Source organism: Limosilactobacillus secaliphilus, from assembly GCF_001437055.1.
Lineage (GTDB): Bacteria > Bacillota > Bacilli > Lactobacillales > Lactobacillaceae > Limosilactobacillus > Limosilactobacillus secaliphilus.
The window spans coordinates 1-57,195 of record NZ_JQBW01000007.1; the positions used below are offsets into that span (position 1 = coordinate 1).

Annotated in this window: 28 protein-coding genes, 1 tRNA gene and 2 pseudogenes; 3 read left to right on the forward strand and 28 right to left on the reverse strand. The window is 46.7% G+C overall.

What is annotated here, in order from left to right:
* The 9 genes and pseudogenes from IV45_RS03370 to IV45_RS03410 all read right to left on the reverse strand — a co-directional run.
* Positions 1-356, reverse strand: a pseudogene (locus IV45_RS03370) (xylose isomerase); the annotation flags it as partial.
* Positions 357-601: 245 nt separating this feature from the next.
* Positions 602-1,735: an ROK family protein gene (locus IV45_RS03375; RefSeq protein ID WP_235807659.1), complete on the reverse strand. Its 1,134-nt coding sequence runs from the start codon at positions 1,733-1,735 to the stop codon at positions 602-604.
* Positions 1,736-2,015: 280 nt separating this feature from the next.
* Positions 2,016-3,560, reverse strand: coding sequence for a glycoside hydrolase family 43 protein (locus IV45_RS03380; RefSeq protein ID WP_057740773.1), 1,545 nt, complete (start codon positions 3,558-3,560; stop codon positions 2,016-2,018).
* A gap of 42 nt (positions 3,561-3,602) precedes the next feature.
* Positions 3,603-4,835, reverse strand: coding sequence for an MFS transporter (locus tag IV45_RS03385; protein ID WP_083487252.1), 1,233 nt, complete (start codon positions 4,833-4,835; stop codon positions 3,603-3,605).
* Positions 4,836-5,342: 507 nt separating this feature from the next.
* Entirely contained in the window at positions 5,343-6,647 is a 1,305-nt protein-coding gene (locus IV45_RS03390) for a glycoside hydrolase family 28 protein (protein ID WP_057740730.1), read from the reverse strand.
* Between the two features lie 58 nt (positions 6,648-6,705).
* A complete protein-coding gene (locus IV45_RS03395) occupies positions 6,706-7,743 on the reverse strand; it encodes a LacI family DNA-binding transcriptional regulator (protein WP_057740732.1) in 1,038 nt (345 codons plus the stop codon).
* Between the two features lie 187 nt (positions 7,744-7,930).
* Positions 7,931-9,346 (reverse strand): glucuronate isomerase, encoded by a 1,416-nt coding sequence (uxaC, locus tag IV45_RS03400; protein ID WP_057740734.1) that lies wholly within the window; start codon positions 9,344-9,346, stop codon positions 7,931-7,933.
* A gap of 20 nt (positions 9,347-9,366) precedes the next feature.
* Positions 9,367-10,977 (reverse strand): tagaturonate epimerase family protein, encoded by a 1,611-nt coding sequence (locus tag IV45_RS03405; protein ID WP_057740736.1) that lies wholly within the window; start codon positions 10,975-10,977, stop codon positions 9,367-9,369.
* Between the two features lie 430 nt (positions 10,978-11,407).
* Complete coding sequence (locus IV45_RS03410; RefSeq protein ID WP_057740737.1) at positions 11,408-12,913, reverse strand: glycosyltransferase; 1,506 nt, start codon at positions 12,911-12,913, stop codon at positions 11,408-11,410.
* 233 nt (positions 12,914-13,146) lie between these two features.
* Here IV45_RS03410 and IV45_RS08085 point away from each other — a divergent pair.
* Positions 13,147-14,289 (forward strand): annotated as a pseudogene (locus IV45_RS08085) (Ig-like domain-containing protein); the annotation flags it as partial.
* 23 nt (positions 14,290-14,312) lie between these two features.
* On the opposite strand, the gene IV45_RS08010 reads toward IV45_RS08085, so the two are convergent.
* A complete protein-coding gene (locus IV45_RS08010) occupies positions 14,313-15,797 on the reverse strand; it encodes a hypothetical protein (protein ID WP_057740739.1) in 1,485 nt (494 codons plus the stop codon).
* An 88-nt stretch (positions 15,798-15,885) separates the two neighbouring features.
* Between IV45_RS08010 and IV45_RS08015 the strand changes: the two genes are divergently transcribed.
* Entirely contained in the window at positions 15,886-16,050 is a 165-nt protein-coding gene (locus IV45_RS08015; protein ID WP_083487255.1) for an LPXTG cell wall anchor domain-containing protein, read from the forward strand.
* A 213-nt stretch (positions 16,051-16,263) separates the two neighbouring features.
* On the opposite strand, the gene IV45_RS03420 is transcribed toward IV45_RS08015, so the two are convergent.
* From IV45_RS03420 to IV45_RS03505, 18 genes are all read right to left on the reverse strand, one after another.
* Positions 16,264-17,436 (reverse strand): hypothetical protein, encoded by a 1,173-nt coding sequence (locus tag IV45_RS03420; RefSeq protein WP_057740741.1) that lies wholly within the window; start codon positions 17,434-17,436, stop codon positions 16,264-16,266.
* Positions 17,437-17,538: 102 nt separating this feature from the next.
* A complete protein-coding gene (locus IV45_RS03425) occupies positions 17,539-18,435 on the reverse strand; it encodes a KxYKxGKxW signal peptide domain-containing protein (protein WP_057740742.1) in 897 nt (298 codons plus the stop codon).
* Positions 18,436-18,628: 193 nt separating this feature from the next.
* Positions 18,629-38,503, reverse strand: a complete 19,875-nt coding sequence (locus tag IV45_RS03430; protein ID WP_057740744.1) for an MBG domain-containing protein — start codon at positions 38,501-38,503, stop codon at positions 18,629-18,631.
* Between the two features lie 198 nt (positions 38,504-38,701).
* Positions 38,702-41,101, reverse strand: a complete 2,400-nt coding sequence (locus IV45_RS03435; RefSeq protein ID WP_057740745.1) for a YSIRK-type signal peptide-containing protein — start codon at positions 41,099-41,101, stop codon at positions 38,702-38,704.
* A 469-nt stretch (positions 41,102-41,570) separates the two neighbouring features.
* The gene (locus IV45_RS03440; RefSeq protein WP_057740746.1) at positions 41,571-43,028 is read right to left on the reverse strand and encodes an alpha-N-arabinofuranosidase; all 1,458 of its coding nucleotides are present in this window, start codon (positions 43,026-43,028) and stop codon (positions 41,571-41,573) included.
* A gap of 502 nt (positions 43,029-43,530) precedes the next feature.
* Positions 43,531-43,604, reverse strand: a tRNA-Thr gene (locus IV45_RS03445).
* A gap of 50 nt (positions 43,605-43,654) precedes the next feature.
* Positions 43,655-44,218 (reverse strand): alpha/beta hydrolase, encoded by a 564-nt coding sequence (locus IV45_RS03450; protein WP_057740747.1) that lies wholly within the window; start codon positions 44,216-44,218, stop codon positions 43,655-43,657.
* A gap of 37 nt (positions 44,219-44,255) precedes the next feature.
* Complete coding sequence (locus IV45_RS03455) at positions 44,256-45,182, reverse strand: alpha/beta hydrolase family protein (RefSeq protein ID WP_057740749.1); 927 nt, start codon at positions 45,180-45,182, stop codon at positions 44,256-44,258.
* 80 nt (positions 45,183-45,262) lie between these two features.
* Complete coding sequence (locus IV45_RS03460) at positions 45,263-45,781, reverse strand: HdeD family acid-resistance protein (protein ID WP_057740751.1); 519 nt, start codon at positions 45,779-45,781, stop codon at positions 45,263-45,265.
* Positions 45,782-45,791: 10 nt separating this feature from the next.
* Positions 45,792-46,619, reverse strand: a complete 828-nt coding sequence (locus tag IV45_RS03465) for an exodeoxyribonuclease III (protein WP_057740753.1) — start codon at positions 46,617-46,619, stop codon at positions 45,792-45,794.
* A 138-nt stretch (positions 46,620-46,757) separates the two neighbouring features.
* A complete protein-coding gene (tpiA, locus tag IV45_RS03470) occupies positions 46,758-47,516 on the reverse strand; it encodes a triose-phosphate isomerase (RefSeq protein WP_057740755.1) in 759 nt (252 codons plus the stop codon).
* Between the two features lie 137 nt (positions 47,517-47,653).
* A complete protein-coding gene (locus IV45_RS03475) occupies positions 47,654-48,646 on the reverse strand; it encodes a D-2-hydroxyacid dehydrogenase (protein WP_057740757.1) in 993 nt (330 codons plus the stop codon).
* A gap of 14 nt (positions 48,647-48,660) precedes the next feature.
* Positions 48,661-49,842, reverse strand: coding sequence for an aminotransferase class I/II-fold pyridoxal phosphate-dependent enzyme (locus tag IV45_RS03480; protein WP_057740759.1), 1,182 nt, complete (start codon positions 49,840-49,842; stop codon positions 48,661-48,663).
* Positions 49,843-50,120: 278 nt separating this feature from the next.
* On the reverse strand, positions 50,121-50,606 hold the full coding sequence (locus IV45_RS03485) for a nitroreductase family protein (protein ID WP_057740761.1): 486 nt from the start codon (positions 50,604-50,606) through the stop codon (positions 50,121-50,123).
* Positions 50,607-50,671: 65 nt separating this feature from the next.
* Entirely contained in the window at positions 50,672-51,862 is a 1,191-nt protein-coding gene (locus IV45_RS03490) for an aminotransferase-like domain-containing protein (protein WP_057740763.1), read from the reverse strand.
* A 206-nt stretch (positions 51,863-52,068) separates the two neighbouring features.
* On the reverse strand, positions 52,069-52,953 hold the full coding sequence (pepI, locus tag IV45_RS03495; RefSeq protein ID WP_057740765.1) for a proline iminopeptidase: 885 nt from the start codon (positions 52,951-52,953) through the stop codon (positions 52,069-52,071).
* A gap of 177 nt (positions 52,954-53,130) precedes the next feature.
* Positions 53,131-54,099 (reverse strand): AEC family transporter, encoded by a 969-nt coding sequence (locus tag IV45_RS03500; RefSeq protein WP_057740767.1) that lies wholly within the window; start codon positions 54,097-54,099, stop codon positions 53,131-53,133.
* Between the two features lie 23 nt (positions 54,100-54,122).
* On the reverse strand, positions 54,123-55,748 hold the full coding sequence (locus IV45_RS03505) for a malolactic enzyme (protein WP_057740769.1): 1,626 nt from the start codon (positions 55,746-55,748) through the stop codon (positions 54,123-54,125).
* A 136-nt stretch (positions 55,749-55,884) separates the two neighbouring features.
* Between IV45_RS03505 and IV45_RS03510 the strand changes: the two genes are divergently transcribed.
* On the forward strand, positions 55,885-56,784 hold the full coding sequence (locus tag IV45_RS03510) for a LysR substrate-binding domain-containing protein (RefSeq protein WP_057740771.1): 900 nt from the start codon (positions 55,885-55,887) through the stop codon (positions 56,782-56,784).
* The last annotated feature ends 411 nt before the right edge of the window (positions 56,785-57,195 follow it).

Consider the following 57,195-nt stretch of genomic DNA (forward strand, 5'->3'; position numbering starts at 1 on the left):
TTGTTGGTTTCACGTAAGGTGTCGCCTTCTGGTGCCAAGTCACGGTCGTGGAAGCAAAGGAACTGAACCCCTAACTTCTGGTAGAATTCGAAGGCATAGTCAACCTTGGCTAAAGCCTGGTCCATTGGGTCACTGTACTTGTCGTATGGCCGTTCAGCGGTCCCATCACCGAATGGGTCCACCAGACGCTGGTCAAAGGTGTGCCAGTAAGCAACGGCAAACCGCAGCCAGTCCTTCATCTTCTTGCCCAGAATCACTTCGTCAGGGTTGTAGTATTGGTAATACAGTCCTGAACGGAGGTGCTTATGTGGACCTACATACTTGATCTTATCGATACCTTTCCATAAATCACTCATCATTGAGTCCTCCTGTTCATATTAGTTTATATAAACAACTAACTTACGATTTAAGAATAATCCTTCAACGAGAATTTGTAAACCCTTTCCCTCAACTTTCGAAAAGAAAAATAAAAAGACGTTTAACATCCTCCGAAACAGACATTAAACGCCTAATTATCAATCATTCTGTCGTATTCACAATTTATCTTCTACTGGCTCATCAAGTCAGAAAAGAACTGTTTTTAACCAAAACATTAGTTTAATCAATCGGCTAACTGAATTTCTTTGGGTAACTTGAATTTCAGATGGTAGCCGTCCATCTGCAGAACGCGGTGAATTGACAAGGAAGCACAGCCGTACAAGGACGTTAAACGCGAGCCATGCACCATTTTAACCGGAATTGTGCCACCCAGTTTGGTCAGTTCTTGTTTCAAGTTGTTATAAAAATCAGGCAGTTCCTCAAAGATGGCAGCATTGAAGAAGACGGCTTGAGGACCGAAACAAACCTCAGCGTTGTACGCAACCTCGGCTAACAAACGGGCAGCCCGGTTGAAGATTGCCTGTACATCAGCTGAATCACGATAAAGGTCGGCCAACCGTTCTTGCTTGAACTTAGCGGGACCCACCAATTCGCGAACCTGTTTCAAAATTGCGTCCTCAGAGCACAAAGACTCCACCTTCACCAGAGCGCCTTCATGGCCATTCTCATCCGTTGTCGTCAAGGCACGGCCAATTTCACCAGCCATACCACGAAAGCCGTGATACAGGCTGCCATTGGCAATCACGCCCATCCCAATACCACGGTGGATACTGATACTGATCAGGTCCTTCACAACATGATCAATGTAAAAGTCATGCTCAAAGGTGGCTGACAGGTTGGCTTCGTTTTCCAGGACTACGGGCACGTGGAATTCATGCTCAAAGTATTGCTGCAAATCAATGCCCTGTAGCTGCAAGAAAGGCGAGTCTATGATCTTCTCATTGTCAACAATCCCGTGAATGGAGAAACCGATGGCCAATAAGCCATGCTTGGTCTCGTTGGCGCACTGCATCCGCATGATTTCCTGCTTAATCATCTGCATGATCGACAAGATATCAGAATCCTTAATCGGCTGGCGGTTATAACGAATCAATTCGCCGTTGACAAAGTTGAACATTGAGCTTAAATGGTTGGCCCCAATGTTAAAGCTGACCACAAAGCCATAATTGCGGTCCAGCCGAATCATTTGTGGCCGGCGACCGCCATTGTTAGTCGAATGGCCAACCCGCACTTCTTCAATAAATCCCTGCTCGTCTAAATCATTGTAGATTGACGAAACCGTTGACTTGTTAAGCTTTAGGTCACGTGCAATATCCGCTCGCGAAGTCTCTTGCTGGTTAAATAATTCCTGTAACACGCGCTTAGTATTAGTGACCCGCGACAAGTTACGGTGGTCAATTTGTTTAGCGATACAGGATCGCCTCCTTATTTGTACCCATTGCTCAAAAACATGGCAGTTAGTTTATACATTATACTTTGCCACAAATGCCTGAATTGTACAAATGAGACCGATTAAATTCCCTCTTAACTAAAACAAAACCGCCCCATCATTACTACTGCAGATAACGAGGGACGGCAATGCGCAATTATTTGGTTATTTTGTTTGTTAGGAGATAAAGGGTTACTTAGTGGTTAGTTTAATGGTTAGCGCGGTAGGTAAAGTTGGTGAAAGTAGCCGCAGTGTGGTTGCGCCGGTGCATATCAATGGCGTCCATGCCAATGAAGTCACCGGTATAGCCACCGGACAAGAAGGAGACGTCTAGGTGACCAACCTTTTGCTTGCCATCACCATCGTCCATGAAGAAATCAGCATCCGTGTCGTTGATTTCAATCGTGAAGTGATAGTGGCCTTGACCGTTAGTCTTGACGCTAGCGATCCGCTTGAAGTCACCGGCGGCTTCCTCTTGCAGTACCACGACCGGCTGATTGTTCTCATCAACGGTGGCCATCAGCAGGATGTAGTTGGACGTATCCAGGTACAGAGTCATGCCGGCAAGCTGCAGATAAGTCGTCGGCGTGTAGTCCATGTCAACCTCGGCCGTAACGCCAAAGTCGTACTGACGGGTGGCAACCAGGTGCTGATCAAAGCCGGACTGCGGTGATTGACCAGCCCGCAATGTCAGACCGTTAACGGACGGCTGGCACCAAGTTGGGTCGCTGAACTGCCGGTAAGTGTTCCAATAGCGTGGATCCAAGCCGTGCTTCAGATCATCGCTAAAGCCATGTTTGACGGGAACGGCTGGGGTACCGTGGACTGGTGCTGGTACCGAGTCAACTGGTAAGTTTCCGCCATTAGCCAACCGCAGCCAGTGATCAGAAGTCCATTCAACCTTCTGGATGGCTGTTTCACGACCAAGGATCGGCTTGTAGCCAGGCAGTGGCCGCGTACACAGGTGAGCCAAGTACCATTCGTCGTCATCCGTGGCAACCAATGATGCATGCCCAGCGGCTTGCAGCGTGATTTCTTCATGACCCTTCGACGTAATTAATGGAGTCTTTGGATCAACTTCGTACGGACCCCAGACATTCTTGGAACGGGCAACGGTTTCCTGGTGGTTAGGACCCGTGCCGCCTTCTGCAGTCAGCAGGTAGTAATAGCCATCATGCTTGTAAATCTGCGGTGCTTCGGTTTTGGCTGGTGCCGTACCGTCGAACAGCTTTTTAGGTTCACCAATCAGGTTGAACGAAACTGGGTCGATTTCCTGCATCACAATTCCGCAAGACTTGTTGTGGGTCTCCATCCGGTAGTCCCACAGTGCATTCATGAAGTAGGCCTTGCCATCGTCATCAAAGAAGATCGACGGGTCAAAGCCGGAACTGTTAACGTAGACTGGATCACTCCACGGCCCATGAATGTCATCGGCTTCCACGATGTAGTTATCAACGTCCTTGTAAGGAATCCGTGTCTGGCGAACGTTGGTGTAGATCATGTAGTATTTGCCGTTGTGGTAGGACGCAAATGGTGCCCAAATTGAACAGCCGGTTGGATTGCCTTGGAGCTGAATCATCCGTGGTGAGTTCAGCACCGAGGTTTCATAATGCCAGTTGACTAAATTAGTGGACGAGTAAATCCGTACACCAGGCAGCCATTCGAACGTCGAGACAACCAAGTAATACTGATGGTCATCACGGAAAATGCATGGGTCGGGATTAAAACCAGTCAATACTGGGTTTTTAATCACATTCAAAATAACACCTCATTTTTTGTCAATTGAGATCAAACATTAGTTGACACGACGAATCATCTGGAACAGGATACCACCGATTACGCACATTACAAATGCAGCGACGAAGATCAGACGGTAACCCATAGCAGTGATCATGACGGAGGCAACGATTGGGCCTAAGATTTGGCCTAACGTGTTAGCCAAGTTCAAGATCCCTAAGTCCTTAGCAGCCGCTTCCTTTGAAGGAAGAATGGATACGTTCAGGGCTTGGTCAACTGAGTTGTAGATCCCGTAAGCGGAACCGCCAATGATGGCGTAAGCAAACATTGTCCAAGGAGCAGCGTCAAACATTGGCATCAGAACACCAATCCCAAAGACGATGGAAGCAAAGACCATCATCTTCTTGATACTGCCGATCTTGTCGGCAATTGGGCCAGAAACAGCGGCGAAGATCATGCCGGCAAACATCAGAATGGTGGACATGATGGACAGGCTGGAAGCGGCCTTGCCAGCGTTCATCTTCATGTAGTCAGTGAAGATGTACAGTTGGTAACCAACGATTACGTAGTGAGCAGCAACGATGAGAAGCTTCCCAAAAAGGGCCAAGTAGAAGTCACGCAGGTCACCATGAACTGGGAAGATGAAGGCTTCCAGCAGTTGCTTACCATGCAGCGGTTCAACTTCAGCATCCTGGTTGCCTGGTTCGTGGATAATGGCAACACTCAAGAAACCAAGGATCAGTTCAATGGCGATCATCGTCCAGATCCCCATCGTAACCTTCGTCAGGAATTGTGAAGCAACAATCGTCCCTAATGGGTTAGCGACTGAGTTAGCAATGCCGTAGAAGGAAGAAATGGTTCCCTTAAATTCCTTTGGTACCAGGTCGGACAAGATGGCCAGCAATGGACCAACAACAGCGTTCAAAGCGGCTTGGTAAACACCCCAGATAACAAACAGTACTGGGATCGAAGTGGTAATGGTAATTAACCAGAAACAGATGGCACAGGCAATGGAACCAGCAATGATCCATGGTGTCCGCTTACCACGCTTTGAACGGGTCCGGTCAGATAAGGCACCAAAAATAACGTTGGCGATGGCAGCCACAATCATCCCGATCGTAGCTAATTCAGCGACAATTTGTACTTTTTGAGCTGGTGCGATTTGCTGCAGGAGACGTGGCAGCAACGTACTGTTAACCCCGACATATGGAAGCAGCCAGGACAAAACACCAACGGCAAGCCCGACCCCAATCCGATAAGGCGGGCGCTTTTTTACAGTTTGAGTATCCAATTTTATTCACCTCAAAATCTTTTTCCAAAAGCTATTCAAACCGAATGACGATTTAGCTTTAACCCGCCTTCACGGGAAAATGGTGGGTCCTGGTCAATGGGTAGAAATCATAATTGCTCAATAATTTAATTTGACCAGGTCGACGTTAGTTCAATTAATCGACTAACACCTGACATCTATAATGTACACGTTCCCATCCCTTGTTGCAAACGCTTTATAGGACGTTTTAGCCTCATTTGTTCAGTTAATCATTAAGCACCCAATCATCCTTTATCACTGTTAAATCGGCAAAAGCCAGTTATGAGAGCGTTCCCAAGACCATTAAGTGATATCGCTAACCTCACAGAATGTGGCCAAAATTTTTTTGACTTATCAAATAATCAACCAGTTCAGATCAGGCCCATTGAGCGAGTTTGTTGACAGCTAGGCGTTTGCGCTTCTTATAGCGGTCAATAAAAAGGCATCGATAGCCAGTTTGCCTGGATATCGGTGCCTAAAGATAGCATTTTAATTGAACAGGTGGTCATTGACTTGAAGATTAGTGACATTAATGGTGTTAATGCCGCGTTGATTGAGGTGGATGGTGCCACCCGTCTTTTCGGCCTGGTCAATCGGCAACAAGTCGTCGTCTTTGGCGAGTGACCATTGATAGTTTTCGATCCGCACATTCTTGATCTTTGCTTCTGGCAAACCAACGATGAAGGCCGCTACGCAACGCACATTGGTGGCCACCACATCTTTGATTTCCACATCCTGAATGTGCGGCGTTTGTGCAGTGACTGGCTGCGCATCCAATGAGAGAATTTTTCCTGCTTCATCAGCCTTCACTTCCGAAGCAAAGTACATCTGCAGGGCGATCGGGCACCAACAGCGGTCCATGTGCAGGTTGTGCAGGTAAATGCCTTCAATGGTGCCGCCCCGGCCGCGCCGCGTTTTGAGCCGCACACAACGCTGCGTGCCGACAAAAGTACAATCGTCGACGGTCAGGTTCTTCACGCCGGCCGCGGTCTCTGAGCCGATCGCAATTCCGCCATGACTGTTTAAGATCCGGCAATGTTTGACGGTCACGTTTTCGGTCGGAATGCCAATTGCTTGAGCAGATGGACCCGACCCTGATTTCAGGGTTACACCGTCGTCGCCCACGTCCAGCAAGCAATCCGTAACCGTGACATTCTTACTGGAGTCGATGTCCATCGCGTCCGTGTTGATTGCATCGGCTGGATTTCTGAAGGTCACACCCTGGATCTGAATGTCAGATGAATAAACCATGTGGAAGGTCCACCACGGCGAGTTGCGCAGGGTGACGCCCTTCAGCGTGAAATTCTGACACTTCCAGATTTGCAATAGCGGCGGCCGCAGGAATTGGGTCGACCGGCGACCACCACCGCCCGTCTGTTCTTGGTAGCCCGGATTCATGCTGGCCAACCGTTTTTCATAGTCAAAGCGCGGTGTGTTGCGGTCTTCCTTTTGAATCTGGGCAAACTTGTTCCACCAGGCTTGACCCTGACCATCAATCACGCCCTCGCCTTGGATGGTGATATTTTGTTGGCCATTGGCATAGATCAGCGGGTGCATCGCGTAGCATTCCACCCCTTCCCAACGGGTCCAGACCGGTGGATAGAGGTTCGGATCATCCTTAAACTCAAGCACCGCGCCCTTTTCCAGGGTCAAAGTCAGATTGGACCGCAAAGTGAGTGGCCCGGTGAGATAGGTTCCCGCCGGCACAACAATTTCTAGTTGATCAACGTGGTTATTCACGTCCATACATTGCTGCAGGCTGGGATAATCAGTTAACGTTACTTTTTTACTCATGTATTTCCTCCAAAAAAGGCGCAAAGGCAGTCATCCCACCGCCTTTGCGTCTTCAGTATTACTCGTTTCTTGGTGTACGGATCTGCTTAACCGAACTGCGAACGATCATTTCAGGGTCGTAAATCTTCTGCATGACGGTATTACCATCGTCTTCAATGATTTTGACCAGGCAGTCCACGCCATCCTGCACAATCTGCGTCGTTGGCTTGCGGATGGTGGTTAAGGATGGTGTCAGGTACTTGGAATAGTTCATGTCATCAAAACCGATGATGGAAATATCGTCCGGTACCCGGTAACCCATTTCGTCGCATGCACTAATTGCACCGACCGCCATATCGTCGTTTTCGGTAATCACGCAAGTCGGCATGTGGCGGCTGGACAGAATTTGCCGCATGGCGCTATTACCACTGCGCGGCTTGTAGTCACCCTTCTTGACGATGACGTCATCCTTAGGAATACCGGCGTCCTTCAGCGCACTGAGAAAGCCCGCTGTCCGCTGGTGAGTCGACGTGAAGGCATCGACCCCTTCGATTAAGGCGAAGTGCCGGTGACCCATCCGAATTGCATATTCGGTTGCCACCTTGCTTCCCAGATAATCGTTGACCGCAAAGTTGTTCAGATGCTTGGACTTAACATCCCGGTTCAAGATCACCGCCGGAATTTGCCGTTTAATGACAGAACGGATAAATGGGTCGTCAGATTCGGATTGACTGAGGATGATCACCCCATCGAAGTTCTGAATGGAAATGCGGGGATCATTCTCGGCAATGTTGATACTGTTAATTGACAGTGAGTAATTCCGGGGCAACCGCTTTTGGGCCTCTTCAACTACTTCCGTCAAGAAGCTGGATGACGTCCCGGCTTCCAGGTTCGTGAAGAAGATGCCAATAATGTTCGAGCGGTGTGTAACGAGCCGCCGGGCATTATAGTTAGGCACGTACCCCATCTCGCGAGCGATTCGATCAATTTTACGCTTGGTCTCAGGCTTAACCAGTTTACTATCATTCAATGCTCTTGAAACTGTGGTGTGGGAGACGTTCGCAATTTTAGCGATCGTTTGAATCGTCACAGGTTCCTTATCTATTTTTCCAGTCATGTGATCCACCTATTTCTTTATTTAAGCCATTACATCATAACAATTCTGGCGGTCTAAAACAAAAAGGGGCCAAAATTAATTGGTCCCTTGCCCGTTTATCATTCATTCTTGGGGGTTAATTCATAATAAACGGATGCAGTTCCATTGGCATCACAACTGCCTGAAAGCTGCAATACCAATGAGCTAATTAAAACTTGAAGTAATTGTGAGCATTGTTGTAGGAAATGTCCTGCACAATCTTACCTAACTTGTCAATATTGTCTGGAACCCGACCTTGTTCAGCTAACTTGCCGTAGAAGTTGCACAGTACCCGACGGAAGTATTCGTGCCGTGGGTATGACAGGAAGCTCCGTGAGTCGGTCAGCATACCAACAAAGTGTGGCAGCAGACTCTGTTGAGCAAAGATCCGCAGTTGACGGTCCATGCCTTCAGCAGTGTCGTTGAACCACCAGCCGGCACCCAGCTGCAGACGTTCAACGCCGCCATCGCCTTGGAAGGAGCCCATCAAGGTAGCCAGCTGCATCCAGTCGTTGCTGTTCAATGAGTAGAAGATCGTCTTTGGCACATTGTTAGTGTCTTGCATGTGACGGTAGAGCTTAGCAATGCTGTCAACGATGTCAGGCTGCGTACCAACAGAGTCGTAACCAGTGTCGGCACCCAACTTCTTAAACATTGGCCGGTTCATGTTCCGGATGGAGTTGATGTGGAATTGCATCGTCCAGTCGAATTCGGTGTTCAGCTTCATCAACTGTTCCAGTAATGCAGTCAGATATTGATCGACTTCCTTGTCGGTCAGGTCTTCATTCTTAACGGCCTTGTCGACAATAGCATCGATTTCTTCCTTGGTAGCTGGAACGTAGTGGTAAGTCAACAGTGAGTGGTCAGACAGCTTGCCGCCCATTTCACTGAAGAATTCGAAGCGCTGGTGCAGAGCAGAGATGATGTCTGCGAAGTTGTTGATCTTAACGCCGGAAACGTCGCTCAACTGTTGCAGGTAGTTGCCAAATTCGTTGTTGCGGATGTCGATCAGCTTGTCAGGACGCATTGCAGGCAGAACCTTGAAGCCATTCTCCTTTTCATCCTTCTTCAGCAGCTTTTGGTACTTCAGATCAGATGCTGGGTCATCGGTGGTGCAGACAACCTTAACGTTCATGTTCTTGATCAAGTTCCGTGGCTTGAAGGCATCCGTCTGCAGCATCTTATTAGCCTTTTCCCAGATCATTGGGGCGTTTTCCAGGTTCAATTCGTTGTTGATGTGGAAGAAGCGCCGTAGTTCCAGGTGAGTCCATTCGTAGAGCGGGTTACCATAAGCATTTTGGATGGTCTTGGTCCATTCGATGAACTTCTTGTATTCGTCGCCGTCGCCGGTGATGTACTTTTCGTCAACGCCATTGGCACGCATCAGACGCCACTTGTAGTGGTCACCATAGTGGTCTTCGTTGATCCAAATCCGGGTTAAGTTAGGGTAATTCTTGTTTTCGTAAATTTCCTTTGGGTTTAAGTGACAGTGGAAGTCAATAATTGGCATCTTAGCTGCGTATTCATGGAACAGAATCTTTGCAGTGTCGTTGCTCAACAGGAAATCATCATTTAATAATGTCATGTTGTGTAAGTCCTTATCTATTAATATTCCTTAGCAATGTCAGTCTTTGGTTCCAAAGCATCCAGGGCTTCCTGCTTCGTAGCGTACTTGCCAGTCAACAGGTCAATGTGTTCAGCCAGGTGAATGTTCAAGAACTTGTCGTACAACTTCTGGTTCTTCTTCAGGATGTCCCAGAACTTGTCACGGAATACATAGTGGTAGTTGTGCTGTGCATTCATCAGTGAACCGAACATCGTGTGCATTACTTGACGGCCGTCATCGTCGGACAGAACGAATTGACAATGGTCAGGGGTAACCGTTTCTGGCTTAGGAGCATTGCCATCAGTTTGAGCGTTAAATACGTAGAAGTCCTTAACGTCGTCCAAGTTGTTGTATGCGTAACGGTACATGTCAACAAAGAGCTGTGGGTCCTTGTGAGCAATTACCCGGCAAGCTTCCAACCAGTGAGTACCGGCCGTCTTAACATGCCAGCCGTGTGCCTTGGCCAAGCGACCAATGATTGGGTAAACAGAAAGCTTATCAGAGCCAGAGTGAACGGAAAGCTTGTAGCCGAAGTGTTCAGCAATCTTTTCGTGTAAGGAGAAGTCCTTTTCGAACTTGTCCAGGTCACCAATGTAGTCAATGGCCTTCTGGAATTCACCGTAGAACCGTGGAGCCATGGTCGTAGGCGTGATGCCGCGACGGTGTAATTCGTTAGCGAAGAAGTAGTGGTTAGGGTTCGTGGTTGAGTATGGCGTTTCATCCATGGAGATTTCGAAGTCAAGGTCATAAGGAACAACGAACTTGTGGTAAATCTTCGTAGCAAACAGAACGGCACCATAGAAGGTCAATACTGATTCTTCAACGTCGTGCTTAGTGAAGTGGACTTCAGCGTCGTTGTGAGCACCAACAGTGAAAGTCTTGTTCAGGTAAGTGTCGTTGAAGTACTTCTTCTGGTCGTCGTCTAAGGCGTTAAACTGCTTGTCCAATTCTTCGTCAGACAGGGTAACGGCCTTGTTGTTGATAACTTCGGTACAGTCAAGAACAATCGTCCGGCAGCCAACCTTAACGGCGTAGTCAACTTCGTATTCGGTCTTAACGTGGTCACCTTCAGCACCCCAGCCGTAAGTGAAGCCTTCGTCAAAGACAGACCATGCGGCGTCCAGGAAGACATCGGTGTTGGTCCGGTGCATCAAAGTAAGTTCACGAATGGACTGTTGAGCGATAACTGGGAAAATGTGCTTGCCCTTCAAGAAACGCAGGTGAGCGTTTGAAGCGTTACCCAGCCGGTCACCAAGGCCGAAACTGTACTTGTAGTCACGCCGAGAAGTTGGCTTCATCCATGAGAAGCGCTTTGCCAATGCTTTGTAGTTTGGTTCAGTCTGTTGAGCAACAATCAATGCCCGCTGACCGTGATCCAGGCGTTCGTCAGCAACAAAGTCACCAATGCTCAGCTTGTCTTCGTAGACAACCAAGGTCTTTTCGGTGTAGCCCTTTTCGTTGACATGGTGCAGGTTGAAGTAAACGTTACGGCCTTGAACCTGGATTGAAGGAACATAAATTTCCTTGTTTGACAGGTTGTCGAACTTAGCATCGTTATCAACATCTGCTAAGATTTTTTGAACATTTTTAAGCAGTTTATCTAAATCCATTGTACTGTCCTCTTTCAATAAATATTGCACACGTGAACATTAATCAGCAAAAATAAAATCCATTTTCACTAAATGAATCATCCCCCAAATTTGCTATTTCCTAAAAATACTACCATTTTCAAGAATATTGTCTTTTCTTGTTTCCGCTTTCATAATATCACGATGGATTGCACACGTGAAGCATTTTTCTGGATTTTCGGTAATTTCTTCCCCAAAATCCGGTTGCAGAAAACAAGAAATTAACAGTTACTGTAATGCTGTCCATTTTCAATGAATGGGGGCACACACAAATAATGCTGTTCATGCAGCGCACCTATTTTAACATCAGCTAACCGGTTTTGTTAAAACTGGCTGGCAGCCGTTCATTATCTTCACTCATCATTTGTTTTCTCCCATATTTTGACGTAAATGTCATCGTGATCCCCAGCAATTAATGTGGCAAATGTTCAGCGGCCAGGAATTCCTGCCAGCGTTTCGTAACATTGGCAAACGAGTACTTTGCGGCCGCCTTCTGTGCGTGTTCTGAATAAGACTGCAGCAGTGCATAGTTGCTCAGCAGTGTATCCAAGGTGACGTACAGCGAGTGGAGATCCCCTTCTGGCACCAACTTGCCGCTAACCCCGTCGTCAATAATATCTGACGGGCCGTAATTGATGTCGTAGCTCACCACTGGACAGGCGTGGCTTTGTGCTTCCAGCAGTGCCATTGCGAAACCTTCATAAGAACTCGTTAGAACCTCTATTTGTGCGTCCTCGTAAACGGCGGTCAGGTCATGCTGGTAACCGCAGAAATGAATATAGTCACTAGCATCATTGCGTTGCACAAGTTTTTTCAGCGCATTCGATGTGGCGTAGTTGTTATATTCATCGTCATAGCCGTAGATTTTGAGGTCAACCAGCGGATGTTTCTTCTTCAGCAAAATCACCGTGTTGATCAAATGGTCGAGCCGCTTAACGTTGCTCAACCGTGCGACCGCGATCAATTGCCCCGGCTGCCGCTCATCAAACGGAACCTGCTTGTTTAAGAGCTCATCGGCTACGTAAGTCACTGGGATGGCGTAACTGGCATTGGTCTTAAATCTTTGGCTGGCATCACGTGCTTCTCTAGTCGTTGCCGAAATCAAACCGTTCAATTGGCCATTTGCCAGCATAGACTGGATGGGTTTGTAAACGTCAAATAGCTTGCCATTAGTGCGCCCGTCCGTTGTAATTGCCGAATGAAAGACTTGATAACGCGGCACCTTCACCTTCATTTTGGCGAATGGCGTCAAAGCCACATCTGAGCGGTCACTAATCATGACTGCTTTTGCATCATTTTTCGCCAACTCATCAAAGAAGAAAGCATGGAATTCCGTCTCATCATCAAATTGCCGTTCGCCGTCTTTTTCTTTCAACTGGATCAGGGTTAAAACTGGTTGATTATTTTCGCCGCCCCGGTAGTGATAAATAATCTTGACGTGTCCCTGAGCATCGTAGTACTGACGCATGACCACCCGGGCCTTATCTTCAAAATACTCCGAGTAAGTTAGGCAACCACTATCGTAAAAATCACGCCGATCGCAGAAGCCAAAGCGGTCAGTATAGTCCACATAATAAATGCGGCCCTTGTCATTCAAATTAACCTGAATTCTTTGCTTGCCATCGCGATAAGCAACATTACCCTTAACGTCAAGCCCTGGCTGATGTAATATTTTATCGCTTAGCGCTTGATCATTATCTGTATAGCTATATGGCAGTCGTTGATAATATTGGAAGAGGTTAATTACCCGATTGGCGGTACCTAATTTCTGCTGGACGTCTTGGTGAGCCCAATTGTATTTCACCGTCACTATCCGTGAATCCATTCCCAGACTATCAAAGATCTTCATCCGCTTAATTTGCGCTATTTCAATGGCTGAGGTTAATAAGTCTTCACGATGAGTAATGAAATAATACATGATTATTCTCCTTTTAGTCGGTGATTCATATCGATAATGTTCAGTTCCTTACACAGTATAGGACATTCTTTCCTTAGTCTTAAATTAGCTTTATCTTTTGATAACCAAATTTGCTAAATGCTATTTTCAAACAGCCCTATACGAATTATAATAGATGCAGTTAAAACATTATCTTTTATTATTAAGATTATAAATGAGGTGCTACTATGTTATCCACTAATAATAAAAAATTAATGTATTTAAAAAACGCTCGACAGCGTCCCCACTATGGGTTACGAAAATTATCAATCGGGGTTGCCTCCGTTTTATTATCAATAACGTTTGGATTAGGGACTGTGGCTGACGTTCACGCTGATGTTCCTGAAGGTAACAATCCTGCACGTCCGGCCGGTAATTCTCCACAACAACAAGAACATCAAAATGTTAGTGACCAACTAGCTAATGTAACTAGTAATTTCAAACAGTCTCAGCAGTCAGGTTCAAATACTACTTCATATATTCCTGTTGAGAATGGTAATGCTATATATCCAGAAAAAAGTGGTACATTACAAGGAAACTATTCTTTTGACGTTCCTGATACAGTCAAGTCAGGTGATTACTTTAACATTACCATTAGCAATAACCTGAATATCTATGGTACTCATAATCCTAGTGATGTTCGGCAATTGCCAGATATTAAAGATAGAAATGGGGAGATCATTGCTAAGTATGACCCTTCAAACGATGTAACTGGCCATTCCTTCCGCTATAATTTTACGGACTATGTTGATAATCATAATAACGTTTCTGCTAAAATTTCAATTCCATTATTCATTGATCCCAAGGCAGTTCCAAATGATTCTCGACAAAATATTACAACCGGCATTGGTAACAAGAAGACTACAAATACCATTAACGTTCAATACACGAATTTTGATGATGTTGTAAATAAAAATTGGCCTGACCCATCTGCTGCTGCCAATGGTGAAGCATTTATTACCGCGCTTGATCGTACTAACAAGGAAATGACGTCGGTAATTTATGCTAACCCTATTGGGAATGTAATACAGTCACCATGGGTAAAAGTAGAAAATCTTAACAATTCCAAGGTTAACTATAATAATAGAGATACCAATGTAACCGTTTATCAGTTAAAACCAGGATATGATCCAACACAAAGCTTCTACATTGATCCTGCTTCCGTGAATGATGTTACTGGTCAAGTCCGGATCGTCTTTCAAGATAATAAGATGTACATTCAATTCCCAACATCATCTTCCGGGACTAATTGGAGCAAGTACATTATCAAATACACAACCACTTATGATGATTCCTCTACGAAGCAGATTAATACCAGAACAACTAATTACTCTGGTACCTATTCGAATAACTATATGTATTGGGATAATCATGATTTAGTTTACGATCCTTCACAGTCAGGTGGTGGGACGGTAAACCCAACGAGTCCGACCAGCCCGACATCACCGACTAGTCCAACATCGCCGACGGGCCCAACGAGTCCAACGAGCCCGACGAGTCCAACAAGTCCGACGACGCCAACAAGTCCGACGAGTCCAACAAGTCCGACAAGCCCGACATCACCGACTAGTCCAACGACGCCAACGAGTCCAACGACGCCAACAAGTCCGACAACGCCGACGACTCCTACAAGCCCGACGACTCCTACAAGTCCAACGACTCCAACGACTCCGACAAGTCCAACAAGTCCAACGACGCCAACAACACCAACGAGTCCGACAACGCCAACGAGTCCGACGAGTCCAACAACACCGACGACTCCTACAAGTCCAACGACTCCAACGACGCCGACTACGCCAACATCACCTACGACTCCTACGAGCCCTACATCACCGACGAGTCCTACAACACCAACGACGCCTACCAGTCCGACGTCGCCGACAAGTCCGACATCACCTACGAGCCCGACGACTCCAACAAGTCCAACGACGCCGACGAGCCCGACAACTCCGACATCACCGACAACGCCGACTAGTCCTACGACCCCAACAAGTCCAACGACGCCAACATCACCGACGAGCCCGACTACACCGACTAGTCCGACGTCACCGACAAGTCCAACATCGCCAACGAGTCCAACGACTCCAACCAGTCCAACATCACCTACGACTCCTACGAGTCCAACGTCACCGACGAGCCCGACTACACCGACTAGTCCTACGTCACCTACGTCGCCGACAACTCCTACGTCACCTACTAGTCCTACGTCGCCGACAACGCCAACGAGCCCTACGACTCCGACGTCACCTACAACACCGACGACGCCAACCACGCCAACATCACCGACGAGTCCGACGACACCTACCAGTCCAACATCACCAACGACTCCGACGTCACCGACTAGTCCGACGTCGCCGACTAGTCCTACGACACCAACAAGTCCAACGACGCCTACGAGCCCGACATCACCGACTAGTCCTACGACACCAACGAGTCCAACATCGCCGACTACGCCAACATCACCTACGTCACCGACGAGCCCGACTACACCGACTAGTCCAACATCGCCGACTACGCCGACGTCACCGACGAGCCCAACATCACCTACGACTCCGACGTCACCGACTACACCTACGAGCCCTACATCGCCGACGACACCTACGACGCCTACGAGCCCAACGTCACCGACGAGTCCGACGACCCCAACAAGTCCGACGTCACCGACGAGCCCGACGACTCCAACGAGTCCAACAAGTCCGACGACGCCAACAAGCCCGACAACGCCGACTAGCCCGACGAGTCCAACGACGCCAACAAGTCCAACGACGCCGACGAGTCCGACAACGCCAACGACGCCGACCAGTCCTACGTCGCCGACCAGTCCGACAACGCCAACAACACCAACGTCACCGACTAGTCCAACCACGCCAACAAGTCCGTCATCACCAACGCAACCGACGACGCCGACGCAGCCTGGAACGCCGACTAGTCCTACGACACCAACAAGCCCGACAATGCCAACACAACCAACTACGCCAAAGAGTTCGCAAAAAGTTGGCAATAAGAAGCTGCCACAAACTGGCAATGAACAAAACGAGGCTGCTGCAGGCTTAGGTGTGGGCTTATTTGCATTGCTGACTTCATTTGGTGGTCTCAAGCTTTCTAAGAAGCGGAATTAATATTCAGACGATTCAGCTTTGGCTCTGTATTAATTGTTAAATATAGTTAATCATCAACCAGTCCAAGTAACTAGTTTGCTTGGGCTGGTTTTTATTACAAAAAATGCAGCACTGATGAATGGCATCAGCACTGCATAACGAAGAATCTGACTTATACAAAAAGGACGGCGATCAAACGATTGATCTCCGTCCTTTAACATTTATAGCAATTAACTACTCATTTTCGTGGTTGGTGTATTCTGGCCACTGATCTGCGTCGATCCAACCATTCATGAAGTCATTGTAGTTCCCATAATCAGCGGTCCCGGCTTGACCATCAGCCCAACCCATGCGACCGTCCATCATCAGCGTGCACCACTGGTGAGTGTACTGATTTTCGTTCTCGTGGTGGTATTGATAACCTAAGTAATTCAATACCAGACCCAGAGCACGGGTGGCACCGGCACATGAGTATTCGTGAGCAATGAAGACCCCATATGGCGTAGCGTAGTATGGGCCAGACATTGTGTAACGACACCGTTTGCAAAATTCGGATACGTAGAGAGCGGCCAATTCAACCTTTGCCCGGTCAGTCCGATTACCGGCTTGCCGAACAACATCAGCAATCAGGTGAGCAACACTTTCCGGACTGTCAGTTGGAATCCGGTGGGCGTTACCAAACCGGTCATAGAGGTAATCACCGACAAGGGCAAGTTTAGGCGTGTTCAATTCACGGTTGGTCAGCCAAATCTGGACGTAGTTGCCCTCGCCTGAAGCACTGTCACTGTAACGACTGATTACCTGTAACATGTCATTGGCATAAGAAGGATCGATTGTGAAGGTGGTGCTGAAGCGGCATTGGCCAGCATTGGCAATGTCACCCTGAGCGTTAGCAACGTCAGGACTGTAATTGTTGGCTACTTCCTGACGGCCAATTTCATGACCCAGTGACCGGTCAAACAAGATGAGCACGTGGTGAGGATAGATCATTGACTGATCGGCAGCGTGCCAACCAGAAACAGTGATGGTATCGCCGTCTTCATCCAGCGTATCCAACCATGCGGCCTGCTTGTTCAGATTGAGGTTGCCATTGAACCAGTAATCAACGTAGTCTTCGTTGGCATCAGGGGTAGCGCTCCAACGACTGATGATCCGCAGGGGTTCAGTGAACATCTCTGGCTGGAGGTCAAAGCTGGCATCAAAGCCGGAGTAGGAGGCCGTCATGATTGATGGGAAGGCTGCTGCAACATCGTTCCGTTGCGCATGACTGACTGTTTTACGGGCCAGTTCATGATTGTTGTTAGCGTCCAAAATGATGATGGTGTGGTAGTTCCGTCCCAGTGCTAGGTTGGTAGCATGCCAGCCGCTAACGTGTAAGCGACCATTACGAACGCCAAAGTTGTCCATGTAAGCATTGTTGCTCTTGTCGGCAACTAGCCATTCTGGGCCAAACCAATAGTCGACATAACCGCTATTGCCATCGGCTGACGTTGACCACCGACTGACGAACTAAATCTGGTCGTTGATGAATTCCGGCCGCAGATCAAAGCTGACGTTAAAGCCAGAACCAGCTGCATTCGCGATGAGTGGGAAGACGCGGGCAACATCTTTACGAATATGACCATTGTCCAAGTCGTCAAAGTCAACTAGCTGACGGCCAAGTTCACGGTGCTGACTCACATCATAAGCAATGACGTAGTGGTAAGGATAGCCGGCTGCCTGGTTAGTAGCGTGCCAGCCGCTGACGTTGACCTGGTTGTCCTCGATCGAAACGCCGTCTAAGTTAGCGCGGTTAGCGTTGTCGAGCTTGAATGGGGCAAACCAGTAGTCCGTGCGATGGCCCTCACCGTGCAGAGCATCATCGGTAAACCGAGAAACCAGTGAGAGAGTGTCGCCACGGGAAACAACGTTATCTGGAACGTACAGCGAATCATGGAATCCGGATTCACGACTTCCGTTCACATCTGGGTAGACGTTTTGAACATCCGGACGTGTAACAGCATTGTCAAAGCGGTGCCGGTAAAGCTCACGATTCGTGGTGTTATCAAAGAGAATCATGTAACGGTAAGGCTCGTCCTGACTGGCATCCGCTGCGTGCCAACCGTTAGCAACGACTGAATCATAACCAGCAATGTTAGATTCGGTCAGCTTTACTCCGTCCAGGTGACCATAGTTGGCGTTGTTAGTAGCGGCTGCTTGTCTGGACTGGGTGACCGCCGTAGCAGCTGCATTAACGTGTGTCGTCGCCGTTTGAGTTACCGCCGTCGTGCTTACTTGTGACGTGGCCGGCTGGTTCTGATCAGCATGAGCCGTCGTTGTTGCCAGAAGCATGCCGAAACTGGCGATTGTGGCCACCAGCCACAGCTTGCCTGCTTTATACAACTTTTTATGAATACTATTATTCAAAACAAAATCTCCCCTTCAGTTAATGTCGGCCTAATTATATAACTTTAGCCACCAACTGACGCAATAAAGTTCGTAGACCACAAAAAAGGCAACCAAACATCGCTTCAATTGAAACGATGTCTAGTTGCCTAAAACGTAATTATTCAATTGTCGGTGTAATCATGGAAATTCCACTTTCACGCATAATCTTTAATTACTGATTGTCTCGACGACGCTTTCTGCCAAAGCCTAACAAACTAGTTGCACCTAGTAATGCTATGCCAAGTGCTGAAAGTTCATCATCTTTATTACCAGTTTGCGGTAACTTGCCCTTAGCAGACGATGAGTGAGCACCCTTCGTGACATTGCCATGCGTCGATGGTGGAACTGATTCACCAGCAGTGCCCGGTTGACCAGGGTTCTGCGGATGTGCAGATGTGCCTGGTGTTCCTGGAGTCGTCACTTGACCCGGCTTGCTTGGGTTCGTCGGGCTAGTTGGGTTCGACGGATTGCTTGGTGACGTCGGACTTGTTGGGTTTGTTGGGTTCGACGGGTTGTTTGGCGACGTCGGACTCGTCGGGCTTGTTGGGTTCGACGGATTGCTTGGCGATGTCGGACTCGTTGGGCTTGTTGGGTTCGACGGATTGCTTGGCGATGTCGGACTCGTTGGCCCAGTCGGTGACGTTGGGCTCGTTGGGGTGCTTGGCGGCGTTGGATTATCAGGACCATCTTCTGCAATCGTGATGATTAACGGAGCTGGATCATAACTAGTGAATTTGTAAATAGTTGATGGCAATGTACCAACAAGATGGTAACCAGTTGGGATATCGAACGTCAGAGTCTTTGTCTCACCCATCTTTCCAGAAACAATCTCATGTTTGATGATCTGATTATTTCCTTGCAAGACATAGTTAATCGGCAAAGCAATGTCCCGATCAGTGTCCGTTGGTTCTGCAGTAGAACTGTAGGTAATGTCAATAGTGACCGGCTTTTGACCATTCTTGACCGTCACAGCTTCAATAGAACTAATTTCCGTGCTGGCACCAGTACCAACTTTCTCGTAAATATGAGCAGTATAACCAGGTACACTGACAGGGTATGCCTGCCATCCGGTTGTGTCTTCACTCCAGCTTCCAAAGTCGCTCAGCTTACCAGTAACTTCATCATACATTGCACTTCTGGTAATCGTAGCCACTTGCGTCACGGTTACCGTTCCTGTTGGCAATTGATTATGAATTGTCCGGTCAATCTTTTGAATTAACTGATCGTGATCAACGCCTGTTGGGATCTCATTAGGAGTATTCCCATCAACCTTCTTCTTAACATGAACCAGGTGAATCGTGATTGACTGGTCACCAGCAGCTGTGAATTGATAGCTTGTTGGCAAAGTTTGCCCGACAGCAAGCTTATAGTGAGCTGGAACCGTTAATTCAAGATCAATCGTTTCACCAGTGGTTCCCGTCTTGACGATTGTTGAACCAACCTGACTGCCACCGTTGTCATCATCGACCAACTTAATGGCTACGGTTTGATCATTAGCAGTGTAGTTAATCGTTACGTTATCAACCGTCTGACCTTGAACTGGCGTCACTTTAGCCACATTGGCTGGACTAGCAGTATATCCAGCAACTGTTGGGGCTGTGTATGCTGGCAGATCGGCCGGACCAGTTACTGTCCAATCACTATAAGTAATCTGGCCCGTGACCTCGTCAACGATAGCGTTACGAATAAATTTAACCGTTTGGGTAATGACAGTCGGTGTGGTATTCGGCGTGTTAACCGTAATCTTCCGCGTAACACTACTATTCAGATCACTTTCCTTCAAACCAGCCTTATCTTCTGGATGATCCGCTGGAACCGTATGCGTACCATGTTTCAGGTAAACATAGTAGTCACCAACGTAGTAATTACCATCCGCAGTAGTCGTCCCTGAGCTTGGATAAGTACTTACGCCACTGTGACCAACCAAGATGTAGTGGTCTGCACTGTAGTTCCAATCACCAGTTGTTGGATCGAAGGTAAATGTCGTTCCTGCTTCACCCTTAATCGTTTGGTCATGAGGTAAGGCAGTACCAGCAGCACCGGACCAACCACCAGCCGGTTCAGTCAAGCCATTCACGTCTTGATAATGGACGATGACTTGGGCCGCTTTGACAATATCAAATTCAGCTTGACCAGAATTCGTCAGCGTTGAATCAACCACAACGTTGCCATTACCGTACTCACTATTCAAAGCATCTTGCAGGTTCGTTAGGCTTGATGAATTAAGCTTGATGAAGTAATGACCTGCATTCGTTGGTGCAGTGATGGAATTACCACTTGCGTCAACCCAATCATAGTCACCAGCTGCTAACTTGCAGGTAACTGGATCAAGGCCATCAATCGTCATGGTAACTTCGATTGTGCCACCGTGGTTAATTTCAGTAACAGTTACCGGATGGCCATCATAAGCCTTACTATTATGACCACTTAACGTTGCAGTTGCACTAGCGGCAGTAATTGTGTAAGTCCCAATCTGGTTAGCAAATTGGGTGCCGTTGCTGTTAACCGTCCAGCTGTAATTGCCATCTTCGAATGATGCCAAGTCAGTCAAGACAACGTAGTAAGTACCAACATTCTTTGGACTGACTTCATTACCATCAGCGTCCACAATCTTGTATTGTCCTGATGCCAAGTCATGCTTGACCCCGTTAACCGTGATCGAGTACTTGGTACCATCAAGGCTCGTCGTTGCTTGATTATCGAAGGTCTTACTATCAAAACCATTCAAGGTAATCGTTCCATTAGCCTTGTTAATCGTGTACGTTGCCGAACCGGTGAATGAAGCATCAGTCCACTTGATGTTTTGATTCGTAGCAAAGTGATCCTTGATTGCCTGTTTACCATGGTCATTCAAGGTCAAAGTGTACGTACCGGCACCAGCTGGGATGGTAGCTGAACCATTCCAATTAAAGTCATTAGCAGTCAAAGTGATGTCTGTTGGGTTGCTATCACCAGGAATAGTGAATCTGACCTTGATGTCGTTGTTAGCATCCTGCTTTTGCACATCGGCGTCACTGACTGCCTGGCCATCGTAAGTCTTTTCACCAAGACCACTTAATGTTGCACTAGCTTGGGCTGCATTAATGGTGTAGGTGAAGCTCCCTGTTGGTGTGAAGCTGTAGTTTGGATTGTCATTCTGCAACTTCGTGATCCCAGCAGGCGTCAGACTAATCTGGTAAGTACCAACATTCGTGTGATCCATAGCCGACCAACTAAAGTCATCTAAGGTCAAGCCATTGGTGTTCAAGCTTTGCCCACTGACTAATCCTGAAGCAGTCAAACCGTTCAGTAACTGATCGAGCGTAACAGAACCTGGCGTCTCATCGTAAGTCTTATTATCAGAACCACTCTGAACAACTGTAATTGACTTCTGATTAATCTTGAAGCTGGCCTGACCTGACAAGTCATCAACCGTTAAGTTGTAGTTACCCTTCAAGCTTGGATCAGCTTGATCAATCTTGTTCTTCAAGTGAGCTAAGATGACATCTTTATTCAAACTCAAAGTATAAGCATTACCACTGGCATTAATTGGCGTACTACCGTTATCCCAAGTGTAATCGCCATCTTGCAGTTGGTAATCAAAGGCCTTGTTCTCATTGCCGACCTTAACAGTGATCTTAACGAGAATGTTACCACCATTATTCAGATCCGCCGTTGAAGCAGCTTGACCATCATAAGTCTTATGGTTGGAGCCAGACAATACAGCCTTCGCAGAGGTTTGTTCGATCGTGAACGTCCCGACCTTGATCTCGCTATCAGCTGGCCAAGTGAAGTTACCAGACAGCTTCTTCAACTTAGCCAAACCATTGGCATTCAGGTAGACATCATAGCTGCCAGACTTTGTTGGAGCGGTGACTTCAGTACTACCTTGCTTGATGGTGTGATCATCCGCCGTTAAGGCATTTTCACCAGAACTTGGGATGGTTGGAACAGCAACACCATTGGCATCCAGTGCTGGCTTGAATTGACTAAGGTCTAAGCCTGAATCATTACCAAAGCTCGTTCCATCATAAGTTGCCGTTTGACTGCCATTGCCAGAAATGGTGATGTTGATTGCGTTGATCGTGTAAGTACCAAGGGCATTGTTGGTCCAATCGTAGTTTGAAGTATGACCATTGCTGATCTTATCCAAACCATGTTTCGTCAACTTAACTTGGTAACTACCAACATCTAATGGTTCTGTTGTCGAACCAGTAGTTTCACCGTTCTTGATGAACTCAAAGTCACCGTCAGCCACGGATAGACCACTTGGAACACTCAACGTTTGCCCATTATTAGTCGTAATCGTTGGAACAAAATTATCGGTATTGAACTGACTCTGACCATTGTAGTCAACGGTTTGGCTATGATGGTCATTAGCGAAGTCAACCGTGGCCGTTGCCTTAGTAATGCTGTACTTAGCATCCTTGTCGACAACCGTCCAAGTGTAGTTCTTGCCGTCATTACCGTCCTGATCTTTGATAGCAGTCAGAACACTATCCTTCAAGGCAACATGGTAGTCGCCAGCATCCACTGGTGCAGAAATGAGATTACCATTTCCGTCAACGAATTCAAGATCGGCATCAGTCAAGTTGTAAGTGAAGCGGTTTGGCAAGGTCAAGGTGTACTTGCTTGCACTTGGGCTGCCTGCTTGACCATCGTAAGTCTTGCTATCGCTACCGGCTAACGTAATCGTTGCTTCGGCTGGCGTTACCTTAAAGTTGCCCTTGCCTGCGCTGGTATAGGTGTAATTCTTAGTACCAAACTTGTTCTCAATGCTTTGCAAACCTTGAGCAGATAAGGTGACCTTGTATTGATCACCAACATTAACTGGCGTAGCACCAGCAAACTGCAGGTCGCCAGCTGAAGGCGTCCAGCCCGTTAAGTTTTGTCCATCTTCAGTCGTGATGGTTACCTGATAGTTGTTAGGATCAATGGTCATTGAATTACCAAAGACCACGCTTTGACCAGTCTCACCAGTCTTGTCACTGACGGTGATCGTAACTGGCATCTGGCTAACGTTAAAGTCCGCCCGCGCATCGGCGACATTGACATCCCAATCGTAGTTGTTCGGATCAATACCAGAAATGGCCTTCAGATGAGCAATTCCGGCAGCCGTCAACTTGACTTGGTAACTGCCAACGTCCCCTGGAGTGGAAACAAAGGTTAAGTCACCTGTTTGCAAACGATAGCCATTGAAGTAACTGGCATCACGACTAGCGATGTTACCAAAGTGCAAAGTATATTGACCATTGTTATTGATGATCGATGGATCGTTGTAATTATTTGAACCATACTTGACGCTTTGGCTGCCATTAATCGTTACCTGGATTTGCCGTGGTTGAACAATGTAGACAGCCGGTTCATGAGCTTCATCAATTGGTGCACTATTGCTGCCTAAACTATTTGTATTCCGCTCAGCATGGCCATCACAAAAGTCATAATCACTGAAGCGTGGATCATTTTTGAGACGACTGCGCAACTGATCAGTAATCTTAACCGTGTATCGACCAACATTAATTGGTAATCCAGCATTTGTACCAGTGTAAGCTTCTTTACCATCAAGGTCGATCTCTAAGTCACCAGCCTGAAGTGTAATCGTTGGCGCTGAACCTGAACCTTGCCAGTTACTTAATGTAACTTGGAACTTATTCAAATCAAGTTTCTCTGGTGAACCATAGTTAACGGTTTGACTACCACTAAGCGTCAGGGCAGCCTTCCGCGCATAAATGGTGTAGAAGGCATTTGTGTCGCCCAGACTAAATTCATAATTCTTTGTTTGTTTTTGAATATTCCGGAGAACCGAATCTTTGAGCTTAATGTAGTAAGTCTTGGTAGTTGTGTTAGTGGCTGAATTGAAGTTGACGTCCTTAACTGGTTGTCCAGCCGCATCGACAACTTCAAAGTCATCGGCAGTCAAAGTGAAGTCAACATCACTTGGCTTACTTGAGTTACCCCACTTCAGCGTAACTCTGCCGTTAGCAATGTCATCCGCGGAGATGGCCGCATTAGTATTGTCATAAACCTTTGATGCTTCACCTTCAACGATGATTGCCATCTTGGCAGCCGTAACGTTAAAGGTTGCCGTGGAATTGAATGACCAATCGTAATTGTTCTTAGTGCCAACTGCGGTTAAGGCTTCAATTGCGGCTTTACCTTGTGGTGTTAAGTCAACTTTGTATGAACCAAAGTTGGTTGGTGCAGCAATGACATTCCCGTCATTGTCGACAAAGTTATAGTCGCCAGCCCGCAGCGTGTAGGTCAAGCCATTGCTCAAGGTGACACTGTAAGTACCTTCACTTAGTGATGCGGCAGAGCCATTGTATCCATGACTGCCTTCACCAATAATCGTTGCTGTAGCAGTAGCTGGGGTAACGGTCAGAACGGCCGTGTTGCCATCATAAGTGTAGGTGTAGTGAGCACCGTCAACGGTATTCTGAATGTTTCTCAAGCCTTGAGCAGACAACTTAACGGTGTAATCACCAACGTTAATTGGGTTTTCGCCAGTTGTGAACTCTAAGTCACCAGCCTGTAACGTGTAAGTCTTACCGTTACTCAAGGTAACCGTGTAATGTCTGCCATATGGAATCTGAGCAGTTGAACCGGTGTAGGTGACGGAAGCACGACCATTTAAAGTTATGCTTGCCGTTGCTTTATTAACTGTCAACGTACCAGAACCAATTGAAGTCCACTGGTAATTATCATGACCATCAATTGCGTCCCGTACCTTTTGCCAGCCTTGTTCAGTCAATTCAACTGTGTAGGTTCCAGGTTCCTTAGGCGTCTTAACTGTGCCATCCTGGGTAATCTGGTAGTCCCCAACAGTCAAAGTTAAGGTGCTAGGTACATCAATCGTTGCTTGGTGACTGTTATCAGTTGTGATGGATGGCTTGAACTTAGTTAAGTCTAAGCTGATGTTATTACCATCCCAAGTTGCCGTTTGCTGGTTAGTCGTTGGATCAAGCTTGATCGTGGCATTCGCCTGCTTAATCGTGTAACCGTAGTCACCAGTTACGACAGAGAAGCTGTAATTCTTATTAGCAGCCTGCAATGCTTGTAAACCAGCAGCGCTCAACTTGATCGTGTAGGTTCCAGCATTGGTTGGTGCACCAGTTAATTTAGTTGCCCCTTGGTACCAATCAAAGGCACTAGCAGTCAAAGTACTGGTGTCTAAGTTTTGACCGGCAACTAAACCACTGCCACTCAGACTATTCTTCAAAGTGTCCAGACTAACTGCAGCCGGATTGCTGTCATAAGTCTTTTCACCAGAATTGCCTTGGTTAACGGTAATGCCCAGTGGATTGATCTTGAAGTCGGCGTTTCCAGTGACACTAGTTGGAATTTCGACGTTTCCCGCACCCGCGATGCCATCGATAAAGCTCTTCAAGTGAGCCTTACCAGTTGCAGTCAGGTTAAAGGAAATCGTGTAATCGCCAGCATCAGTTGGTGCCGTGTGATCAGTCGTGTTCCAAGTGTAGTCACCAGCCTGCAGAGTGTAAGCATGATTGCCAGTGGTTCCTGGAATCGTGACGTTAACTTGGATATTGCCACTATTAACGTCGCTCAATTCAGCCGCTTGACCGTCATAAGTCATGCTTGCGTTGCCGGCTAAGGTAGCCGTTGCCGTAGCCGCTTCAACGATATAGGTCTTAATGCCAGTAAAGTTAGTGGCTGGCCAGTCAATATTACCGTTGTCTTTATTGGCAGCGATGATATTGTTGCGTCCCACGTTACTCAACTTAACCTGGTAAGTACCAACCGTGGTTGGAACAGTGGTAGACCAAGTCCGGCCATTATCGCTGGAGAATTCAAGATCGCCAGCTTGCAGAGTGTAGCTTGGTGTGAAGCCATGAATTACAGCTGGATCAGTCGTCAAGGTGACACTGTAATGAGTGTAGTAGTCTGGATCAGCATTACCGAACGTGATTGTCCGTGAACCGTTTAAGGCTACTGAACCCTTGGCTGTCTTGATCTCATAGCTGTAACTATTCTGATCATCATTAATTGAAAGATCATAATTAGTGTTCTTGTTCTTTAAGGCAGTTAAACCAGCGTTGTTCAACTTAATCGTGTAAGTGCCGTGATCAGTCGGTGCATTATCCAGCTTGTTACCAGATGCATCGTACCAGTCAAAGTCAGCAGCAGTTAAGCCTGAAAGATCTAAGCTATGACCGCTTACTAAATCATTACCACTAATCTTGTCCTTCAATTGGGCAAGTGGCGTTTCAACTTGGTTGCCATTATAGGTGACACTAGTTGAACCAGCTAATGAAACGGTAGCTACCTTCTTGTTGATCGTAAAGGTGGCAGTCCCACTCAAAGCAGAAGCAACAATATCAACATTATTCTTCCAAGCACTATCTGCTGCAATTGCGTCCTTCAAGTTCTGTAAGATGTGGTCCTTGTTCAAGGATAAAGTATAGCTGCCTTGATCAGTTGGAGCATAACCAGCTGTCCAAGTATAGTCATCATCTTGCAGAGTGTAAGAGATCGTCTTGTCGCTATTTGGAATTGTGATCGTGACGGTGATGTTGCCGCCATTGTTCAGATCAGCGGTGGAAACAGCTGAACCGTTGTAGCCACGAGCGTTCTCACCAGACAACTTAGCGGTTGCGGCAGCTTCGGTAATCTTGTAAGAACCATCCGTTAAGCCGGAAAGGTCAGTATTAGCCCAATCAAGGTTAGCCGCGTTATCGGTGTTGTTATGGATCTTAGCCTTACCATCATCGGTCAATTCAATCTTGTAATCGCCAACATTTACTGGTGCATCATTGCCTGCGTAAACCGTTCCGTCACTGGCTACGAATTGGTAATCACCGGCATCCAAGGTAATCGTTGGGTTGCCTGGTGCGGTGATCGTCACTCCAATTGGCGTCGTGTAACTACTAATTGGTTTGCCATCGAAGACCTTTTCGCCAACACCATGGAAGGTAACCGTTGGTGTGGCCTTGGTAATTGTGAAAGTTCCGAAGCCAGCAGAATCAACATTGTAGCTGTAGTGATCTGGATCAAGTGCATTGATAGCATCCTTGCCTTGCTTACTCAATTGAATGTGGTATTGGCCCACATTCGTTGGATCCTGGCTTGGGGCAAATTCCAAGTCACCATCACGCAAGGTATAAGTCTTGCCATTGCCTAAAGTGATCTTATAATCACTGACATCAATATCAGTATCACCGTAAGCGGCATCCTTGTAGACTTCGCTTTGTCCGCCATTGACATTTGCCAACGTTACAGCAACGCCATCCGCCTTCTGGATCTTGTAAACAGCTGAAGCAGCATTGATCCAGTTGTAGTTATCAGTAGCTGATTGTAATTTAGCAAAACCAGTATCGCTCAAACCAATTGTGTATTGGCCTAAATCAGTTGGTTCGGTGGTTAACTTCGTCCCGTTAAAGGTGAAGTCACCAGCAGCAACTGATAAGGTAACACCACTTGGCAGAGTCAAGGCTTGACCGTTGTTAGTGGAAATAACTGGCGTAAACTTGCTTGGATCAAACTTGCCAGTTTCACCGCTGTAGTCTACGGTTTGGCCAGCACCAGTAGCAAAGTTAACCGTTGCCGTGGCCTTGTTGATGACGTAAGAACCGGTCCCGGTGATATCGGTATTCGTCCAGTTCAAGTTATCAGCATTGACGGCCTTGATCTTGTTCTTACCAGCTTCAGTTAATTCAATTGTGTAAGTACCAGCATCGACTGGTGCAGTCGTGTAGGTGTGACCATCTTTGATCCAGACATAATCAGTTCCCGCAGTCAATGTAATAGTTGTCGCTGTATTTGGAGCGGTAATCGTTACACCAATTGGGGTGGTGTAGTCCGTGCTGCTTAAGGCAGAACCGTTGTAAGTCTTAGAACCAGTACCTTGGAAGGTAGCCGAAGCACTAGCCTTGTTAATTGTGTAGGTGCCAGTGCCAGAAATACCGGCATTTGCCCAGTCAAGGTTGTCACCATTAGCGATTGCGGCCTTGATCTTATCTTCACCAGCGGTAGTTAATTTGATGGTGTAAGTGCCGGCGTCGACTGGGGCGGTCGTGTAAGTGTGACCGTCCTTGGTCCAAACATAGTCGGTACCAGCGGTTAAGCTAATTGGATTCTCACCCGCATTTGGTGCATCCGTGATTACCAAACCAATTTGGGTGGTGTAATCAGAATTGCTCAAAGCTGAACCGTCATAGGTCTTTGAACCAGCACCTTGGAAGGCAACGTGTGGCGTGGCCTTCGTAATGGTGTACGTTCCTGTACCCGTGATCTCGGCATCCGTCCAAGTCAAGTTAGCAGCGTTGACGGCCTTTATCTTATCCTTACCAGCAGCAGTCAACTCAACGGTGTAAGTATCGGCATCGACTGGAGCACTGGTATAGGTGTGACCGTCCTTGGTCCAGACGTAATCAGTTCCCGCAGTCAAAGCAGGATTATCTGCCGCGGTAACACCAGGAGCAGTAATGACAACCGTTGGTGCATAGCCACTGATTGCACTACCATCATAGGTCTTGCTGCCATTACCAGAGAAGGCAGCCGAAGCGGAAGCCTTAGTAATCTTAAACGTCCCTTGACCAGCGTCGAACTTGCTGAAGTCGAAGCTAAAGTGACTTGGGTCAGCGGCATTCAGATGATCCTTACCAGCCTGGCTCAATTCAACATGGTAAGTGCCGACATTCTTAGCATCAGTGCTTGGAACGAATTCCAAGTCACCGGCTTGCAAGGTGTAAGTAAAGCCAGTTGGCAGGGTCAGCTTGTAGTCACTGACATCGATGTCGGTATTGCCATAAGCAGAACCCTTGTAAGTTTCACTTTGACCATCACTAACGTTAGCTAATGAAACCGTACTATCACTATTCTTTTGAATGGTGTAAGTACCAAGCGATCCATCAACCCAGTCGTAGTTAGTAGTGTCGGTCTTAATCTTACTTAAACCGCTAGCACTGAGGTAAACATGGTAGTTGCCAATTGCGGTCGGTGCGGTGATTTGACGGCCTTGATCATTAGTAAAGATGAAGTCACTGCTGTCAAACGTGGTCGTGGATGGAATTGTCCAGTTGACTCCATTATCCGTGCTTACACTTGGCGTGAAGTTCGTTGCATCAATCGTGGCAGCTGAACCATCATAATTCTTCGTTTGGCTACCAGCTAAATTAATCGTGGCGTTTGCCTTATCAATCGTGTAGGCAATGTGCCCAGTAACCTTGCTGAAGTCATAGTTGGCGTTATTTGCCTGCAGCTTGTGCAAACCATCATCGTTCAATACGATTTGGTAATTGCCGGCATTAGTTGGTGTTGAGCCGTCCCACTTGAAGTCGGCATTAGTCAACCCAGTTGCATTGAAACTTTCACCAGAAACCAAGCCAGTTGCTTGCCAGTTGCCTGCTTTATTGGCATTGATTGTGCCAGCCGTGCCATCGTACTTCTTGTTATCTGAACCAGAGAAGGAAACATCGGTTAAGGCCTTCTTATTAATCGTGACCGTGATCTGGCCGGAACCTGACCAGTTAAGGTTGTCAGCTTGAATTGCCTTAATTTTATTAATGCCACTTTCAGTCAAACTAATCGTGTAGGTACCGGCATTCTTCATCTCAGTAACTACAGCACTTGCCGCGTCTTTAATTTCATAATCAGAAGTGCCAAATGAGTAATCATGACTGTTGCCAGCTGGATCTGGGTAAGTCAGGGTTACCTTCATGCCCGTATCTACTGTTGAAACAGCCTGTCCATCATAAGTCTTGGTGTATTGACTGCTGTTGTCACCAGAAAGTGCCCAAGTGGCATCAGCTTTCTTAACGATCAACTTGGCACTTGAACCAGTACTATCAAACGTCCAAGTGTAGTTGTCGTTAGTTGTCCCAGCGGCGGCCTTGATATGGTCCAGTCCGGCTTGGGTCAACTCCAAGATGTACCCAGCGCTATTAGCATTCGTGTGATCGTTAGCGACAAAGTCTAAGTCCCCAGCTTGTAGAGTATAGGTTTGTCCATTGCTCAAGGTAACGGTGTAGTTTGGACTAGAAGCTGAACCGTAATCGATCACAGCAGGTGAGCCGGTATAGGTAACTGTGGCAGACCCAGCAATCGTAGCTGTAGCAGAAGCTGGGGCAATGTCGTACTTACCGCTTCCCGTTACAGTTGTCCAGTTCAAGTTGCTGCTATTAATAGCCTTGATCTTGTTAATACCAGCGGTGGTTAACTCAACAATGTAGTTGCCAACATTAACCGGAGCAGTTGTCAAAGCACTGCCAGTCTTGTGGCCTGCACTATCTGTCTTGTACCAAACGTAATCAGTACCGGCCGTTAAAGCAAAGTCCGTACTGGTGGTGCCTGGTGCGTTAAAGCCTTCAGTTGGGTTGTAGCTAAATTGATAGTTACTAATTGCACTGCCATCGTAAGTCTTAGTAGCATCCCCACCAAACTTAATCGTGGCATCAGCCTTGGTAATGGTGAATGTACCAAAGCCAGCAGTATCAACATTGTAGCTGTAGTGGGTTGGGTCGAGTGCGCTGATCGCATCCTTGCCCTGCTTGCTCAACTGAATGTGGTATTGGCCCACATTTGTTGGATCTTGGCTTGGAGCAAATTCCAAATCACCAGATTGCAAGGTATAAGTCTTACCGTTGCCTAAAGTGATTTGGTAATCGTCAACGACAATATCATTCTGGCCATAAGCAGTACCTTTGTAAGTTTCACTCTGTCCGCCACTGACATTTGAAAGGGTAACCTTAACGCCACTTGCCTTTTGAATCTTGTAAGTAGCTAAGGCGTCATTGACCCAATCATAGTTATTAGTAGCAGATTGCAGTTTAGTAAATCCGGTATCACTTAAGCCAATCGAGTATTGTCCTAAGTCGGTTGGTTCCGTGGTCATCTTCGTACCATCAAAGGTGAAGTCACCAGCGGCAACTGACAGAGTAACGCCACTTGGCAGGGTCAGGGTTTGACCATTGTTAGTGGAAATCGTTGGTAAGAACTTGCCAGCATCGAATTGGTTAGCTTCGCCGTTGTAATCAACTGTTTGACCGACGCCATTAGCAAATTTAACCGTCGCCGTGGCCTTGTTGATGACGTAAGAACCGGTGCCTGTGATGTCATCATCCGTCCAGGTCAAGTTAGCAGCGTTAACAGCTTTGATCTTATCCTTACCCGTGTCAGTCAATTCAACAACGTAAGTGCCGGCATCGACTGGCGCAGTTGTTATAGCAGAACCAGTCTTATGACCTTCACCATCAGTCTTGTACCAAACATAATCGGTACCAGCAGTCAAAGCAGGATTCTCAGAAGCTGAAACACCAGGAGCAGTAATCTTAACCGTTGGTGCGTACCCACTGATTGCACTACCGTCATAAGTCTTGGCGCCATTACCAGAGAATGTGGCCGAAGCGGAAGCCTTAGCAATCTTGAACGTACCTTCACCTGCATTGAACTTGCTGAAGTCGAAGCTAAAGTTAGTCGGATCAGCAGCATTTAAGTGATCCTTCCCGGCTTGACTTAATTCAACATGGTAAGTTCCAACATTTGTGGCATCCGTGCTTGGAACGAATTCCAAGTCACCGGCTTGCAGAGTGTAAGTAAAACCAGTTGGCAATGTCAGCTTGTAGTTACTTACATTGATGTCGGTATTACCATAAGCAGAACCCTTGTAGGTTTCACTTTGACCATCACCAACATTAGCTAATGAAACAGTACTATCACTATTCTTTTGAATCGTGTAGGTACCAAGTGAACCATCAGCCCAGTCGTAGTTGGTAGTGTCGGTCTTGATCTTGCCCAAACCACTAGCACTGAGGTAAACGTGGTAGGTCCCAACAACTGAAGGTGCCGTAATTTCATTACCACGCGCATCGGTAAAGATAAAGTCACTAGCAACAAAGTGAGTAGTAGTTGGAATATTCCAGTTAATATTGTTGTTAGTAGCAACACTTGGCGTAAAGTTAGCAGCTGTAATCGTTGCAACCTGTCCATCATAATCTTTCGTTTGACTACCAGTCAGGTTAATGGTTGCCTTAGCCTTCCTGATTGTGTAGCCATAGTCACCAGTTACGGCAGAGAAGCTGTAGTTCTTGTTAGCAGTTTGCAATGCTTGTAAACCACGAGCATTTAACTTAATCGTGTAAGTCCCCGCATCGGTTGGTGCACTAGTTAATTTAGTGGCACCTTGGTACCAGTCAAAATCACTGGCAGTTAAAGTACTTGTATCTAGGTGTTGACCAGTAACTAAGCCACTGCCACTCAGACTATTCTTCAACGTATCCAGACTAACTGAAGCCGGATCACCGTCATAAGTCTTTTCACCAGAATGATCCTGGTTAACTGTAATTGCTAATTGCTTAATCTTAAAGTCAGCAGTACCAGTAACACTGGTTGGAATGTTAACATTGCTTGCTTCAGCCAAGCCCTTGCCTGCAATTCCATCGATAAAGCTCTTCAAGTGAGCCTTACCAGTTGCCGTCAAGTCAAAGGAAATCGTGTAGTTGCCAGCATCAGTTGGTGCCGTATGACCAGTTGTATTCCAAGTGTAATCGCCAGCTTGCAAAGTGTAGTCATGATCACTAGTAGTTCCTGGAATCGTGATTTTTACTTTGATATTGCCACTATTAACATTACTCAACTCAGCAGCCTGACCGTTATAAGTCATGCTTGCGTGGCCGGCTAAGGTAGCCGTTGCAGTGGCCGCTTCAACAACATAAGTCTTGATGCCACTAAAGTTAGTAGCTGGCCAAGTAATATTACCGTTATCCTTATTAGCTTCAATAAGATTGTTGCGTCCAGCGTTGCTTAACTTCACTTGGTAAGTACCAACGGCGGTTGGCACAGAAGTAGACCACGTCCGACCGTTGTCGCTAGAGAATTCTAGATCGCCAGCTTGCAGAATGTAGCTTGGTGTGAAGCCATGAATTACAGCTGGATCAGTCGTCAAGGTGACACTGTAATGAGTGTAGTAGTCTGGATCAGCATTACCGAACGTGATTGTCCGTGAACCGTTTAAGACTACTGAACCCTTGGCTGTCTTGATCTCATAGCTGTAATCGTTTTGGTCAGCCTTGATCGAGAGACTGTAGTTAGTGTTCTTAGCTTGCAAAGCAGCCAAACCAGCGGCGTTCAACTTAATCGTGTAAGTGCCATGATTGGTTGGTGCACTAGTTAATTTAGTTGTGCCATCGTACCAGTCAAAGTCACTGACAGTTAAAGTGCTTGTATCTAAGCTTTGACCACTTACTAAACCACTACAACTGATCTTGTTCTTCAATTGAGCAAGTGGTGTCTCAACTCGATTGCCATTGTAGGTAACAGTTGTTGAACCAGTTAATGAAACGATAGCTGCCTTCTTGTTAACTGTAAAGGTTGCAGTACCACTCATAGCCGAATCAGCAATACCAACGTTGCCCTTCCAAGTTGAATCTGCAGCAATCTGAGCTTTCAAGTGTGCCAGTACATTAACCTTGTTCAATGACAAGGTGTAGCTGCCTTGGTCAGTTGGTGCAGAACCAGTTGTCCAAGTGTAGTCACCATCTTGTAAAGTGTAAGAAATCTTTTTGTCGCTATTTGGAATAGCAATCGTGACAGTAATGTTGCCGCCGTTGTTCAGATCAGCGGTGGAAACAGCTAAACCGTTGTAGTCACGATTGTTCTCACCAGACAACTTAGCGGTTGCGGCTGCTTCGGTAATCTTGTAACTGCCTGTGCCAGAAATAACGGCATTAGCCCAATCAAGGTTGTCACTATTAGCAGTTGCGGCCTTGATCTTATTTTTGCCAGCATCAGTTAATTCAATGGTGTAATCACCAGCATCAACAGGTGCAGTGGTGTATTTATGACTGCCCTTAGTCCAGACATAATCTGTACCAGCAGTTAAACTAATTGGATCATTACCAGCGTTTGGTGCATCAGTGATCGCTAAGCCAATTTGAGTGCTGTAATCAGAACTACTTAAAGCTGATCCGTCATAAGTCTTAGAACCTGTACCTTGGAAGGTAACGTGTGGTGTAGCTTTAGTAATCTTGTAAACCACATATGAAGTCTTCGGATCATACTTCCAAGTGAAGTTAGAATCAAGGTTCTTAAATTTATCAAGACCCTGTTTATTCAAAACGATATGGTAAGTTCCAACATTGACTGGCTTATCGGTAAGAATATTGCCATTCGTGCTAGCAAACGAGAAGTCGCTGCTATCAAGCGTTACATTTTCAGCACCAGTCGGCCAAGTTAAAAGATCATTACTCTTCTGAATATTATGAGTTATACCACTTGGAATAACTGTATTAGCAGAATCACCAGTGTAAGTTTGATCAACTTCATCATGACTAATGGTGATTGTTCCAGAATTCTTAATGTAGGTTACGTCAACAGTGGTATCGGCAGTATCTGGTGTAACTGTTGCTTCAGTAACGCTTGTCGCTACATTTCCATCAACAAGCGCGGTGTACCCTGATTTCATAACGTTATATTCAGCCCAGGTACCTGTTGGAATACCATCTCTATCAGTTGATTTATGATTCCAGACATTATCACCAGGAACAAAATGATAAGCATCATCCTTTAAACCACCAAGTACAACGGCCGTGTCATCATTATTTAATCGAGCTTCACGATTGAAAGTAACCTTTTGTGCAACAGAATGAACAGTACCATCCGGATCAGTAATGTTAATCGTTCTCGTAACCGTCTTATTTAAAAGTGACTTTGGTACATAGAAAGTAGTCAACTCATTCCGGAAATACCATGTTGGATCAGTAGCATTAGTAAACTGGTTATTATTAGTATTGCCATCTTTATAAGATGGGGCACCAAATGTATCGCTATTAAAGCTCCCGTCTTCTCTAAACTTTACAGGCTCATAATCAGTTAAGTATGGGATTTTGATATTCCACGAATTTTTGCCGTTGTTGGATGCAATTCCGGTCCACAAGTCTTTGCCAGAAATAACGGTAAAGCCTGGCGTAGATGTATCACCAGCTGTAGAATCCCACTTCCAGCCGCTATAAGTTGCTTCCCATTTGCTTGGATCGGTACTGCCATTGGTTGCAAAACCACTAGCATCCTTTTTATACCAAACCTTGATTTGGGCATAGGATTGCTTAGTGCCATCTGGCAGAGTTACAACATCAGCATCACTATAGCTGTTTGGATCATTGATGTCACCGTTGACGTATTTCTTAAAGTGTTCAGTGATGGTTCGACCTTCAGTCTGTTCAGCCGGAATATAGTAAATAGTGTGTTCTGGAGTACCTTCATAAACAGTTGAGGCGTCAGTATAAGCAATGGAATTCTTGCTACTATCTGTCGTTCCCGTACTGTTGTAGCTCGGGAAGACAAAATTATTGGCTGGAACAGTAGATTGTTGACCATTCTTGTTCTTCGTCCAGTCACCGTTTAAGTATGCTTTATAGCCATCTATTGTTGGCACTTCAGCTTCAACTGGATTCCATGAAGTTGGCAAACTTGTCCAAGTTCCTGATACAACTTTATAGCCATTGCTAAATCCATCTGCATTGTAACTACTATCAAAAAGCCATGGTGCGGTATCAACCATCTTGTTAGTTACTAAGTCAGTATCACCAGTTCTCTTGTAGTAAACATCAAGAACGGCATCATCATGAGCCTTTTGACCAGCATGTTCACCAGCACCATAAACATAATGAACCGTAATTTGACGGGTTTCATATTGGGTAGTTTCACCATGTTGATGAACTAACTTAATTTGAACAAGCGTCGGTTTAGCACTATCGGTTGACTGATCCAAGAATGTAATGCTTGTTGGAATAGTCTGACCAGTTGCCAATTCATAATGAGTTGGAACATCTAACCCACTGATAGTCACATTTTGGCCGGCTTTACCTGAAACAGTAACTGGTGAACCAACTGTTGAATCGTTATTATCAGTATCAACAAATTGGTATTGAATATAGCGAGTCTCAGTACCTTCATTAATTGTAAACTTAGCAGAACCACCAACAGCATTTTCGGCAAATTTAACGTTCGATACTTCGTTGCCTTGTGCATCAGTACCGGAACCAGCTTCTGATTCAATCAAGCTCTTGACCCGGCTAATACCAGTCGTACTTAATTTAAGTTTGTAAGGTGTCGTACTTGCATCCACTGGTGCATGACCATCACTCGTATCCCAAACATAATCATTGGCTGTTAAAATGATTGTCTTTTGTGCATCTGTAACACCTGGGAAGCTGACGGTTACCTTAATGTCACCATTTCTGCTGTTAATTTCATCTAAAGTTACAGCTGCTCCATCATAAGTCTTACTGCTAGATCCACCAAGAGTTGCAGTAGCGTCAGCTTGGGTAATGGTGTAAGTTGCTTGACCGCCAACTCCATTATCTTCAAAGGTAATATTTTGAGTTGTGCCATCTAAGCCATAGCCTGCAGCTTGAACCAATTTATCCTTCAGACTGCTAATCAAGCTATCTTTTAACTTGATATAGTAAGTACCCACATTAGTCGGAGCTGAATCCAGTTTCTTCAGTGTTCCATCAGAATTCTCAGTGTACCAATCAACATCTGTAGGTTGAACATTGGCACTTTGGAAGTCTGGATAATTGGTGTTGAAGTAAATAGTATTATTACCACTCTCAACGTAAGGTGGAATATTGTTAATACTTTGGGCTGAACCGGTGTAAACACCAGAGCCTTCCCCACCTAAAATAAACTTAACCTTTTCTTGGTTAATCTTAAATTGAGCGTAGCTATCATCACTAAATGAGCTAGTAGACCACTTTAAACTGTTGAAGTACTTGTCACCTAGCTTACTCTTCAGCCAATTTTGAATGTTTTGCTTACCAGTATCATTGATCTTCAAATAGTAAGTTCCGACACCAGTTGGCTTACCGTTTGAACCTTCAAGACTGTTATTGTAGGCAACATAATTATTACCACTCTTGGTGTACCAGCTGTAATCACCATCAACTAAGGCGTAAGTATAACTAGTATCATTTGCCTTACCATCATTACCTGGGAAAGTAAACGTTACCTTAATTGGGTCACTACTACTGCCATTCTTCAAATCGTCAGTAGAAACAACATGGCCGTTGTAATCACGTTCACCCTTACCATTTAAAGTAGCAGTAACATCTGCCTCAGTGATCGTGTAGTCCATCGGCGTGTTTTCGAATGTCTTCCCAGCGTTAACGCTCTTTAAACGGTTAAAACCGGTTGGTGAAAGTTCAAACTTATAGCTACCTACATAAATTGGTGCTTTGGTCAACGGACCACCAGTACTATCAAGCCATTCAATGTCAGCATTAGACAAATCAGTTGGGATCGTCAAAGCACTACCATTTGAGTCCTTTAAGACCATGCTGCCATTCTTTAATTCATTTACAATTTGACCAGTAGTTACAGCTTGATTGTCAAATTGCTTGCTTTGTGGTGATGTGTAAATACCACTAACGATGTTAATTGGCACATTGACCATGTAATAGCCATCGGGTTCACCATTGCCACGTTCCTTGGTGTACTTAACCATTACATAGATATTGTTATTAGTATCAGCACTGGCAATATCGCTATCTTTTAGAGCACGGTAACCAGTTACCGGAATGCCTTCAAGGGTGTGCTTGCCAACACTAGCATCCTTAACTACCCAGTAGTAGTCTTGCTGATAAGTACCTAACAGCGACTCAGCTAAATTAGTTAATTGGCCTTTAGCAGATGTACTGTTAAATGCACCCATATCTTTAGCAACAAAGGTTGGGGCAGTAGTATTTTTGTTTTCTGGTGGATAAATACGTACTGGGATTACTGGGGTTTTATCACCATTTGACCGATACAGCTGTGAACCATCAGTGAACATAATCTTCATACCAGGCCATACAATATAGTACTTATTCCCTTGGGAATCAGTTGTATTTATTGTACCTGGAAAACTATGTGCCATTGCAGTTTCAAAACGATCAACACTGCGAATATATTTATCAATTGTGGCTTGGCTTACTCCAGCTTTCCAGTGAACTTCATGAATGTTGCATCCCCAAGTCAACTCATATTGCGGTTCAATATCTTTATTATTAGTAACTGTATGTGAGACCATGTAATCAAGATCATTATAGAGTTGAACACCCATCTGGTCAGCCATTGACTTAATCTTGATATTTACCGGGACAATTTGGTACCCATCATATACTTTTTGACCGTTTTCTAGTACTAAATTGCCATCTTTATCAGCCTTATAATAGGTGACCTTAACATAGCCAGTAAAGGAAGTATGGCTCTTACTCCACTTAGTGTCATATTGGTGGCTCGCATCAAGTGCTGTCCCATTTTGGTCATAAACTCATTCATAACTAGGTTGCCATCTGGTAACTTGAGAACCATCAACACTAGTTCTACTTTGCAAAGCAGAATTAATACTGTTATCAACAGTGGCCCCACCATTAATTTCCAAACCAGTCTTAGCGGTCGCTTTATCTAAGTTAACTGTGACAATCGATTGATCTACATTATGATCTGACACACTATCAGCATAGACCACTTTAATGGAAGCCTTAGTATTATCTGCTTTATGACTTTTTGGATCAACATAACTGCCCGGCTTTTGATCCCAGGTAATTGATTTAATTGGGTAATCATTGTGACCAAACTGACTCGGATCAATCGTCAAATTCTTCTTTTGGCCGTCAAAGTCAGTGTACCAAGCAGAAATATGACTAGCCGCTGAATCGGTATCAAAGTCAGAATCTAATTGACCAGCATGAATATTAACTGGTGACTGAGCCTGGACATGAATAATTTGGTTCAAGCTATTAACTTGAACTTTAACAATCTGGTAACCATCTGGACGTGTAGTCGCTACACCATCCTTATATGTTTCGGCACTATATGAAACTAAGACATATAAAGTATGCGGGCCAGCTTCTAACTTGCTGACATCTTCTTGCATCAGTTTGTGATCAGCAATTATCTGAGCAGCTGTCATGCCAGGTGTAACATGAGGCATATCCTTTAACCAGGTATAAGTAGGATTAAACCTACCCAGATGATTTGCATTGCGAACGCCTTTATTTGCGTTACCTTTGTCATCAGCACCATTACCGACATCAATAGTGTGCCAGGTATTGTTGCCCTTTGTTGTTGCAAAAGTTGCTGCTGTCCCCTTCGCACTCCGGATAGTTGTATCAATATTAAATTGTCTACTGGTTATAGGATCTCCATCCTTATTTTTCTCGTTAAATATTAAAGTAATACCAGCAGTTGTTGTCCAATCTTCTTTCCCATCTGAAGAAGCTGGTGTGTTATGGGCCATTGACCAAACAATATTATTTAAAATACCGGCGTCAACTAATTCTTGACCGGTATATGTCACATCTCCAATCGTCATTTTCGTCAACATGTCTGGACTCGCAGCTAACTGACGATCAGAACCTGGAACAGATCCTGGCTCCAAAGCATGGGTAAAGGCCTTCATATCACTATTTTTAGCAAAATTAAAGTAATCTGCGTACGTCTTATGGACAGCAAGTGTAATGACGGGAAACAATTTTTGATCTACCGTACGACCAGTACTCTTATTTACTAACTTAACAATGATCCCATTTTTATCATAGTAATTCATTGGATCGTTTGTGTCACTAGGGTTTGAACCAATAGGATACAGAAAGTTTTGCCACTTATATTGAAGTTCGTATCCTTCCGGCACTTTATAATCAATTTTATCCGTCCACCAGCCTGCGGGTTGGTCTTCAGTTGAAAATGTAAGCTTGACAATCCCTAAATGGGTGACTTTTGCACTATCCAAGTTGGGGGTCGTTTCCCTTGTTCCAATAAAACTAGCCAATTTCATCTGATCAGCAGCAGAAAGTTGGGCTATTTCCTTTTTTAAAGCAGTTAACGCAGTATTCCGCTCCTGCTCGGTCATTGACGGTAATTGTTTCTTCAGCTCCATATAATCCTTGGTTAAAGAATCCAGGGTCACTTTTGCAGCAGAAGCAGATTTCTGTTCAGCATGATCTGACTTAAGTTTTGTTTCATTTTGCTTGTCTTGTTTAGCAGAATTTGTACTTTGCGGTGTATCAGAGGTGGATGCAGGAGTAGCTGATTGATCGGCTTCAGCATGAGCTGCTTGTTCACTATTAGTATTCTTAACATCCTTAATAGCAGCACTGGCCGCGCTGTCAGCTTTTTTCAACGTCACACTCTTGGCAGCACTCTTTGAAGTAGCAGACATCGGCTTATCGCTAGCAGGGACACTCGTACTGTCATTAGCAGCAGTGCTGGCAGAAGCTGAAGAAGCTGAAGTGGCAGAATTGGCGGAACTGGCATTAACCGCAGAGTCCACTTTTGCTTCACTGTTGGCACTTGCAATAGCTTGGCTATCAGCATTCGTTGATTGGGATTGGGCAGCAGAATTTGCAGATGATGCTGGAGTCAGATCAGCCGAAGATGCTGCTGACAATTCATGAGCTGCTGAAGATTTAGCAGCGGAACTAGCTGTCGTCGATTGAGTGCTGCTAGTATGTGCCCCAGGGGTGTGTAGAGTAAGCGTTTTCTTATTTATAGAATCATCGGCTGACTTCGATTTACTTTTATCTGATGCTGGATTATCACCATTCGACGTGGCGGCTTTAACAAAATTGGGATTGCCAAAGCTGAAAATGGTCATACCAATCATTACAGAAGCCACACCAACTGTTAATTTTCTCAGTGCATATTTAGGTAATTTGTCAGACTTGAACACTACACTGCCCCTTCCAGTACATTTTTATAATTTTATTCTTATAACAAAAGCCAGTTTAGTAATTGATAACTTAAAAACTGTTAGACGAAAAAATAAACGATCTGTATAGGATTAATTCTACACCCTCGCCAATTCTTTTACATTATATTGATTCTATTTTGCATGGTATCTGCTAAGCAGGGCTAAAATACCATACTGCTTTAACTAAGGGTCTTAGATGACACCTATATATCGTTAAATCATTTCAATGTAATTTTGCATTAGCAATCTTCGTTACGACAGGTTTTAACGCATAAACTCTCCAAATCCTATTTCCAATCTGAAAATGATTTGGAGTGCTCATTAATTATCCGCCGATCAATTTTATGGTATAAAAATAGCCTATATTGTGATCGTTTTTTCAATCTAATTAGCCCCAACTTGATTGCTCGACAATCTTTGCTGGGGCATTTGCGTCATAAATAACATTTTAGTACTTTAACGTGATCGTTACAACACTCTTTGGCGGTAATTTCAAATGTAACTTACCATTTGTTAGCGTTGCCCCTTTAAATGGAGCTTCATGAACGATATTTGGATCTGCAAAGGTGTTGTGCGCATCCATCTTATCCGCCGTCAAAATCGTTGCCGCTTCGATCCGTTGATAAGCATCGGCAGCGGTAAAGTCAACGGCCTGCTTAGTCGTTAAATCATAGTTCGTAATTGAAATGGTTAACTGCCCATTCTTTTGCGAAGCCGTGTAAGTCACGTGTTCTGGAACGTTGCCCACGCCTTCAACCAATTCGGCATCCATGTGCTTCTGATACATGTCAAACACATAGTAGGTCGGCGTCTTAATCATCTGATCTCCCTTGGTCAGGATCATCGATTGAAGAACATTGATCATCTGCGCAATGTTGGCCATATGCACCCGGTCAGCGTGACGGTGGAAAATATTCAAAATGATCGAAGCCACCATTGCGTCACGAATCGTATTTTGCTGCTGCAGGAATCCTGGGTTAGTGCCCTTGGTGACGTTATACCAAGTGCCCCATTCATCAACGATCAGGTCAACATGATGATCCGGATCGTAACGGTCCATGATCGTGGAGTGCTTGGTGATCAACTCGTCCATGTGTTTAGCGTGTGCAATCGTTGACCACCACTGTTCTTCCGGAAAATCAGTAGCGTCGCCTTTTTCGCCCTGATGCCAAATTCCGGTTGGCAAGGTGTAGTAGTGAAGGCTAAGCCCATCAAGGTATTTGCCAGCATACTTCATCACCGTGTCGGTCCAGTTGTAGTCATCCTCGTTTGGCCCGCAGGCAACCTTGTAAATCGGGTGTTCCTTATCATATTGCGGCAGGAAGGTCTGGTACTGGCGGTAAACATCAGAGTAATACTCTGGGCGCATGTTGCCGCCACCGCCCCACGATTCGTTGCCAATGCCAAAGAACTTCAGCTTCCAAGGATCTTGACGACCGTTTTGGCGCCGCAAATTGGCCATTGGCGACTCGCCGGCCATGGTCATATATTCAACCCATTCCGCCATTTCTTGAACGGTGCCGCTGCCGATGTTTGCGTTAATGTAGGCATCCGCACCCAGCTGACGGAGCAGTTCAAAATACTCGTGAGTCCCAAACGAATTATCTTCAGTCACATCGCCCCAGTTGGTATTAACGATCTTCTTACGGCCAGCTTTAGGACCAATGCCATCCTTCCAGTGATAGGTATCCGCAAATAGTCCACCCGGCCAGCGGAGAACCGGAACGTGGATCTTCTTCAACGCGTTCACGACATCGCTGCGCAACCCGTTGACATTCGGAATATCAGAATCCTTACCCACGTAGATTCCACCGTAAATACCATGGCCTAAATGTTCCGAAAATTGGCCGTAAATGTACTTACTGATTTTTGGACCCTTTTTCTGAGTTAATAATTCGATTGGCATTACATCTAAGTCCTTCCTGATTAGCAAACTATGACTGCTGACGACTTGTTGACGAAGATTTCCATTATTAAGAATCAACGACCTAAATGTAGCGCTTTCATTGACTAAAGTAAATCAAATGATCACATAAAAAACCAGCCGCTAGCTTGCACTAACGGCTGGTTTTTATAATTATTGTGCTAAACGTGCTCGCCGTGACCGCCGCCTCCGTCTAAATTGCTCTGCCTAGATTGCTACTCGCAATCGTCGTCAGAGCTTCCTTAGTACTCTCACTTGTGCTAAACGTGCTCGGCCTAAACTTCCTCATGCTAACGAACTTCAACTCCGACGACCCTGTCGCCGTTCGTTGAAGATCTCGTTAGCTCCTTCATGCACTAAACGTGCTCGCCGTGACCGCCACCTCCGTCTAAATTGCTCTGACTAGATTGCTACTCGCAATCGTCGTCAGAGCTTCCTTAGTACTCGGTGGCTAATTTGTCACGGCTCGCACTCTCTTTTCATAAGCCGTCTGGCGGGCTTGAACCGCCGACCTCATCCTTACCATGGATGCGCTCTACCTATCTGAGCTAAGACGGCGCTCTCAGTATAACCAAATTCATCGGACTTGCCAACCAGAGAATCAACTGTTAACGCAGGTTCTCGCTGATCGCATGCAGGCCGTCCTCATTAATCTGCCGACCCATCTTTGGCACAATCTTCAGGTGACCGTCCAACAACCGCATCGCGATATCTTCACATGCTTGCCGGCTAAAGCGGTCCTTTTCACCACAGTAAACATAAGTGGAACACATGATGTGCACTAAGGCCTTCGTCATATCCAGGCCCTTCATTGACCGGCTCAGTGTTCGCTTCTGTTGGCTGCTAATCGTCGGGTTGGTAAACAGGCCAACCAACAAGCCAGAGCGGTTCTTGTATTGTGCGGCCACCAGCACTAAGCGGTCTAAGCGGCCAAACATGGTGGTGGCAATCTTCAACGCTAACAATGATCCCACACCTTCACCGATCAAGACCACTGGCTGTGGTGCTTGCTGCGCCAGTTGCTCACAGGCTGTTGCCAATTGGTCAAATGAAAAATCGGGCACATCCAGCTGTTGATAATCCACCACTTGCAGATTACGATGCCCTACTTTCAACTTTTTCCAAGCATCCGTTGGGGTTAAAACACTTGGTAAAACCAATACTGTCGCCATACTCACCGATCCTTTTCTCTTTTGCCATTTATGTTCTTTATTCTACCACGTCATCCCACCACTTCCGCAATTGATCACGGTTGAATAAGCCATCCGCAACCACTGCACTCGGGCTGAGTTTCTGCAACCGGCTCTGAAATTCTGCGCGTTGTTCCTGAGCGGCCATCCGCCACTGCCGCCAGCTGGCATTCATCGACGCCCCAATCGCCATCAATTGCTGTTGTCGATCTGCGACTAACCGAAAATCTTCGTCAACCCGCTTGGTCATGAGGCGACCACTGGGCCAGAAGCGATAGCCGCCCCACATGTGCGCGGTCACCGGTGGGAGTGGTTCACAATTAACATAATGAAGTTTGCCCACGAGATGACGACCATCATAATAGCCCAGTGTGACGGGATCGTTGACGTCCACGTAATTATCCGTCTTGTGCTTGAACTTGCGCACCCGCTGCTGCTCTCGGTGGTTCATCAGGATATACAGGTTGGGGCCCTCATATAAGTTGACCTGTTTGATCCGCCCCAGGTAGCGACAATGGGCCAGTGCATACTGCAGGTTGATTGCGCCTAAGGAATGACCATAAAGATAAAACTTGGCTTGCGGGTATTGCTTCAACAGGCGGTTCAGCATCCGCGCCGCCGTCGTCAACTGTGCCGGCACCTGGTGGTTTTGAAACAATAATGACCACAAGATAGGAAAATTGGTATTCAGCCACTCATTCGTAATCGTCTCTTTGTTACCGCGAATGAGACCGGACGAACCCTTGAAGAGGATCGTCACTTGGCGTGGGTTGGCCCACCGATTACCGATGACGAACGCCTGAAAACCATCAGCCGTGTAGATATGCTGCAGAACGATGCCCAGTGTTCGGTTACCCAATTGCAGCTTTTGGCCCGGCGTCAACAACTGGTATTCCATCTTGGCGACCAGCACCCGTTGTTCATCCGTCAAATACTGATTATTCATCGTCGCTTCACATCATCAGACAGAAAGAACGCAACCAGCATTATCCCTGAGTTGCGTCCTTAATCAACATATTTTAGCAATTAGAATGCCGCCACAATGGCCACGAAGCCGATCAGCAAGAGGAAGCATGAAATCAGCCAGACAATCGTCATTGCGGAGACCATTGGGTTGAACAATAAGGCAATCCCAACGATGATCCCTAAAATGTTTAAGATCACCAGCCACCAGTAGTAGCCCTTGTGGAACTGCTTGTAAAAGCTTGCGACGGACAGTTGCCCGATACAGTCGATGATGAACCAAAAGGCAAAGATGATGGAGATCGTCATGACGCCAGCCGCAATCCGGAAAATGAATACGCAGCCCAGCACGATGTCCAGGATCGACATGATCAACAGCCAGGTCGAGCGGGTGCCCAGCAGGGTGTTAATGGTTGACCGCAGCCAGAATTCATAGATCCCCTTCAATAGGGCACCAACCCCGACCAAAATGGACAGTAAGGACAAGGTGGTGTCCGGGTTCTTCAGTGACCAACAACCCAGGACGATGAACACAATCCCTAAAATCAACGACATCCAATCAAATTTCTTTTCTTGATACATGTGCTTCTCCTTATAAATCAATGTCTAACTCGATCGGAGTGTGGTCACGTCGCTTCCCCGAATCGATCATTTTTGATTCTTGAATCTTTTCCTTAATCCGGTCACTGACCAGCCAGTAGTCGATTCTCCAGCCCGAGTTGTTCTGCTTGCTGGTCCGGACCCGCTGTGCCCACCAAGAATAGGCACCGGCCTGGTCGGGATACAGGTAACGGAACGAATCAACGAAACCAGCCTTCAGGAGCTTGGTAAAGTGCTCCCGTTCTTCATCCGTGAAGCCGGCCGAATGGTGGTTGTTTTCGGGGTGGGCAAGGTCAATCGGCTCATGGGCACAATTGAAGTCGCCGCTCGCCAGCACCGGCTTCTTTTGGTCCAACTGGTGCAGGTATTCCCGGTAGCAGTCATCCCATTTCTGCCGATCAGCCAAGCGCCGCAAGCCTTCACCGGAATTTGGCGTGTAAACATCTACCAGGTAGAAGTCCGGAAATTCCAGGGTCAACAGGCGTCCCTCGTCATCCATCGTGCTGGGGGCACCGATTTTCGGCTTGGTGACCGTTGGCGTCAGGCCGTGACGATAAAGATACATGGTGCCGGCGTATCCTTTGCGAGCTGGTTCAACGGAGCTGCGCCAGGCATAGTCGTATTCGGAAAACATCTCAGCCAGGGCTGCTTGGTGTTTTTTGGTTGGCCCGTTTTTGGATAATTTGGTTTCCTGAATGGCAAACGCATCCGGCTGGGCAGCCTCAATCTTCTGCAAAACTTCGCGGGTTTCCCCAGCACGTGTTGAGGTGCCGGTTAGTGCCGCGTTGAGTGAATCGATATTCCATGAAATAAACTTCATGCTTTGCCTCCTTCGCCGATGACTGCAATCACATAGCCATCGTTGTTTACCTTAATCCAGTATATAACATGCGCCATAAAAAAGCGTGGCTGCCTGTTTTCGTCAACAAGCACCACGCCGGTTTTTCAAGTTAATCAATTATTTGTTAAAGTGCTGCACCATTTGCAGAAAGGAGTCCACATCCAAACTGGCTCTGCCAATCAGGACCCCGTCAACATCGGGCTTTCCCATAATCTTCTTAATGTTTGCGGGATTGACGCTGCCGCCATACAGGATCCGAATCTTATCAGCAATCTCGTAGGTGTAAACATCCGCAATCGTGCGCCGGATCTGCCGGCAGCCTTCCTCAGCCATGGTTGGGTTGGCGTGCTGGCCGGCCCCCACTGCCCAGGTTGGTTCATAGGAAATCACGACATTCTTAATCTGGTCCATCGAGATCCCGTGCAGGACACTCATCAGCTGAGAGAAGACGTAGTGGATCTCACCGTTGATCTCCTTCTGCACCATTTCCTCATCCGTACAGATGATCGGCGTAACCCCCATCTGAACGGCTGCGAGCACCTTCTTGTTAACCGCTTTGTTGTTTTCGTTAAACAAGCGCCGGCGTTCGATGTGACCCAGCATTGCGTAGTCAATTCCGGAGTCCCGCAGGCCGCGCAAACTGATTTCACCCGTGTAAGGGCCCGAATATTCGGCAGCACAATTTTGCGCAATGATTTTCAGGCCCGACTTGCCGGCCGCCTGCTTCATGCTATGCAAAGCAATCGACTGGGGCGCAATCCCCACCTCGACTTTTTGCGGATCAGGCAGTTTATCCTTGATCGCTTTAACGAAGTCAACTGATTCCTGCACGTTTTTGTGCATCTTCCAGTTGGCGGCAATAAACGGTTTTCGCATATTTTCTCCTCACTCCCGTCACGTGGGATCGCTTACAAGTCAATAATCATACTTTAACATGATTTGACCAATAAAAAAACACCCGCCAAGTTACCCCGGCGAGTGTTTGCTTGCAAACTTTGTCTTAGTTGAATGAATTAAAGTTCATGGTCCGATTGTTTGCCAGCCAAAATGGTCATGACATCCGTCAAGGAAATGTCGACCATGTTTTGAACGGCAATGTTGGTAAAGAAGGCAATGTGAGGCGTCAAAATGACGTTGTCCATGTCGTGCAATTGCTTGACCAACGGCAGGTCGTCCAGGCCCTTGCTCGTCAGGTCTTTGTTGAAGACGTGTTCCTCGCCTTCGACCGTATCCAGGGCTGCGGCGGCCAGTTCGTGGTTTTGCAAAGCGGCAACCAGGTCCTTCGTGACAACGACTGGGCCCCGAGAAGCGTTGACCAGGCCGGCCGTCTTCTTCATCAGCTTGAAGTCGGGTTCCGATAAGAGCCCCTTAGAAGTTGGGTTCAGGTCGACGTGCAGGGAAACCACATCTGAGCGCTTCAGCAGCTCTTCCTTGGATACGTATTCGACGATCCCGTCCATGTCGGTGCGTGGTTTAACATCGAATCCCAGGACATGGGCATTCAACGCGTGGAGCAGCTTGGCCAAGGTGCCACCAATCCGGCCGACACCGATGATACCGATCGTGGCGGAGTGAATCTCCATCGCCTGCAGGCCAGCCCAACGGAAATCATCCTGCGCCACGCGGTGATCAAAGCTGTAGGTCTTACGCAAGAGGCGGAAGATCTGCATCAGGGCAAATTCGGCAACACTGCGGGGCGAGTATGCCGGCACGTTGGTCACTTTGAGTCCCAATTGGTGGGCCAGGTCAAGGTTGATCGTGTCCACCCCGGCCGTCCGCGTAGCAATCTGCTTCAGACCATTGGCTGCTACCTGCTTCAAAGCGGCATCGGGAACGGCGGCGTGTTGTTGAATCACCAGGCCATCAACGTCCTTGGTCATGTTGACTACATCGTCATCAAGAAACGGTTTTGGTGTTGTGACAATATCGACTTGATGTTCTTTTGCAAAGTTGTCAATTGCGGCTTGTTCGTCCGGCCGCACACTAGTCATTAAAATTTTGGTCATAAAAGCCACCCCTGTTATTTATTCAGCATCTTAGTAATGCGTTGCAAAGCTTCGTGAATGTTGTCCATGCTGGTTGCGTAACTGAGCCGCAGGTAACCGGCACCACCAGCACCGAAGTAAGAACCAGGAATGGTGGCCACCTTGGCTTCGTCAACTAACTTCTGAGCGAAGGCAACGTCATCGGTTCCCTGACTAGCCGGCAGTTTGGCGAAGACGTAGAAGGCGCCGTTTGGCTTGGCAACCGTGAAACCTAAGTCGGTCAGACCACTAACGAGGACGTCACGCCGTTCTTGGTAAGCGGCCCGCATCTTGTCCGTTGCCTGCTTGCCTGCTTCACTAGCAAAGACTGGTACCGCAGCGGCCATGGATGGGTCGGCCGGACTGGTAATCATCAGTGAGTGAACCATGCCGATCATCTTGGCTAAACCAGCTGGTGCGGCGACGAAGCCAACCCGGTAACCAGTCATGGCACCGGACTTGGAGGCCCCGTTCAGGATCACGGTCTGACCGGGCAGGAACTTGGCCAGAGAAGTGTGGTGGTCTTCGTAAACCAGTTCGGAGTAAATTTCGTCCGCAATCACAACCGTGTCCGTATCTGCCAGCACATCAGCGATGGCCTTCAGCTGATCAGCGGAGTAGGTCACACCGGTTGGGTTTGATGGGTAGTTCAAAACGACTGCCTTGACGTCGCCGGCCTTTGCCATTGTTTCCTTTAGCATTTCGGGGCTCAAAACGAAGCCATTGCTGCTGGTGTCGATCGTGATGACCTGGGCACCCAGCATGGCGGCGATTGCTTCGTAGAGTGGGAAGGTTGGAGTTGGGATAACGACCTTGTCGCCAGGGTTAATCAACGCAAACAGTGCGGCGTAAATGGCTTCCGTTGCCCCAATAGTGACAACAATTTCACCGTTCGGGTCGTACTTCAAACCGTAACGGTCCGCCATGAAGTGAGCGATTGCCTTGCGTAATTCCGGTGTCCCGGCGGATGGGGAATAGTGTGAATCGTTGTTATTGATACTGTCGATGGCCGCCTGCTTGGAGACATCCGGAACGTTGAAGTCCGGTTCACCCAGGGTCAACTTAACGATTCCCGGAACGGCACTGGCCTTCATATCGAAAACCCGAATCGGACTCGGGGCAACGTTTTTTAATTGACGATTGAAGCGGGATTGCAATTTAGAACTCATTTCTGGCATAGTCGTTTCCTCCTTAAAATAAAAACCGGGATGCAGTTAATTTGCACCCCGGGTCGGTTTTCATTTCAACGTAATTAGTTGGTGATGATTGCTGGTCGCGGGATGATATTCATCCTAGAACCAGCACAAATGGTTGTTGATTCTAGGAATTTACTTCCAGAACCAGCAATAATACACATTATTCAATTCAGTATGAATGTGTTGAACCATTTTCAATACCCCTCATCAATTAATTGCCTTCATTCTAATCAAATTTTAAGATTAGTCAATAGTTTTTATTATTTTCTTGTTAATTGATAACGTTGTGAGCGATCTTCGTGGTTTGGTTCAACCGCCGATTTGCCAATGGCGACAATCGTTTCAACGTCAAAACCGGCTGGCAGGTCTAGTTGCTGCAAAATATCCTGATGTTTGTTCAAGGCAACCGCACCGCCCATGACGTAGACCGAACCTAGGCCCAGACTTGTGGCTTCAATCATGATATTTTCGGCCGCAACGGAAGCATCCCGTTCGGCAAAATTACTATCATGCTTGGCTGCCAAAACAAAGAGCAATGGGGCCTGGTAGCAGGCATTGTTGCTGGCAGTTTCAATTGCTTGCCGCAGTTTTTCATCACTAACAATGACCCCGCGCATAACGTCCATTTGGTGCATGCCACAGGGGGACGCCTGAAAAGCCGCCGTCAGCTTTTGAATTGCCTCTTCACTTACTGGCTCATTCTTAAATTTCCGCACTGAATAACGTTCTAATACTGGATCAGACATATCATTACCTCCTTAACACAAAAGAGGGCCGCACCTGCCGCCCTCTTCTGAATAGTTATTTACGATTAGTTTTCGATAGCTTCTTGCAGAGCCTTGCCTAAACGCTGAATCCCTTCGTCAATCTTGTCAATTGGCATGCAGGAGTAGTTCAGACGGAAGGTTCCTGGTACTGGGTTGGTACCAAAGAATGGGTCGCCTGGTACAAAGGCAACGTTGTGCTTCAGGCATTGCTTGAAGAGTTCAACCGTGTCTTCTACGCCAGGAACCGTTACCCACAGGAACATCCCACCATGAGGATTGGTGCATTGAACACCCTTTGGGAAGTACTTCTTGATGTCTTCTACCATCCGGTCCTTACGTTCACTGTAGACCTTGGAGATTTCCTTGATGTGAGCGTCAATGTCGTTGTTCTTCAAGAATGCAGAGCAAGCGTATTGAACCAGGTTATCAGTCTGCAGGTCGGCTGACTGCTTCATGACCGTCAGCTTCTTGATCAGGTAGTCGTTAGCGATGACCCAGCCTAAACGGAAGCCTGGTGCCAGGATCTTGGAGAAGGTACTCGTGTAAACCACGTGGTCAGTGGTGTCGAATGACTTAATGCTTGGAATGTGCTCTTCACCCGCGAAGCGAATATCACCATAAGGGTTATCTTCCAAAACATAAACGTCGTACTTAGCAGCCAATTCAGCCACTTTCTTCCGCCGTTCTAATGACATGGTCCGGCCAGATGGGTTCTGGTAGTTAGGAATGGTGTAGATCAACTTAGCTTCTGGGTGTGCCTTCAGAGCTTCTTCCAGCTTGTCAGTCCGCATACCATTGTCATCCATCTCAACGCCAACGAATTCAGCCCCATAGGAACGGAAGACGTCGACGGCACACAGGTAGGTTGGTTCTTCCAACAGAACCGCGTCACCTGGGTTGATGAAGGTCTTCCCCATCAAGTCCAGGGCCTGTTCGGAACCAGTCGTCATCATGATGTTCTTTAATTCGGCCTTGATGTTTTCCTTTTCTTCGGACCGCTTCAGCAATTGCTTCCGCAGTTCAACCACACCACTGGCAGAACCGTATTGCATGGCCGCTTCACCATGCTTTTCATAAGCCTCATCGGTTGCCTTTTCCATTTCTTTGATTGGGAAAAGTTCACCAGCTGGAAGGCCACCAGCAAAGGAAATAACATTCGGGTCAGAAGCAGAGTTTAAAATTACACCAACTGCATCGGTGCCATCTGCTGGAACACGTTTTGAAAATTCAACCATTTTAGATTCACTCCTTCAATTATGTTCAAAAAGGATCCATATCTCATTAACTAGACGCTTGTGACTAGCCCAACTATTGTCATGTTTCCGGTCGCCACCGGGATAGTTGCGGGAATCCCGCTCGCTAGCTACTCGCGCGGGTTTAACTCATATAAAGCTTCCTTTCTTTTGGTAACGCTTTCTCGATGTCTATTACTTATTATAAATCAGTCATGACTATTGAGCCAGTTCATTAGTAAATTCTTATATTCCATTGGTTTTTCAACGAACGACATGTGCCGGGTGCCGGCGAACAAGTGCCAGCTGGCGTTCGGCAACGCATCCGCCATCGTCTTGGCAACCAGTGGTGTACATAAGTCATTGGTGCCGCTGGTAATTAAAGTTGGTGTATATAAGTGGGCCAACTTGGCGGTGTAATCATAGTCCTTCAGATTGCCGATCGGGGTGTACTCATTCGGACCCCAGGCGGCGTTGTAAGCGACCTCGCCAGCATTCTTTTCACGCTTCAGACACTCTGGCGAATCGCGGCTGGGTTCATCGGCACAGTGCAAGTGCATATAGTGGGCGTTAGCTGCCTGATAGGCTGCACTTTGGTAATTGCCGCTTTGCTCGGCTTGCTGGATTGCATCCTGTTCTTTTTGCGGCAAAAACTTGATCATCCGGTGCTGTTCCTGGCCCCATAACTGCGAATCCGACAGTGTACTGGCCAAGATCAGTGATTTCACGCCCGCCGGCATCTGGTCACACATGTAGATGATGGCTAGCATGCCACCCCATGATTGACCCAACAGGTGAATTCGGTCCAGATGCAGGTACTTGCGCAGTGCCATCAGTTCCTCGACCCAGGTCTCACGGTTGTAAAGTTGCGGGTCGTCCGGCATCGATGACTTGCCACAGCCGATCTGGTCATACATGATTAGCTGACGGTGATCAACCTCGGCCAGTGAATCGAACAGCTCAAAATAATTGTGGGTCGATCCCGGGCCACCGTGCAGCAAGACCAATGGTGTCTTCTCACTCGACCGGCCGACAATGCGGTAATATGTCTGATACTGGCCGAACGGCATATAACCTTCCTGAATTTCAGTCATCCTCGCACCTCCTGTCTATTTTTATTATAGACCTTAGACAGGCGGTGTTGGCAAACTGATCATCGGTAAGTGTCGCTTACAAGGACTTGTTGGTCTATGTTTCCCATAAAACAAAAAAGTGTGGCCAGGCTTTTAACCTCGTCACACTTTAATTCAGCTTTAATTTAAGAGAGTTCGTTAAATAAATTGCAGAATAGACATCAGAATTGGTACGACGATAACGAACAAGACGGTGCTCATGACCACGATGTTCGTTGCATACTTCACATCACCGTGAGCTTCGTCAGCTAAGATTGGCAGGACGGCCAGCATTGGTGTTGCGGATTGAACAACAAAGGTTCCCCGCATCAGGCTTGGCAGATGAACGCCAGCACCCAAACCAATCTTGATTAAGATGATCAATGCCAGTGGTGAGATGATGAAACGGCCAATTAAGGCCCACACCGTGTCACGTTCAAAGCGGAAGTTATTCAAACCGGCATCGTACAGCACAATCCCGATGTAAATCAAGGACAGCGGCGTAACCAATGAGCCCACATAGGACAGGGTTTGACCGATGAAGTTCGGTACTGGAATTCCAATCAGAAGCCAGATGACCGAAACCACGAAACCAACCAGTGGCATTGGCAGAAGCTTTTGCCAGTTGATCTTGCCGCGTTCCTTCTTCTTGCCTTGTTGCGTCGGATCATCATTTTGAATCAGGTAAACCCCGAAAGCCCAGGTCGAAACGGTGTTGACAATGTAGTAAATCAGGAAATATGACATGGCCTGGTTGCCGAAGAGAGCGGTGTTCAATGGCATCCCAATGAAGATGGTGTTGGCGTTGGCAATCCCGTTAATGAAGACACCCCGCCGACCCGGCTTAATCCGGAAGAGTTTAACCAAGACAAAAGCGAAAATGTAGGAGATCACAACGGCCAGTGCAGGGAAGATCAGGCCTACTCCCAGGCCCATCAGCTTATTCCTGGTCAGGTACTTCATGACACTCATGAAAATCGACGCTGGCAGGGCAATCTTGGTGATCAAGGCCGCAATGTTGCCGCCGAACGAGTCCGCAAACCAGTTATTGCGACGCAGGATATACCCTAATGCCATGATCAAGACAATTTCAACGACACTCGAAACGGATGTGAGAAATACTTGCATGCAATCGCTCCTTCCCGATTAAATTAGTAGGCTGGTGTCCACTTGTGAACTAAGACTGCCTTTTTAGCGTCCGTGACGCCCTTAGCTGCTAATCCTTGATCAATTGCGGATTGTGCAACCACGCTGGCAACCTTGGCGGTGAATTCTTCCAGGCGGGCAACTGGCGGCAGAACGGCAGCACCAGCAGCGTTTGGATCGATGATGTCACTCAGTGCATAAGCAGCAGCGGCTAACATCTTTTCGTTAACCTGACTGGCACCGGCAGCGATGGCCCCCATACCAACTGCTGGGTAAACCAAGGCGTTGTTGGCCTGGCCAATCGTGTAGGTGGTGTTGTTATACGTGATGTCATCGAATGGTACACCAGTAGCGGTCAGAACCCGGCCATCCGTCCACTTCAGCAGGTCGGCTGGACGAGCTTCCAACAGCTTGGTTGGGTTAGAAATTGGGAAGATGATTGGCCGCTTGGTGTGGGCAGCCATTTCCTTCACAATCTCCTCAGTGAAGGCACCTGGTTGCTTGGAAGTACCGATCATGACGGTTGGGTGAACGGCCTTAACAACGGCGGCCAGGTTAGTCAGTTCGTCCGCATTCGCAAATTCACTGCGATCACGGGTGAATTCCTTCTGTGCCGGCGTCAGGTCAGGTGTGTCATTGAACAACAGCCCTTGAACATCGACCAAGTAGAAGTGACGGCGTGCTTCATCAGGATCCATGCCCTGACGAACCAGTTCATCATAGAGCATGTTGGCAATGCCCATTCCGGCGTTACCAGCACCAAAAGTCAGGAACTTCTGGTCGGCTAATTTTTCCTTGGAAATCTTCAGCGCACCCAGCACACCAGCCAGGCAGATGATCCCAGTCCCTTGAATGTCATCGTTAAAGACTGGCCGCTTGGTTTGGTATTGCTGCAGGATGTCCAATGCGTTGTCCCGGCCCAGGTCCTCAAAGTGAACCAAAGCCTTAGGGAACAATTCTTCAGTGGCGTCCATGAAGGCGTCAACCAACTGGTGGTACTTCTTTCCCTTGACCCGTGGGTGACGCAGGCCCAGATAATTAGGGTCGTTTAACAACTCTTCATTATTAGTACCGGCATCCAATGAGACCGCCAAAACCTGTGATGGATCAATGCCAGCGGCGGCCGTGTAAACCATCAGCTTACCAACGGAAATGTCGACCCCATTGACACCCCAGTCGCCAATTCCTAGAATCGCTTCACCATCAGTTACCACGATCAGGCGAATGTCGCGACCATCCGCAGCGTTGGCCAACCGTTCCTTGGTGCTGGCGATATCGTCAACGGACAAGAAGGCAGCGCCCTGCGGCTGAACGAAGATGTCGCTGTACTGTTCGATCGAATCCGCAATCACCGGGTCATAAACAATAGGCATCATTTCAACAATGTGCTGACCCATCAGGTAGAAGAACAGGGTCCGGTTCGTATTGAAGATGTCCATCAAAAACTGCCGCTGCTCCAAACCTGGATGCTTCGTCTTGAACTGGGCGTAAGTTTGCTTTTCTTGTTCAGCCAAGGTTTGGACCCGTGCTGGCAGGGCACCCGTCAAACCTAATTGCTTCCGTTCTGCTTTAGTAAAAGCTGTTCCTTTGTTTAAGAATGCGTTATTTAGAATTGAACTTGCGTTTGTCATTGTATGGCCTCCCAATATGTCCTTCGTTAATTTTCACTTGCATTATATAAGGCATGTTAAAATATAGTCAAAAGTTGTATGGATTATAAAAAGATATTATATGATGTTTCAAAATACTTTAGTAGAGGGCTTTATCATGAATGCAAAAGATTTGAATTATTTTCATGAACTGGTGAAGCAAAAAAATTTTTCAAAAGTTGCTGATTATTTCCATGTCAGCCAGCCAACTATTTCACAAGCCATCAAACGACTGGAAGACGAATTCGGTAGTAAGCTGTTCGACCGCGACCGTTCCCATGGTCAACTCCATGTCACTGTTACTGGCAAGCAGTTGGATCGGCACGTATTGTCGATACTAAACGAACTGGATGTTGCCCAGGCCGACATCGACCGGGTGCACCAAAACCGGATTCGTTTCGGCCTGCCGCCAATCATCGGTAATTACCTGGTCCCTAATTTTGCGCCCCAATTAATGAACGCCGACATTTTATCCTTGTTGGATGTTGTCGAATATGGTTCAGCGCAATTGCTAAAAATGCTGCGCAAGGGTGAAATTGATATGGCCTTATTGGGATCACTGACACCATTAAAGGAACTGGGCATTCGTACCGTCCAGATTGGCAACTACCCCTTAGTGATCGCCGCCAGTCTAGAAAACAGGCAACTACAGGCCATCCATGATCCCATTCACTTTGCTCAACTACGGCACGAACGTTTCATTGGTTTCAACAAAGAATTCGTTCACTACACTGCTTTCAACGAACTCTGCCGGCAGACCCGTGTTCGGCCTAAAGTGATTTATCGGGGAGCCGATATCCAGATTATTAAGCGGTTGGTGCAAAGCAATCTGGGAATTGCCTATCTCAGTACTGCGGCCATCACCGACCAGGATCACTTGCTACAAATTCCCCTTCTTGATGTTCAACAGTCGCTTCATTGCTACTGTGCCGTCCGTGAATCTACCATTCTCCGTCCCAGTGAGCAAAAGCTATGGGACATCTTCGCCCAAGATAGTTCCACCAATTCTGCCCACTAGTATTTTGGCAATTGGTGACTCAATCAATCGACCACTATCAAACATGTTGCCGCCTGTCTCACCGAACAAACTGTTTAGATAATGGAATAACGGAAAGTTTCCTCTACACCATGAAATTGATTTGTATTATGAGCCTTATTACCAAAGCAAACAGACCTTGTTCAATGCAATAGCGAGTTAATGCTGTGGCGGCCATAGATCAACTATTACAATGCAGGCAGTGTTAAAGACAAAGCAAAAGGCAAGACCCCGATTGTTGATTATCGAAATCTTGCCTTCACACAGGTTGCCTAATTTAAAGTGCCTACCTCTATAAACAAAAAAGGACTGACAAAATTGTCAGTCCTTTTAGTTTGCGCGGCAACGTCCTATCCTCGCAGGGAGCGATCCCCCAACTACTTTCGGCGCGTT

Bases quoted from the DNA above. Each gene is read 5' to 3' on its own strand.
- IV45_RS03390 (WP_057740730.1), bottom strand. From the start codon at position 6,647: ATGAGTAAAAAAGTAACGTTAACTGATTATCCCAGCCTGCAGCAATGT.
- IV45_RS03395 (WP_057740732.1), bottom strand. From the start codon at position 7,743: ATGACTGGAAAAATAGATAAGGAACCTGTGACGATTCAAACGATCGCT.
- uxaC (WP_057740734.1), bottom strand. From the start codon at position 9,346: ATGACATTATTAAATGATGATTTCCTGTTGAGCAACGACACTGCAAAG.
- IV45_RS03405 (WP_057740736.1), bottom strand. From the start codon at position 10,977: ATGGATTTAGATAAACTGCTTAAAAATGTTCAAAAAATCTTAGCAGAT.
- IV45_RS03410 (WP_057740737.1), bottom strand. From the start codon at position 12,913: ATGTATTATTTCATTACTCATCGTGAAGACTTATTAACCTCAGCCATT.
- IV45_RS08015 (WP_083487255.1), top strand. From the start codon at position 15,886: ATGCCAACACAACCAACTACGCCAAAGAGTTCGCAAAAAGTTGGCAAT.
- IV45_RS03420 (WP_057740741.1), bottom strand. From the start codon at position 17,436: ATGGACAACTTTGGCGTTCGTAATGGTCGCTTACACGTTAGCGGCTGG.
- IV45_RS03430 (WP_057740744.1), bottom strand. From the start codon at position 38,503: ATGGCTGACCAGATGGGTGTTCAACTCTATAATGATCTTGATTACATG.
- IV45_RS03440 (WP_057740746.1), bottom strand. From the start codon at position 43,028: ATGCCAATCGAATTATTAACTCAGAAAAAGGGTCCAAAAATCAGTAAG.
- IV45_RS03450 (WP_057740747.1), bottom strand. From the start codon at position 44,218: ATGGCGACAGTATTGGTTTTACCAAGTGTTTTAACCCCAACGGATGCT.
- IV45_RS03455 (WP_057740749.1), bottom strand. From the start codon at position 45,182: ATGAATAATCAGTATTTGACGGATGAACAACGGGTGCTGGTCGCCAAG.
- IV45_RS03460 (WP_057740751.1), bottom strand. From the start codon at position 45,781: ATGTATCAAGAAAAGAAATTTGATTGGATGTCGTTGATTTTAGGGATT.
- IV45_RS03465 (WP_057740753.1), bottom strand. From the start codon at position 46,619: ATGAAGTTTATTTCATGGAATATCGATTCACTCAACGCGGCACTAACC.
- tpiA (WP_057740755.1), bottom strand. From the start codon at position 47,516: ATGCGAAAACCGTTTATTGCCGCCAACTGGAAGATGCACAAAAACGTG.
- IV45_RS03475 (WP_057740757.1), bottom strand. From the start codon at position 48,646: ATGACCAAAATTTTAATGACTAGTGTGCGGCCGGACGAACAAGCCGCA.
- IV45_RS03480 (WP_057740759.1), bottom strand. From the start codon at position 49,842: ATGCCAGAAATGAGTTCTAAATTGCAATCCCGCTTCAATCGTCAATTA.
- IV45_RS03485 (WP_057740761.1), bottom strand. From the start codon at position 50,606: ATGTCTGATCCAGTATTAGAACGTTATTCAGTGCGGAAATTTAAGAAT.
- IV45_RS03490 (WP_057740763.1), bottom strand. From the start codon at position 51,862: ATGGTTGAATTTTCAAAACGTGTTCCAGCAGATGGCACCGATGCAGTT.
- pepI (WP_057740765.1), bottom strand. From the start codon at position 52,953: ATGACTGAAATTCAGGAAGGTTATATGCCGTTCGGCCAGTATCAGACA.
- IV45_RS03500 (WP_057740767.1), bottom strand. From the start codon at position 54,099: ATGCAAGTATTTCTCACATCCGTTTCGAGTGTCGTTGAAATTGTCTTG.
- IV45_RS03505 (WP_057740769.1), bottom strand. From the start codon at position 55,748: ATGACAAACGCAAGTTCAATTCTAAATAACGCATTCTTAAACAAAGGA.
- IV45_RS03510 (WP_057740771.1), top strand. From the start codon at position 55,885: ATGAATGCAAAAGATTTGAATTATTTTCATGAACTGGTGAAGCAAAAA.